The organism is Methanohalophilus sp., from assembly GCF_030156785.1.
Taxonomy (GTDB): Archaea; Halobacteriota; Methanosarcinia; order Methanosarcinales; family Methanosarcinaceae; genus Methanohalophilus.
This window is the reverse complement of sequence record NZ_JASGLW010000008.1, coordinates 1-57671: the sequence shown is the minus strand read 5'-3', so window position 1 is coordinate 57671 and position 57671 is coordinate 1. Positions and strand designations below refer to the sequence as shown.

The 57671-nt window shown below is 41.3% G+C and carries 52 protein-coding genes, 4 tRNA genes and 2 pseudogenes (1 of these 58 running past the window's edge); 26 read left to right on the top strand and 32 right to left on the bottom strand.

Going from position 1 to position 57671, the window contains the following annotated elements; translation table 11 throughout:
• The 15 genes from PWQ49_RS05780 to PWQ49_RS05710 form a co-directional block, all read left to right on the top strand.
• A protein-coding gene (locus PWQ49_RS05780) for a V-type ATP synthase subunit I (protein ID WP_300608899.1) crosses the window boundary here: on the top strand, window positions 1-596 show its 3' end. Its footprint begins 1345 nt before the window's first position; 596 of the gene's 1941 nt are visible here — the last part of the coding sequence; its start codon lies beyond the left edge, outside the window; its stop codon occupies window positions 594-596.
• Window positions 597-599: 3 nt separating this feature from the next.
• On the top strand, window positions 600-833 hold the full coding sequence (locus PWQ49_RS05775) for a V-type ATP synthase subunit K (RefSeq protein WP_300608897.1): 234 nt from the start codon (window positions 600-602) through the stop codon (window positions 831-833).
• 48 nt (window positions 834-881) lie between these two features.
• Window positions 882-1433, top strand: a complete 552-nt coding sequence (locus tag PWQ49_RS05770) for a V-type ATP synthase subunit E (RefSeq protein ID WP_300608895.1) — start codon at window positions 882-884, stop codon at window positions 1431-1433.
• Between the two features lie 40 nt (window positions 1434-1473).
• Window positions 1474-2523, top strand: a complete 1050-nt coding sequence (locus tag PWQ49_RS05765; RefSeq protein ID WP_363321819.1) for a V-type ATP synthase subunit C — start codon at window positions 1474-1476, stop codon at window positions 2521-2523.
• Window positions 2523-2825 (top strand): V-type ATP synthase subunit F, encoded by a 303-nt coding sequence (locus PWQ49_RS05760; protein WP_300608891.1) that lies wholly within the window; start codon window positions 2523-2525, stop codon window positions 2823-2825. Before PWQ49_RS05765 ends, PWQ49_RS05760 begins: the two co-directional genes overlap by 1 nt.
• Entirely contained in the window at window positions 2816-4552 is a 1737-nt protein-coding gene (locus PWQ49_RS05755) for an ATP synthase subunit A (protein ID WP_300608889.1), read from the top strand. The genes PWQ49_RS05760 and PWQ49_RS05755 overlap by 10 nt, the downstream gene beginning before the upstream one ends.
• A 1-nt stretch (window position 4553) precedes the next feature.
• Window positions 4554-5939, top strand: coding sequence for an ATP synthase subunit B (locus PWQ49_RS05750; protein ID WP_300608887.1), 1386 nt, complete (start codon window positions 4554-4556; stop codon window positions 5937-5939).
• Window positions 5940-5953: 14 nt separating this feature from the next.
• Window positions 5954-6571 carry a V-type ATP synthase subunit D gene (locus PWQ49_RS05745; protein WP_300608885.1) on the top strand — a complete coding sequence of 206 codons (618 nt, stop codon included), beginning with the start codon at window positions 5954-5956 and terminating at the stop codon, window positions 6569-6571.
• Window positions 6572-6575: 4 nt separating this feature from the next.
• Entirely contained in the window at window positions 6576-6752 is a 177-nt protein-coding gene (locus PWQ49_RS05740; RefSeq protein WP_300608883.1) for a hypothetical protein, read from the top strand.
• 471 nt (window positions 6753-7223) lie between these two features.
• Window positions 7224-7700, top strand: a complete 477-nt coding sequence (locus PWQ49_RS05735; RefSeq protein ID WP_300608881.1) for a hypothetical protein — start codon at window positions 7224-7226, stop codon at window positions 7698-7700.
• A gap of 4 nt (window positions 7701-7704) precedes the next feature.
• Entirely contained in the window at window positions 7705-8316 is a 612-nt protein-coding gene (locus tag PWQ49_RS05730) for a hypothetical protein (RefSeq protein ID WP_300608879.1), read from the top strand.
• 18 nt (window positions 8317-8334) lie between these two features.
• Window positions 8335-9177: a hypothetical protein gene (locus PWQ49_RS05725; RefSeq protein WP_300608877.1), complete on the top strand. Its 843-nt coding sequence runs from the start codon at window positions 8335-8337 to the stop codon at window positions 9175-9177.
• 10 nt (window positions 9178-9187) lie between these two features.
• Window positions 9188-9661 carry a hypothetical protein gene (locus PWQ49_RS05720; RefSeq protein ID WP_300608875.1) on the top strand — a complete coding sequence of 158 codons (474 nt, stop codon included), beginning with the start codon at window positions 9188-9190 and terminating at the stop codon, window positions 9659-9661.
• A 3-nt stretch (window positions 9662-9664) separates the two neighbouring features.
• Window positions 9665-10468: a hypothetical protein gene (locus tag PWQ49_RS05715; protein WP_300608977.1), complete on the top strand. Its 804-nt coding sequence runs from the start codon at window positions 9665-9667 to the stop codon at window positions 10466-10468.
• 11 nt (window positions 10469-10479) lie between these two features.
• Window positions 10480-11859, top strand: a complete 1380-nt coding sequence (locus tag PWQ49_RS05710; protein ID WP_300608873.1) for a hypothetical protein — start codon at window positions 10480-10482, stop codon at window positions 11857-11859.
• Between the two features lie 460 nt (window positions 11860-12319).
• Here the strand turns inward: PWQ49_RS05710 and PWQ49_RS05705 are convergent, their stop codons facing one another.
• The 3 genes from PWQ49_RS05705 to PWQ49_RS05695 are packed head-to-tail and all read right to left on the bottom strand — an operon-like array spanning window position 12320 to window position 14995.
• The gene (locus PWQ49_RS05705) at window positions 12320-12802 is read right to left on the bottom strand and encodes a hypothetical protein (protein WP_300608871.1); all 483 of its coding nucleotides are present in this window, start codon (window positions 12800-12802) and stop codon (window positions 12320-12322) included.
• An 8-nt stretch (window positions 12803-12810) separates the two neighbouring features.
• A complete protein-coding gene (locus PWQ49_RS05700) occupies window positions 12811-13287 on the bottom strand; it encodes a hypothetical protein (protein WP_300608869.1) in 477 nt (158 codons plus the stop codon).
• Window positions 13277-14995 carry a hypothetical protein gene (locus PWQ49_RS05695; RefSeq protein ID WP_300608867.1) on the bottom strand — a complete coding sequence of 573 codons (1719 nt, stop codon included), beginning with the start codon at window positions 14993-14995 and terminating at the stop codon, window positions 13277-13279. The genes PWQ49_RS05700 and PWQ49_RS05695 overlap by 11 nt, the downstream gene beginning before the upstream one ends.
• Window positions 14996-15666: 671 nt before the next feature.
• Between PWQ49_RS05695 and PWQ49_RS05685 the strand changes: the two genes are divergently transcribed.
• From PWQ49_RS05685 to PWQ49_RS05675, 3 genes and pseudogenes are all read left to right on the top strand, one after another.
• Window positions 15667-16635, top strand: coding sequence for an MASE3 domain-containing protein (locus PWQ49_RS05685; protein WP_300608865.1), 969 nt, complete (start codon window positions 15667-15669; stop codon window positions 16633-16635).
• A gap of 5 nt (window positions 16636-16640) precedes the next feature.
• Window positions 16641-17447, top strand: a complete 807-nt coding sequence (locus tag PWQ49_RS05680; protein ID WP_300608863.1) for a HAMP domain-containing sensor histidine kinase — start codon at window positions 16641-16643, stop codon at window positions 17445-17447.
• A 60-nt stretch (window positions 17448-17507) separates the two neighbouring features.
• Window positions 17508-17603, top strand: a pseudogene (locus PWQ49_RS05675) (NYN domain-containing protein); the annotation flags it as partial.
• A 97-nt stretch (window positions 17604-17700) separates the two neighbouring features.
• Here PWQ49_RS05675 and PWQ49_RS05670 read toward each other — a convergent pair.
• From PWQ49_RS05670 to PWQ49_RS05640, 7 genes are all read right to left on the bottom strand, one after another.
• Window positions 17701-17788, bottom strand: a tRNA-Leu gene (locus PWQ49_RS05670).
• A 67-nt stretch (window positions 17789-17855) separates the two neighbouring features.
• Window positions 17856-18347: a hypothetical protein gene (locus tag PWQ49_RS05665; RefSeq protein ID WP_300608861.1), complete on the bottom strand. Its 492-nt coding sequence runs from the start codon at window positions 18345-18347 to the stop codon at window positions 17856-17858.
• A 136-nt stretch (window positions 18348-18483) separates the two neighbouring features.
• Window positions 18484-18555: transfer RNA gene (locus tag PWQ49_RS05660), tRNA-Gly, on the bottom strand.
• Window positions 18556-18646: 91 nt separating this feature from the next.
• The gene (gene uvrB / locus PWQ49_RS05655; RefSeq protein WP_300608859.1) at window positions 18647-20623 is read right to left on the bottom strand and encodes an excinuclease ABC subunit UvrB; all 1977 of its coding nucleotides are present in this window, start codon (window positions 20621-20623) and stop codon (window positions 18647-18649) included.
• A 46-nt stretch (window positions 20624-20669) separates the two neighbouring features.
• Window positions 20670-20963 carry a DUF131 domain-containing protein gene (locus PWQ49_RS05650; protein ID WP_300608857.1) on the bottom strand — a complete coding sequence of 98 codons (294 nt, stop codon included), beginning with the start codon at window positions 20961-20963 and terminating at the stop codon, window positions 20670-20672.
• Complete coding sequence (locus tag PWQ49_RS05645; RefSeq protein WP_300608855.1) at window positions 20960-21202, bottom strand: DUF131 domain-containing protein; 243 nt, start codon at window positions 21200-21202, stop codon at window positions 20960-20962. Before PWQ49_RS05645 ends, PWQ49_RS05650 begins: the two co-directional genes overlap by 4 nt.
• Window positions 21203-21233: 31 nt before the next feature.
• Window positions 21234-21857 carry a hypothetical protein gene (locus PWQ49_RS05640; RefSeq protein WP_300608854.1) on the bottom strand — a complete coding sequence of 208 codons (624 nt, stop codon included), beginning with the start codon at window positions 21855-21857 and terminating at the stop codon, window positions 21234-21236.
• A 541-nt stretch (window positions 21858-22398) separates the two neighbouring features.
• Between PWQ49_RS05640 and PWQ49_RS05635 the strand changes: the two genes are divergently transcribed.
• The 4 genes from PWQ49_RS05635 to PWQ49_RS08320 all read left to right on the top strand — a co-directional run bounded on the left by PWQ49_RS05635 (window position 22399) and on the right by PWQ49_RS08320 (window position 25348).
• On the top strand, window positions 22399-23625 hold the full coding sequence (locus PWQ49_RS05635; protein WP_300608852.1) for a proteasome-activating nucleotidase: 1227 nt from the start codon (window positions 22399-22401) through the stop codon (window positions 23623-23625).
• A gap of 70 nt (window positions 23626-23695) precedes the next feature.
• Window positions 23696-23770 (top strand) — tRNA-Glu (locus tag PWQ49_RS05630).
• Between the two features lie 564 nt (window positions 23771-24334).
• On the top strand, window positions 24335-24682 hold the full coding sequence (locus PWQ49_RS08325) for a CNNM domain-containing protein (protein ID WP_363321818.1): 348 nt from the start codon (window positions 24335-24337) through the stop codon (window positions 24680-24682).
• 9 nt (window positions 24683-24691) lie between these two features.
• Window positions 24692-25348, top strand: coding sequence for a hypothetical protein (locus tag PWQ49_RS08320; RefSeq protein WP_363321817.1), 657 nt, complete (start codon window positions 24692-24694; stop codon window positions 25346-25348).
• A gap of 84 nt (window positions 25349-25432) precedes the next feature.
• Here the strand turns inward: PWQ49_RS08320 and corA are convergent, their stop codons facing one another.
• Complete coding sequence (corA, locus tag PWQ49_RS05620; RefSeq protein ID WP_363321816.1) at window positions 25433-26506, bottom strand: magnesium/cobalt transporter CorA; 1074 nt, start codon at window positions 26504-26506, stop codon at window positions 25433-25435.
• Between the two features lie 405 nt (window positions 26507-26911).
• Here corA and acnA point away from each other — a divergent pair.
• Window positions 26912-29689: pseudogene (acnA, locus tag PWQ49_RS05615) on the top strand (aconitate hydratase AcnA).
• A gap of 419 nt (window positions 29690-30108) precedes the next feature.
• On the opposite strand, the gene rtcA reads toward acnA, so the two are convergent.
• The 7 genes from rtcA to PWQ49_RS05580 all read right to left on the bottom strand — a co-directional run bounded on the left by rtcA (window position 30109) and on the right by PWQ49_RS05580 (window position 35618).
• Window positions 30109-31161: an RNA 3'-terminal phosphate cyclase gene (gene rtcA, locus PWQ49_RS05610; protein WP_300608848.1), complete on the bottom strand. Its 1053-nt coding sequence runs from the start codon at window positions 31159-31161 to the stop codon at window positions 30109-30111.
• Between the two features lie 24 nt (window positions 31162-31185).
• Window positions 31186-31449, bottom strand: coding sequence for an RNA repair domain-containing protein (locus PWQ49_RS05605; RefSeq protein ID WP_300608846.1), 264 nt, complete (start codon window positions 31447-31449; stop codon window positions 31186-31188).
• A gap of 275 nt (window positions 31450-31724) precedes the next feature.
• A tRNA-Leu gene (locus PWQ49_RS05600) sits at window positions 31725-31812 on the bottom strand.
• Between the two features lie 344 nt (window positions 31813-32156).
• On the bottom strand, window positions 32157-33062 hold the full coding sequence (argF, locus tag PWQ49_RS05595) for an ornithine carbamoyltransferase (protein ID WP_300608844.1): 906 nt from the start codon (window positions 33060-33062) through the stop codon (window positions 32157-32159).
• 23 nt (window positions 33063-33085) lie between these two features.
• Window positions 33086-34390, bottom strand: a complete 1305-nt coding sequence (gene purD / locus PWQ49_RS05590) for a phosphoribosylamine--glycine ligase (RefSeq protein ID WP_300608842.1) — start codon at window positions 34388-34390, stop codon at window positions 33086-33088.
• A gap of 114 nt (window positions 34391-34504) precedes the next feature.
• A complete protein-coding gene (gene pyrE / locus PWQ49_RS05585) occupies window positions 34505-35056 on the bottom strand; it encodes an orotate phosphoribosyltransferase (RefSeq protein ID WP_300608840.1) in 552 nt (183 codons plus the stop codon).
• 16 nt (window positions 35057-35072) lie between these two features.
• The gene (locus PWQ49_RS05580) at window positions 35073-35618 is read right to left on the bottom strand and encodes a CDP-2,3-bis-(O-geranylgeranyl)-sn-glycerol synthase (protein ID WP_300608975.1); all 546 of its coding nucleotides are present in this window, start codon (window positions 35616-35618) and stop codon (window positions 35073-35075) included.
• Window positions 35619-35795: 177 nt separating this feature from the next.
• Between PWQ49_RS05580 and PWQ49_RS05575 the strand changes: the two genes are divergently transcribed.
• Window positions 35796-36725: a cytochrome c-type biogenesis CcmF C-terminal domain-containing protein gene (locus tag PWQ49_RS05575; protein WP_300608838.1), complete on the top strand. Its 930-nt coding sequence runs from the start codon at window positions 35796-35798 to the stop codon at window positions 36723-36725.
• Window positions 36726-36728: 3 nt separating this feature from the next.
• The gene (gene ccsA / locus PWQ49_RS05570) at window positions 36729-37763 is read left to right on the top strand and encodes a cytochrome c biogenesis protein CcsA (protein ID WP_300608836.1); all 1035 of its coding nucleotides are present in this window, start codon (window positions 36729-36731) and stop codon (window positions 37761-37763) included.
• An 88-nt stretch (window positions 37764-37851) separates the two neighbouring features.
• Here ccsA and proB read toward each other — a convergent pair whose 3' ends face one another.
• The 7 genes from proB to mcrB form a co-directional block, all read right to left on the bottom strand.
• Window positions 37852-38982 (bottom strand): glutamate 5-kinase, encoded by a 1131-nt coding sequence (gene proB, locus PWQ49_RS05565; protein ID WP_300608834.1) that lies wholly within the window; start codon window positions 38980-38982, stop codon window positions 37852-37854.
• A 35-nt stretch (window positions 38983-39017) separates the two neighbouring features.
• Window positions 39018-40388 carry a glutamate-5-semialdehyde dehydrogenase gene (locus PWQ49_RS05560; protein ID WP_300608973.1) on the bottom strand — a complete coding sequence of 457 codons (1371 nt, stop codon included), beginning with the start codon at window positions 40386-40388 and terminating at the stop codon, window positions 39018-39020.
• A 113-nt stretch (window positions 40389-40501) separates the two neighbouring features.
• A complete protein-coding gene (gene mcrA, locus PWQ49_RS05555; RefSeq protein ID WP_300608832.1) occupies window positions 40502-42220 on the bottom strand; it encodes a coenzyme-B sulfoethylthiotransferase subunit alpha in 1719 nt (572 codons plus the stop codon).
• Window positions 42221-42230: 10 nt separating this feature from the next.
• On the bottom strand, window positions 42231-42977 hold the full coding sequence (gene mcrG, locus PWQ49_RS05550) for a coenzyme-B sulfoethylthiotransferase subunit gamma (RefSeq protein WP_300608830.1): 747 nt from the start codon (window positions 42975-42977) through the stop codon (window positions 42231-42233).
• Between the two features lie 3 nt (window positions 42978-42980).
• A complete protein-coding gene (gene mcrC / locus PWQ49_RS05545; RefSeq protein ID WP_300608828.1) occupies window positions 42981-43598 on the bottom strand; it encodes a methyl-coenzyme M reductase I operon protein C in 618 nt (205 codons plus the stop codon).
• A 5-nt stretch (window positions 43599-43603) separates the two neighbouring features.
• Window positions 43604-44101 carry a methyl-coenzyme M reductase operon protein D gene (gene mcrD / locus PWQ49_RS05540; RefSeq protein WP_300608826.1) on the bottom strand — a complete coding sequence of 166 codons (498 nt, stop codon included), beginning with the start codon at window positions 44099-44101 and terminating at the stop codon, window positions 43604-43606.
• Window positions 44102-44130: 29 nt separating this feature from the next.
• Window positions 44131-45435: a coenzyme-B sulfoethylthiotransferase subunit beta gene (gene mcrB / locus PWQ49_RS05535; RefSeq protein ID WP_300608824.1), complete on the bottom strand. Its 1305-nt coding sequence runs from the start codon at window positions 45433-45435 to the stop codon at window positions 44131-44133.
• A 289-nt stretch (window positions 45436-45724) separates the two neighbouring features.
• On the opposite strand from mcrB, the gene mmp10 reads away from it, so the two are divergent.
• Window positions 45725-46966 (top strand): methyl coenzyme M reductase-arginine methyltransferase Mmp10, encoded by a 1242-nt coding sequence (gene mmp10, locus PWQ49_RS05530; protein WP_300608822.1) that lies wholly within the window; start codon window positions 45725-45727, stop codon window positions 46964-46966.
• On the opposite strand, the gene PWQ49_RS05525 is transcribed toward mmp10, so the two are convergent.
• The 7 genes from PWQ49_RS05525 to argC all read right to left on the bottom strand — a co-directional run.
• A complete protein-coding gene (locus tag PWQ49_RS05525) occupies window positions 46959-50378 on the bottom strand; it encodes a DNA polymerase II large subunit (protein WP_300608820.1) in 3420 nt (1139 codons plus the stop codon). The two genes, mmp10 and PWQ49_RS05525, sit on opposite strands and share 8 nt — an antisense overlap.
• A 229-nt stretch (window positions 50379-50607) precedes the next feature.
• Window positions 50608-52032, bottom strand: a complete 1425-nt coding sequence (locus tag PWQ49_RS05520; protein WP_300608818.1) for an ATP-binding protein — start codon at window positions 52030-52032, stop codon at window positions 50608-50610.
• 467 nt (window positions 52033-52499) lie between these two features.
• Entirely contained in the window at window positions 52500-53825 is a 1326-nt protein-coding gene (locus PWQ49_RS05515; protein WP_300608816.1) for an ADP-dependent glucokinase/phosphofructokinase, read from the bottom strand.
• Between the two features lie 15 nt (window positions 53826-53840).
• Window positions 53841-55298: an ADP-specific phosphofructokinase gene (gene pfkC / locus PWQ49_RS05510; RefSeq protein ID WP_300608814.1), complete on the bottom strand. Its 1458-nt coding sequence runs from the start codon at window positions 55296-55298 to the stop codon at window positions 53841-53843.
• Between the two features lie 23 nt (window positions 55299-55321).
• Complete coding sequence (gene argJ / locus PWQ49_RS05505; RefSeq protein WP_300608812.1) at window positions 55322-56503, bottom strand: bifunctional ornithine acetyltransferase/N-acetylglutamate synthase; 1182 nt, start codon at window positions 56501-56503, stop codon at window positions 55322-55324.
• 13 nt (window positions 56504-56516) lie between these two features.
• Entirely contained in the window at window positions 56517-56981 is a 465-nt protein-coding gene (locus PWQ49_RS05500; protein ID WP_300608810.1) for a CBS domain-containing protein, read from the bottom strand.
• Window positions 56982-56996: 15 nt separating this feature from the next.
• Window positions 56997-57671: N-acetyl-gamma-glutamyl-phosphate reductase (gene argC, locus PWQ49_RS05495; RefSeq protein WP_300608808.1), on the bottom strand; the 675-nt coding region annotated here is incomplete at its 5' end.

The following is a 57671-nucleotide window of genomic DNA, read 5'->3' as shown; positions in this document are numbered from 1 at the left end:
CTATCCACAGAACTCACATGGCTACTACAATGATTTTGATAAGCATAATCATTGGCATAATTCACATAAATATGGGCTATATACTTGGATTTATTAATGAATATAAAAAACACGGATTGCCGGCAGCCGTACTTGAAAAGGCAAGCTGGTTTATTGTAGAAATCGGAGCTGGCCTTATCGCACTTGGTGCTCTTGGATATATGCCAGTGACAATTGGAGCAGCTGTATTATTGATAGGAGTAGTGATGCTGGCTAAAGGGGAAGGTATTAAAGGACCTCTTGAACTTCCAACCCTTCTCAGTAACACACTATCATACTCCCGTATCGCAGCTGTTGGATTATCGTCTGTTTATATTGCATCAACTGTCAATCTCATTGCCTTTGAGATGCTGATGCCTGAGAAGTTTGGTATTATGACATTTGTTGCAATAATCGTCTTCCTAATAGGACATGCAATAAACACCATCCTGAGTATCATTGCCCCCGGATTACATTCACTCAGGTTGCAGTATGTCGAATTCTTTACTAAATTCTATGAAGGCGGGGGCAAAAAGTACAATCCATTCGGATATAAAAGAAAATACACGGAGGAATAAACTATGGTCGGAGAAGAATTAACAACAATGGACCCATCAGGGTTAAAAGCAATTGGAGCAGGACTTGCAGTTGGACTTGCAGGAATTGCATCCGGTCTCGGTGAAAAAGACATTGGTACCGCAGCAGTAGCTGCAATGACCGAAAAGGAGGAAATGTTCGGTAAGGGTCTGATCATGACCGTTATTCCGGAGAGTATCGTTATCTTCGGTCTTGTTGTTGCATTGCTTATCAAATAAAAGTGGTTTAAGAGCATTTTCGCTCTTACCTTTTTGAAGGTGAAAAGCATGGGACTCGAAACGGTCATAAACGATATTATGGAAGTTGCACAGGCCGAAGTTGCCAAGATGGACGCAGAAGCTGAAACCGAAGTATCCCGAATACTTGAAGATGCAAAAGAGGAAGCAAAGCGGATCAAAGGTAACATACTTGCAAAAACTGAAAATGATATCGAAAAAATGCGGAACCAAGCCATCTCCAGTGCCAATCTGGAAGTTAAACGAAGAATGCTCAATGCTCGCAAAGAACTGCTTGAAAAAGTCTACTCTAAAGCTGCCGATTCGATAGCATCATTGACTCCTTCAAAAAACGAAGAGTTGCTGAAAGCTATCATTGATCAGTATCAGGAAAATGGTACTAAAATATATTCGAATAAAGACTCTGAAGAACTCGTGAAAAAATTATCAACGCTTGAATATGCAGGAAATATCAACTGCATTGGAGGAGTTGTAATTGAAAACGATGATGGTACAGTTCGTTTTGACTATACCTATGACAGTATTCTCAACGATGTTAATGAGCGTTCATTGAAACAGATTTCTGACATTTTGTTTGGGTGATTGCCAGATGCGCCTATTGGAAAAATTCCGGAGTAAAAGTATGGTTAGTCCTGTGCAAAGTCGGGGCAGTTCTAACTATGCATATTCTGTTGCGCGTGTGCGGGCAATGAAAAGTAAGCTTTTGCCAAAAGAGACATACGCAAGACTTGTGAATATGAAAATTGATGAGATCATCAGGTTTATCGAAGAATCTGAATACAAACAGGACGTCGATGAGCTGGCAAGAACCTATGACGGAATTGACCTCATTGAACATGCATTGAACAAAAACCTGGCAAGTACTTTCACAAAAATTATCAATTTTACTAACGGTGAGCTGAATTACATACTTACAGAGTATCTTAAGGACTATGATATATGGAATATTAAGGCTATTCTGAGAGGAAAGTACTACGGTGCACCGGTGGATGAAATTAAGGAAAGTCTGGTTGCAGCCGGTCAACTCAGCTATGGAAAGCTTTCTGCTCTTGCGGAAAAAGATTCAGAAGATGATGTAATTGAAGCCCTCCAGAACACTCAATATTACATAATATTGAAAGAATATGAAAAAGGACAGCTCTGGAAGATCGAAAACCTTTTAGATCATATGTATTATAGCAGCCTGTTTCAGACACTTGGTAGTACAAAAATCAGTGATCGAAGGCATTTCATGAAATTCATTCGTACAGAAATTGACATCAAAAACATCACACTGTTAATGAGACTCAAGAAATATGGAACGATTGATGCAGAAAAGAGTGCAGATCTGATGATTGCGGGAGGGCTTGAACTTGGACTCGCTGAAATTGAAAAGTTGCTCCCCCTATCTTTTGAAGAGTTATTGCAGTCTCTTGAGAAATATTCCTACTGGAATGCAATTGCAGATATTGCTGATCCCAATATAGACTCATTGACAGATCTGGAAACACAATTAACTAAATATAGTCTTCGAACTGCTGGAAGCTTCTCACATGAGTATCCTCTCTCAATTGCCCCAATCATGGATTATATCCTGAACAAGAAAAATGAGATTCGCAATCTTAGGATAATTGTCAGGGGAAAAGCCTCCAATCTCAGTGAAGAGCTAATAAAGAATCAGTTGGTGATTTGATGGAACTTGCAGTTGTAGGAAAAGACCAATTTGTCACCGGATTCAGGCTGGCAGGTATCAAGAAAGTTCACGAAATCAAGGATGACGGGGAACTAGAGGCAAAAGTCAATGATGTCATTGATGATTCGGAAGTCGGAATCCTTGTAATGAATAGCGACGATTTTAATAAACTACCGGAAATTCTAAGAGAAAAACTTAGTGAATCTGTAGAACCAACTCTAGTGACTCTTGGAGGAACAAGCCAGAGTTCAAACATAAGAGATAAGATAAAACAAGCGGTAGGTGTAGATTTGTGGAAGTGAAAGGTGAAATTTATCGTGTAGCAGGTCCAGTAGTTACCGTTACCGGAATCAAACCTAAAATGTATGATGTGGTTAAGGTTGGTCACGAAGGGCTTATGGGCGAAGTTATCAAGATTGAAGGAGACAAAGCAATCGTTCAGGTATACGAAGATACTGCCGGAATCAGGCCCGGTGAACCTGTCGAAAACACCGGAATGTCCTTGTCCGTAGAACTTGGACCTGGATTATTGGAAAGTATTTACGACGGTATTCAGCGACCTCTACAGGTATTGAAGGAAAAAATGGGAGACTTCATTGAGAGAGGTGTCACAGCAAATGGTCTTGACAGGGAAAAACAGTGGGATTTCAAACCTACTGTAAGTTCTGGAGACCATGTAAAGGGCGGTGAGATTATTGGTGTTGTTCAGGAAACACCTAATATCGAACACAAAATTATGGTTCCACCTAATGTTTCCGGCACTGTTAGTGAAATCAAGGAAGGAAAGTTTACTGTTGATGAAACTATTTGTGTACTCTCCGACGGAACAGAACTTTCAATGATGCAAAAATGGCCAGTCAGACAACCAAGACCTGTTAACAAGAAGACTACTCCGAACAAGCCACTTATTACCGGTCAAAGAATCCTCGACGGAATGTTCCCGGTAGCAAAAGGTGGTACTGCTGCCATACCTGGTCCATTTGGATCCGGGAAGACAGTTACCCAGCAGCAGCTTGCGAAATGGAGTGACACTGATATTGTAGTTTATATCGGATGTGGAGAACGTGGTAATGAGATGGCTGATGTTCTTAACGAGTTCCCCGAACTCGAAGATCCAAAAACCGGAAGGCCACTCATGGAACGTACAGTTTTAATAGCAAACACATCCAACATGCCAGTAGCAGCACGTGAAGCGTCTGTGTACACTGGAATTACTATTGCAGAATATTACCGTGACATGGGATACGATGTATCACTAATGGCAGACTCTACTTCCAGATGGGCTGAAGCAATGAGGGAAATCTCCTCAAGGCTTGAAGAAATGCCTGGTGAGGAAGGTTATCCTGCATACCTTTCTGCAAGACTTGCCGAATTCTATGAACGCGCAGGTGCTGTAAACTCCCTTGCAGGACTGGACGGTTCAATTACGGTAATAGGGGCGGTTTCACCTCCGGGTGGTGACTTCTCTGAACCTGTTACACAGAATACACTTCGCATTGTGAAAGTGTTTTGGGCACTGGATGCAAAGCTCTCCCAGAGGAGACACTTCCCCGCCATCAACTGGCTTAACAGCTACACACTGTATAATCAGACACTTGCTAACTGGTTTACAGAGAACGTAGGTATAGACTGGAACGACCTCAGGGAAAACGCAATGGATATACTTCAGCAAGAAGCTGAACTTCAGGAAATCGTGCAGTTGGTAGGTTCCGACGCACTGCCGGAAGACCAGCAGCTTACCCTTGAAATTGCAAGGATGATAAGGGAATACTTCCTTCAGCAAAACGCATTCCATCCGGTGGATACATTCTGTCCATTTGACAAACAGTACAAACTGCTCAAAGCAATTTCAAAATTTGCAGGCACTGCAACTGAAAAACTAGAGCAGGGCGTCCAGATGAAAAAGATCATGGAAATGAAATCCAAAGACGAACTTGCAAAGGTCAAGTTTGAGGAAGACTTTGATGCGGCCCTCGAGGCAGTAATGGCAAAGATGGATGAAGAATTTGCACAGCTTGGAGGCAACTGAAATGACCAAAGAATACAAAACCATTGTAAACATTGCAGGGCCTCTTGTATTTCTTGAGAAAACTGAGCCTGTAGGTTACAACGAACTGGTACAGATCAACCTCCCTGATGGCAGCACTAAACGTGGCCAGGTTCTTGACACATCTGCTGACATGGTAGTTGTGCAGGTATTCGAGGGTACCGGAGGACTTAACTCCGAATCAGGTGTTGTGTTCAGCGGGGAAACAATTAAGCTACCTGTATCAAAAGATATGCTTGGACGTATCCTTTCAGGATCCGGTGAACCACTCGATGGTGGACCCCGTATTGTTCCAGAGAAACGCCTGGACGTAAACGGTGCAGCAATGAACCCATATTCAAGGATGCCACCCGAGGATTTCATCCAGACAGGTATTTCCACAATTGATGGTACAAACACTCTTGTGAGAGGACAGAAACTTCCAATTTTCTCAGGGTCTGGCTTACCACACAACGAAATCGCTTTGCAGATTGCAAGGCAGGCAAAAGTCCCTGGATCTGAGGAAGATTTTGCTGTGGTTTTCGCAGCCATGGGAATCACCAACGAAGAAGCACAGTACTTCATGGAAGACTTTGAGAAAACTGGCGCACTGGAGAGGGCTGTTGTGTTCCTCAACCTTGCAGATGATCCTGCTGTAGAGCGTATCATTACACCAAGAATGGCTCTTACAGCTGCAGAATACCTTGCATATGAGCATGACATGCACGTGCTCGTAATTCTGACGGATATCACAAACTATTGTGAAGCACTGCGTCAGATGGGTGCAGCCCGTGAAGAAGTTCCTGGAAGGCGTGGATACCCAGGTTACATGTACACTGACCTCGCTTCCCTTTATGAAAGAGCAGGTGTTATCAAGGGACTAAAAGGTTCTGTTACCCAGTTCTCCATCCTTACAATGCCCGGTGACGATATTACTCACCCAATTCCTGACCTTTCCGGTTACATTACCGAAGGACAGATTGTGGTATCCCGTGAATTGCACATGAAGGGAATCTATCCGCCAATCAATGTTCTGCCTTCACTTTCCCGTCTGATGAACTCCGGTATAGGAGAAGGAAAGACAAGAGAAGATCACAAGGCAGTATCTGATCAGCTTTATGCAGGATATGCAGAAGGTCGTGACCTCCGTGGCCTGGTAGCTATTGTCGGTAAGGAATCATTATCCGAGAAAGATCAGAAGATTCTGGAATTCGCAGACCTGTTTGAAGACCGCTTTGTACGTCAGGGAAGGGATGAGGATAGGAGTATCGAAGATACACTCAATATAGCATGGGAAATTCTTTCCGAGATGCCTGAATCATATCTGACTAGGATCGACAACAAATATATTGAGAAATATCACCCTGCACATCAGAATAAAGCAGAGTGAACAGGTGATGTATCATGGGCGCACAAGATGTTAAACCAACTCGATCTGAACTCATTGCCCTTAAGAAGAAAATCAAGCTCTCAGAAAGTGGCCACAAGCTCCTTAAAATGAAAAGAGATGGCCTCATTCTTGAGTTCTTTGATATACTCAACCAGGCTAAAGATGTGAGGAACGAGCTGGATGCAGCCTATGCTAATGCCACCGAGAAATTTAAATTCGCTGAAGCAGTAGAGGGACGTGTAACAGTTAAATCAACTGCCTTTGCATTGAAAAACACACCGGAAATTACTCTTCGAAGCCACAACATAATGGGCGTTGTTGTGCCAAAGATTGATTCTTCCAAGGTTCACAAATCTCTCAACCAGCGCGGATACGGAATTCTCGGCACAAGTTCTTACATCGATGAAGCAGTAGAATCATACGAAATCCTTGTTGACAAGATAATTCTTGCTGCAGAAATTGAAACTACTATGAAAAAGCTGCTTGATGATATCGAAAAGACTAAAAGGCGTGTAAATGCTCTTGAGTTTAAGGTAATCCCTGAACTTTCAGAAGCAATGGCATTCATCAGCCTGAGGCTTGAAGAGATGGAAAGGGAAAACACTTTCCGTCTGAAAAGAATAAAGGCGTAAGACTATGCAAGACGAAGAAGTCGATCGTTCATACAATTTGATCGAGAGGCTCTTCCTGAAATTAATGGAACCCCAGAATAAAGCCAGGATACTCAGATGGGCTTGGCTTATATCCCTGGGAATGCTGGTACTGGGATACTTAATCATCTATGTTAAGGTATCCCAATACATCAATTTTTGAAATATTCTGCCAAAGAGGCATTAGTTTATCTTGATATACAAGATGCTCTTATATTTGGAAAATGTGCCACAAGCGAGAGGTAATCCTTATATAAATAACTCCTATAGTGATTATTATTTACTAAAATAGGGTAACAATGGATAATCAAAATAGGGAGAAACAACTCATTCTGATGATAGACCCACGTTTCCATGTGATGAAACTCCAGCAATACCAAATTTTGCAGAGAGTGTCTTGAAGTCCTTATGGAGCTTGTCGGCAGGAACTTAACTTATTATGAAGAACTTATTGGTTACTTTCACCTGACGACCATTTGAAACCGGTATGTCATATTGAAAAAATTGCATGAGTGAAAGTGGATAAAAACCAGCATTCTGTTATTGAAAGGGACATAAAGAAACTATAAGGTGGTACAGAGATATACGGACTATAATAACATCTTTATATAATGTGAGTTAAATAATTGATAATATGCTTTTCGATAGCAATAAGGGACAGATGGCAATTGATTATCTGGTGGGGATTACTATATTTTTACTTACCGTCTTTTTTGTTTTCCAGTATACTTCAGGTCTTTTCACACCTTTTGCATCTGATTCCGATGAGATTACGCTTGTCGCAGATCGCGTAGCTACAACTATTATCGAAAATGAAATGAGTGCGCAATCCATAACAACACCCAATCTCGTTGATAAAAACCGTGTAGCCGCTTTTACTAACTTGCTGAATGTTGATTACAATGACACAATACATGCACTTGGTTTAAGTGGAGGATATTACACTTATAATCTTAATATCACCATCGAAAACAGTACGTCTGTGATGTACATTGCAGGAGAAAAATTGCCCTATTACGGAAACATTGGACATACAAAAAGAGTAGTTCTTCTGGAGGATAAAAATGCAGGAACAATTGAAGCAGCAATTGTTTCAGTAAAAGTGTGGTGATCCAATGAATATTCAAAGAAAGTTTTTTTGGAAAAACACTGGTGCACAGCTAAACACACTCGAAGGAATTATTGCTGCAACGATAATGATTGGAGTTCTAGTGTTTGCTGTTCAGGCAACATCTCTTACCCCCCTTACATCATCTACTGCAAATGCCCATGTTGAAACTCAATTAAATTCGCTTGGACAGGACATAATTACTTCACTTGATCACTCGTCTTACAAACAGGATTCAGATCTCAAGAAAGCCATTTTGGCATGGAATGGGGATGAATACGTATGGGATTCCACACATTACGTGTCTACAGACAACGCAAGTGATACCCTTGAAGGGCCGATACAGGAAATACTTGAATTTGCAGTGACCGAAAATGGAATTGTGCATAACCTGGGATATACATTCATGACTCTTGATGGTGATAGTAAGACAGTCTATTACATTTACAACGGTGATCCTTCTGATAACGCTGTCATAATTTCAAGAAAGGTACTGCTCTCTAATACAGATATAGCAAATGTTGCAACATTTGAGAATGCCACTGGCATTCCGGATGTGGATATTGCAACTGATTACTACAATATTATCGATGTTAAACTGACAATGTGGCGTATGTAAAATGGGGATAAGGGTAACATGAAGAAGCTTGATGATTCCGGACAAATGCTGTTGCTTGCCGCCTTCGCCATCGCATTTATGATAGTTGTATTAACAATTATGTTAAACAATCTCATTTATGCCAGCAACGTTGCATCCGAATCAGGTGATGAACTTAATTATTATGAGATCTCAAACATTGTTCAGTTAATAGATGAAGCAACTAGTGCCGCTTATTACAATGCTACAAGTGATGGAGGATCATTCAATAATGCTGCATTTTCAAATTATATGAACACGTTCCAACAGGAAATGGCTATTCTATATGCTCATAAGGGAATTTCATTCTCTTTTGAAAACAGCACTTTTAATGATGCATATTTTACGCAAAATGGCCTGGAATCAGGACGTGACAATTGGATTGTTATTAATAACGTCAAACAAGTTAATAATTTTACAATTGAGATACCAGACACAAGCAAGCTTGCAAATGCTTCAAGCCAATTCGAAGTGAAAGCTATCAATCAATCTGGTTCAACGATCTGGTATATGAAACTGTACAATGACTCTACCAGTATCAATGTAATATCAATTGATCAAAACAATTCAATTGCTCTTGTTCCATACTTTTTTGTTGATATTATGAACAATAAAGTTGCTGATACAGCCTTTAATTTCAATTTTACATCCAGAACTTCTAATGAAACATACAGAATAGAATATTATAACGGAAGCAGTGCAGTCGGACTGTACTCAATATCTGGAAATTTAGTGACAAATGAAACATTTGAATCTGAAAGATACAAAGTCATCAACACTACAATAAATATCGCATCGGGGGAAAACAAGATTAGTGTATCGGTACCTGTAACTGTACCATAAGGAGTGAAACATGAAAAATTTGTATCAGGACGATAGAGCAGTATCCATTGCTGTTGGTTTCATACTTACTTTTACCATCACAATCCTGACTTTTACAGCAATTATGCAATCATCTTATTTCATGACGGAGCAAACCGAGGAAAATGTCATGAGAGAAGAATTTGAGATACATGGAAATAATATCGCACTCCAACTTACAGAAATGGACACTATGATATACGTCGTTAATAATACAGGCGGAGACGTTGAGGAAATGCGGTTGGAAATGCTGCTCCCACTGACAATTGCAAATGAGTACTATAGTGTGGAATTCTCAAACAGCACTTCGGTGATAATATTTGAATCAAAAGGCAGAGCGCAAACAAGAAGTGAAGTGCCTTACAACCTTGAACATGCTAGCATTGAGTCAAAAACGATAAACAGTGCAGCCGGTGACCACTATTTACTTTACAACAGTACTGCAAACCTCATAGAGATATATTGAGTGATGAAGATCATGAAACCGGGATCCAAAAAAGTGACAGAAATGTCCAAGTCTGAAAATGCAGTTTCCGAGGTAGTTGACTTTGTACTCATACTCGGTATAATGCTGCTTGCGATATCCATAATCACTCTTTTTGGTATGCCGGCACTCACCGCCCTTCAGGATAACGGACACACTGAAAATATCAAGCAAAGCCACATTGTATTGGCTGATAATATAAACAAAATTGTTTTCGGAAATACGCCATCGCAATCTGTAGAATTGAAAATGTACGGAGGTGGTGGAGTCTGGGTCATAGGCGACAGTTCAATTAATGTGACCATCCAGACATGGAATTCATCCAATAGTAGCTTTGAGAGCGAAAGCTTCACACGTCAACTCCGTGAAATACGAAGTGAATTTGAAACAACTGCCATCTCATATGAAAATACCGGAGTCTGGGCAAAATATGATAATCAGGGGGTAGTGATTGTTAAGGAACCACGTTTTACATTTTCAGATAATATTATGATTATTCCCGCTGCCACGTTACTCGGAACAAATGGAATGAGTGGGGAGGGACTAATAAGAGTTGTTGCGGACGGCGGTTCGCCATCTTTGTTCAGTTATTCAAATGTTTCATCTGTAGATATAAAAATAGTGAGCAACTATTATGAAGGCTGGGAAAAATACCTCAATGAATCACTGGGTATGCATCTGGTAAGCAAGGATGATGCAAATAAAACAATCCTGATGCGACGTGATAACTTTACGGAAAATATAGATGTCTACATTAAGTACTCACCAATAACCGCAACCATTAAATAAAGGGAAGAAACATGAACACCCTACAAAATTTAGTATTGTCCAAAAAGGCGGTATCCTCTGTAGTAGGAGTCCTGCTCATATTTTCACTCACCATTGTTTCAATGAGTATCATTCTTCTCTTTGGAGTACCCGCAATTAATGACATGCAGGACAATGCCCAAGCACAAAAAGTAGAAGAAGAATTTACAATTCTTGACTCACGAACAAGTAAGGTCGCACTTGGCGAATCTCCACTACAGACCATAGCAATTACCATGATAGGCGGAGGGGTTTATGCAAATGATGCCGATGATCCAAACAGCAGTAGCATTACCATTCGGATCAGCAATACTACAAACTCCAGCTTGACAGAGGAATTAACAGTCTCTCTTGGAACTCTTGAGTATATAAAAGACAACAGCTACATAGCCTATGAAGGCGGAGGAGTCTGGTCAAAACATGAGAGATACGGCGGCTCCGTGATGATTTCTCCACCTGAATTTCATTACAATGGAGAAACCCTGACACTTCCGATTATGAGTATAAAGGGAAATTCATCAACATCCGGTTCAGGTGATGTCCGTATTGCAATCAGATCAGACAGTAAACCGGATCTGTTGTATCCCAACACTTCAGTTTCATCTTTAAGGACAAACCCGATTACATCAAACAAAGTAGTTGTCATTATAAAAAGTGACTACTATGACGCTTGGGCAAAATATGCTGCAACTATGACCCAGACTAATGTCAAGGTTGATGATACAAATAATACGGCAACAGTGGAATTGTATACGTCACCACCAATGGGAGAAATGCCCCTTATTAATGAAATAAAAATTGCTCCCCTAAACCCAGCAAATCCAGATCCATTTCAAGATTTCGTGTTTTATTTTGAAGCTGAAGACAATAATGCTAACGGATTAAATCCGGATAATTATGTTATAACTGCAACTTCTGGAAGTCGGACACTAACATACAAATTACAGAAGAAGAGCGATTTGCATCTTGACGTAATTTATGAAGACACGGATATAAGTTCTGATGCAGAAGAATGGGAAAGTGTAGATGATTATCATATATATGGTACACAAGAAGACCAATACTCTACTGTGGATTTGACAAATGATACGTTCATGATGAGATACACAAAAAAAGCTGCTGATCCGGACTTTTCATGGCCAAATGATATTATAGAAAAATATAATGAATCCTTTTCTATCAAAGATCTTACGCAACATTACATAAAGCTGATGACAGAAGAAGGATCAATAAATTTTATTATCGATGGTGGACCGCAGGATCCTATAGATTATTCAACGTCTACTGTTACATTGAACTATGATATTGCACCGGGATTTATTACTTACCTGCATATCACACAGAATGATCTTTATGTCGACATCTTAAATTGAAAATGCTGTTATACAAAAGCATTTTTTCTGTATATAATGATTATATTTAAAAGAAAAACACTGCTTTTATCAATTAGTAATTTCTATCTGATCATATTTTCATAGAAAGTCACAAGGAAAATCGAATCTGGATCTGATTTGAGTTCAACCCATCTGATCCAATTTGACACTATATGCCACCTAAACTCTATGAAGAGCCATGCCCTGTAGTCACTCTCACATCGTAATCCAGATCACTCATTGCAAGCAGGATGTCATCAGAGTTGAGATGTGCTGCTAGTTTTATCCAGTAGACCCTGTGGAATCACTAAATGAATAAAGATCTTGCTCGGAACAAAAGCAGATCTGATTACTGAAAAACCATTGATTTCCTATATCATCCCTCATGTTTTTCAGGAAAATGTGCAAAAATTGTATCGTGAAGGATAATTCAAATATTCTACATTTGTGAAGAATATAATCAATCTCCTCCATCATCGTCCCCATCATCTGCATCATCGTCTCCCAGATAATAACCATCATGATCCGGATGCATATTTCCCCTTTTCCTTTTAGAAATTATTCTATTTCTCCAAAACTCATATCCAAAATTTTGTTCGAAATCATGTCTGGGTAGCCTGGAGACAAAATCGTTAAGAAAAGCATCCAGATAATCATAAGCTTCTCTTTCATCCAGAAACCACAGCAGGATTGCAAGTGCGGTCAATCGTGAATTTTCTGAAGTATCTCCCCAGCAAAAGTTTTTATGTTTTCCATCAGTCTCTTCAAGTACTTCAGGAGCAGGGGTAAGGGGGCTTCCAAAAAGGAATATTTCCCTGGTTTGCCAGTTTCCTTTAATTTCAAGACCCTGTTGAATTACTCTCCTGTAATTGACAGCCTTATCGTCAATGAGTTTATCAAGTCTCTCAATAACACCGTCCATAACCCTACCAAGCAATCCCATGCAATCCCTCAGGCGACAATTGATTTAACGACAACCTTTGAACGGAACTCATCCATATCTATCTCATAATTCAGCAGGGATTGTACATCGGTAGTATATGCTTCGACCTGATAGAGCGGTTCATCGTCTGAATACATCTGGATCACAATCCTTTCTGCATGAGGAGCTATTTCCACAGCAGTACCCATCATATAAAACCAGGAAAGAAGTGAATCCACCTGCGAACGTACAGGAGGCTGTTCATAAGCTATGAGCACATAGTCATCGGTGACTTTCACACTGGATTTTTCGAAACCACTGAAAGCAAGGGTCTCGTAGATCTTCATACTCTGGGCCCTGTATTCTGAAGCAGTGCCATCGGCAACAGGGTCCCATTCATCGATATCTATGTCAGGCGATAATTCACTACCATCATCTCCGCCCATAAACAAGAGCAGAATAAACAGGACAAATATGCCTGCAATTATCTTTTTATCATAAGTCATACACCTCCCCGTCATTATAAACAACGGAAGGATTGGAATACTTCACAACCTGGCAATTGTCCCATGTCCAAGGCTTCCAGGAAGTTTTATCCATTATTGCCACATCGTCTATAGGGTTGCCCTCAATATCTGTCGGTATGTAATAGGTCTGACCCTTTATTGTTGATATTACCCATAAATCCGGTGAAAGGGTTTTTTCATTTCCTTTATCGTCCTTGTATTTGAATTTGTAAACAGGCCCCTCACTGGTCTCAATCCTTTCCCCATATCTATCCAGGAATGCATTCGGAGTCTTTGTACCCCTAGCACCACTCGAAATCTGGCCCTGTCTGAAATCACTATTTGAAACAGCATCATCGATGGCAGGCATGACCATTACTGTCTTTTCAACTACTTCCGAGCCCCTTTCAATCAGCTTACCGACAACTGGGATGTTGCCTCCTAGCTTTTGACCCGCCTTGGCAAGACCATAAAGAGCTTTTGTGGTTGTACCAGCTGAACCTTTAAGCTGGCTCAGTTTCTTTGTATCATCAGATACCTGCTTTATTTCTTCAACTTTTTCTTTGACAAAGTTCAGATTATCTACATCATTTACAAGTCTGGCAAAATTTGAATTTTCATAATCTTCAGAAAAATAAGTTGCAGCCTGCTGGCCGGATTTGATACTTTTAATCAGGTCCCTGTCATCTTTTGAGAGTTTTTCTTTTTGCAGGACCTCCTGTATCTTTGCTGCAACTTTTTCTTCGCCTTCATACCTCTCCTCACGCTGGAGGGATACTTCTCCATCAATGCCAAACATGAAATCATCATCAAAGGTATCTTTAATGAGTTCATCATTAAGAACAGGGTCCTGTTCAGAAGATACATCTATTTCCTGAGCCGGTATTTCATCTATATATTCAAAGCCAATTCTTAATGCATTTATGCCTATGGAATAAGACTCCATCTCTGCCATGAAATTATCGTCCAGCAAATAAGTACCCATGATCTGCTGGTATTGCAACACATCTTCTCTGGAAATCTCCTCTACTGAGACCGTACCTTTTACGTCGACTACATTTTCTTCTTCAAGTATATCAATGAACTCTTCAATCTGCTCAACATCAATTTCAACAGATTCAACTGTTTCGGGTGTTTCATCACCTATTGTAGGCGAATTTTCAATTATTTCTTCTTCCTTTTGTTCAGTGGATTCAACAGGTGCAGTTTCACTATCATCTACAGGTGACACATCGCTTGATGCCCCTACATATTCTCCAATAGCTCCGCTTTCCACGGAGAGTCGCACAAGTTCATTAAAAACCCATTCAGATACAGGACGGATTTCTTCTGCAGGCAGATTGTAACCGTCGACTGTTATATAGATGGTTTTTCCATCCGGACCCGGAGCTTTGATCTCAGCGCTGCTTGATACCACCTGATTGGGAAATTCCCCAATCACAACCCTGTCATCAAGGGACCAGTAATCCAGGGATTGCATTTCACCTTCGATATCATGTCGGTTATCACTGGTATATATATACCCAAACCTGTCATCGGCTCCCTCATACCATATCCCACGGTCATCCATGGTGTTTTCAAGCTCTTTTGCAATCTCAATTACCAGAGCCTCATGATCTTCTGCAGCAGAATTGGAATATTCGGCTGCTACAGTGCCTGTAATACAAATTAAAAATAAGCCTATAAATATTATATTGAAGATCTTCATATAAAACTATATGCTCAATTACTATATACATTTTTATCCCTCTCAACAAACTATAATTTCAAGGATTTAGAAAAGTATTGAGGCTTGCCCAAAGGAACCGTTTTGAATTTTAGTTAGTGGGCTATTTGCAGAATTCATACATCGTTGGTTTTATAGTTTTCAGCACAAATTATTAACACATATTAATGCCGATATGATTTTATGGTGGTAAAAAACAAATTTCTAATTAGACAAATATTACACAACCTCGAATTAAACGAGGCACAAAACACTAAGTATTTCATATTCTGAATGGGAGAAGATGGGATTTTCTAAGGGTACTTTACATTACATGAAGAAGAACGCTAAGTCTGGTAAACCTTTTAGTTTGAATGCTCATGTAAGGGAGAGGTTGGAGATGTGGGGATAATGCTGTTAAAAATATGAGAATAGTCCATTTGAGTTGTATAATATGAATAAATTTAATTGAGAGAATTTCTATGAAACAACAGCTTTATCCCACTTTAATTTAGAAAAAACTACTATTACAGCCATAAATGAATAAATTCTTCACTGAAAATAATTAGTAGTTTTGAAATAGGCTAAATACAACAAATATAATAATATATAACTAAAACCGATCCATATTCTAGAATTTGCAGTTACTTCCATTCACATTAAGAAGGCCATATATGCATCAAAGTAATACCAATGTTCGAAAAAATATTGATATCATCTTTCTAATAGTGGCAATCACCGGGTTGTATATTATAAGCCTTTACAATTATCTTTTATTCCATTCCCTTGTGGAATTATTCAGCATAATTATTGCATTTGCTTTTTTCCTGATAGTCTGGAACCGCAGAGATATTATAGAAAATAATTACGTCCTGATTACGGGAATTGCATACCTGTTCATAGCCTCTATTGACCTTTTACATACCCTTGCATATAAGGGCATGAATATATTTTCCGGCTATGATGCAAATCTACCCACCCAACTGTGGATAGCAGCAAGATATCTGGAAAGTTTGACTCTCGTAGTATCGTTTTCCCTCATTGGAAAAAAAATAAAAGCATCAAATGTGACAATAACCTATTTTATCATAACAACAATCCTGATTGTTTCAATTTTTGGCGGATATTTCCCGGATTCTTACATAGAAGGAGAAGGATTGACTTCTTTTAAAATATACAGCGAATACCTGATAGTTTTAATCCTGCTAATAGCACTCAAATTACTTCATCAAAAAAGAAATAACTTCCTACCCAATGTGTACAGAGATCTGTCATTGGCTATTGTTTTTACCATAATTGCAGAACTCGCTTTTACTTTCTACATAAGTGTGTATGGATTTTCAAACCTTGTAGGACATTTTTGTAAGTTAATTTCATTTTATCTGATCTATAAAGCAGTGATAATTTCAAGTCTTGACAACCCCTATGAGATGTTGTTCGGGGAATTAAATCAGGAAAAAGAAAGATACAAAAATCTTTTCACGACAATGAAAAGCGGAGTAGTTGTTTATGAACCGGTTGACAACGGAGAAGACTTCCTGATCAAGGATATAAATCCGGCAGTGGAAAAAATAGAAGGGGTGAAAAAGGAAGATATCATCGGAAAAAAATTACTTTCGTTTTCCCCAACTCCAGAGAAATAGGCTTTTTGGATAATTTAAGAAGGGTCTGGAATACAGGCAATCATATTCATATAGACCCCTTCCACTATTATGACTCTAAAAGAGAAGGATGGAGGGACAACGATATCTACAAACTTGCAAATGGAAATGTTGTTGCAGTGTATGAGGATATCACAGAAAAAAAGGATATACAAATACAGCAGGCACGGCTCATAAAAGAACTGAAATCAGTCAACCAGATCCTTCGCCACGACATATTCAATGACCTTAATGTAATTTTAATGTCTGTAGATTTATTCAGGAATAAAAGGGATGACAAATATCTTGATATGATTAAAAGAGCAGTAGAAAAGAGTATTTCCCGGATAAACGAAATGAAAATATTTGAAAAAACACTGGATTTTGAGAAAAAACTCAAACCATTTCAATTAAATAAGGTTTTTGAAAAATTACATGATCAATATGATTTGAAAATAAACATAGAAGGCGATGCCACAGTCATGGCCGATGAGGTCATATATTCAATTTTTGAAAACCTGCTAGAAAATTCAATTAAACATGGGAAGGCAGATACTGTTGATATAAAAGTAAAAGAGACAGAAGATGAAGTAGAAGTCATAGTAAGTGATAACGGGACCGGCATACATGATTCCATAAAAAAGAAGATTTTTGATAAAGGATTTTCCACAAGTAATGGTGGAATGGGTTTATACATTGTCAAAACTGCAATGGATCGTTATGGTTCAATACAGGTAGAAAACAATAATCCACACGGAGCTCTTTTTATTCTCAAATTTAAAAAATATCTAGGCAACGAAAATGGTAAAATCTGAATGAATCCAACTGCTGGAAGAGAAGATGATTACAGGCAGAGAAGGATTTTTTGTATGGGCAAGCAGGAATTTGACGTAAATCTCGAGGAAATCCAGGATGTTTTTAAAGAACACAGGAATGTCAAAATCAGGCGTGTTTTCCTCAATCTGTATGCTTTAACGACTTTTACTGCAGTGGGTACAATCCTAACCTCTAAAAACACAATTTTTTAGAAGAGTGGTATTTTTCCTAGTTAACTATATCACAAAAGATTGGTGCGGGGGGTGGGATTCGAACCCACGAACTTCTACAAGACAGGGTCCTAAGCCCTGCGCCTTTGGCCTGGCTGGGCAACCCCCGCAAAAGATAGCTAACAGATAGCGCACTGGCATATTAATGTTACGAAAATGAGATATTTCAATCTATTTTCAACTTCTTTTCTCTGTATTTGCCATGCTTCCCATCATGCTTTCGATCTGGCTTTTGAGCCTTTCAGGGTTGGAACTCACAAGGATAACGCTTCTGAAATACCCGTTATTCTTTCTGATTCGCACACCCGTGTCATGAGAACTTGCAAAAACAAGGGTCCTTCCATGTACCCGTAAGCCCCAACCCATGTAAACACCCAGTCCGGGCTCAAGTTCCACAGATTCGATTTCAGAAAAAGGAATCCGGTATTTCAGGGGCGGGTAACTCACAAGCACACCTTCCGAGCTTACCGAATATTTCAATTTCAGGATACCCTGCATTGCAATCGAATAAACCACAAAAACAAAAGCTACAATGTAGAATTCTTCGCGATCTGCCCCGAAACCAAATAGTGAGAAATAAGAAAAGGCAGTCACTGCCAGCAATATGCAAAAAACTCCCCACAGAAAAACTTTCATCGCAGCACTTAATGGTGCTTTTTCACTATACATGCAATAAACCTCAAGCCGATTTGATCGTTAGTTTCAGCCTTTCAATGACCTTTCCAACAGAAAAGCTTCTCATAATGGAAAATAGAATCACTATGGAATAAAAAACTGTTGTAATGTAAAAACAAAAGGGGTGAAATGCGCCGACCGGGATTCGAACCCGGGTTTAAGGCTTGGAAGGCCTCAGTCATAGCCACTAGACCATCAGCGCACGGGTATCCCTTCATAGCCTTTTTTTAGATATAACCCTTTCGGCAGAGGGTTTTCCATCAGGTATTGCAAGTATTGCATAATATTTAGGGTTAATCTTCCTTCAAAACACGGATCTTGTCCCTGAGCATTGCAGCCCTCTCAAATTCAAGATTCCGGGCAGCTTCATGCATTTCAGATTCGAGGTCAATAATCATATCCTGAAGCTCAAGAGGTGACAGGTTTTCGGCAATTGCAAATTCTGGCACCGATTCAACTAGCGATTCTTCTGACTCCACGAGTTCCCGCTGAATAGCTTTAGTGATACTCTGAGGAGTAATGCCATGAATTTTGTTATACTCAAGCTGGAGATTCCGCCTACGATCCATCTCAGCCATGGCCCTTTGCATGGAACCTGTTACTTTGTCAGCGTAAAGAATAGCATAGCCGTCAACATTTCGCGAAGCACGACCAATTGTCTGTATAAGAGAGCGTTCCGATCTCAGGAAACCTTCCTTGTCCGCATCCAACACCGCAACAAGGCATACCTCCGGAATATCTAACCCTTCCCTGAGAAGATTAATTCCCACAAGTACATCAAATTCTCCTTTTCGGAGGGAGCGTACAATTTCCGCCCTTTCAAGTGTATCGATGTCCGAGTGCATATAGCGAACTTTAATTCCCATCTCAAGAAGGTAATCAGTCAGATCTTCCGCCATTTTTTTGGTGAGAGTTGTAACAAGAGTTCTGTAACCTTTTTTGGTAACGTTCCTGATCTCAGCCATCAGGTCATCAATCTGATTCTTCACAGGTCTTACATAAACTTCAGGATCAACGAGCCCTGTAGGACGAATAATCTGTTCCACCACCTGAGTGCTCAATTCCAGCTCATAATCTGCGGGGGTCGCAGAAACATAGATGGTCTGGTTCAAGCGTTGCTCGAACTCTTCATAGTTAAGCGGTCGGTTGTCAAAAGCCGAAGGAAGCCTGAATCCGTATTCAACCAGGGATTTTTTCCGTGCCCTGTCGCCATTATGCATCCCCCTTATCTGGGGGATAGTTACATGGGATTCATCGATAAAAGTTATGTAATCATCAGGGAAGAAATCCAGCAGCGAAGACGGGGGTTCGCCCGGCATCCTGCCGTCAAAATGGCGTGAGTAATTTTCAATTCCGTTGCAGTAACCCAACTCTTCAATCATCTCAATATCAAACTTAGTACGCTGGGAAAGCCTCTGGGCTTCAATAAGACGGTTTTCAGATTCAAGTTCTGCGACCCTTGCCTCCATTTCCTTTTCAATGGACCTCAGAGCCCGATCCATGTGTTCCATTGGCATAACAAAATGCTTGGCTGGATAGATCATAACATTTGATTCAGGATCAACTTCTGCAATCGTTTTGCCCGTTAGGGGTTCAAAATAGCTAAGTCTGTCAATTTCATCCCCAAACAGCTCAACCCTGACAGCCCGATTATCCTGCGCCGGGAATATCTCTACAGTGTCACCACGTGAACGGAATGTGCCTTGCGTAAATTCAATTTCATTCCTGTTGTACTGGATGTCCACCAGTCTTCCGAATAGTTCTTTCCTGCCGATTTCCTCGCCCTGTTTAAGGAAAATAGACATGTTTCGCCATTCCTGTGGTGAACCAAGATTGTAAATACAGGAAACACTCGCAACAACAATGACATCCCTGCGTTCAAGAAGAGAACGTGTTGTAGACAACCTAAGACGGTCAATTTCATCGTTTACGTGTGAATCTTTTTCTATATACGTGTCAGTTGTCGGTAGGTAGGCTTCCGGTTGGTAATAATCATAGTAGCTGACAAAATATTCCACAGCGTTGTTAGGAAAAAAGTCACGAAATTCAGAAAACAGCTGTGCTGCAAGTGTTTTATTGTGTGCTATGACGAGTGTTGGCCGTTGCACGTTTTGAATCACGTTGGCCATTGTGAACGTCTTCCCCGAACCTGTGACACCCAGCAATGTCTGGTGTTTGTGTCCTTCCAGAATACCGGTACTAAGCTTTTCTATTGCCTGTGGCTGGGAGCCTTTCGGAGCAAATTCTGACACAAGTTCAAACGATGGCATTGCATTTCACAGTGTGTTTTGAAAGTGTAAATATGTAATCCTGTAGTCAGCGGAAAAAGACAAACAGTATAATATAGAGGAGAACTAGCACAACAGCAAGTTTCATCGCAACTTCAGCTCCCTTGCTATCTGAGCCAAATACTATTGGAATTGGTCCAATCATTATCACGCCACCGCCGGAAAAATGCGATTGCTCCCTGACCGTATTTTCAAAACCAGAATCGCTGCCATTTTGTTTTTTACCATTGTTTTGTGAAGATACGCCTGATTTTACCATCAGTAGTACACCATAGATCAGCAAAATCATTCCCACAATTATTAGAAAATCACCAATCATCATACTCCCCTCCGTAGGATCATATAGAAAATAAAGAGGGCAGCTCCGACAAACAACATTGTTGTTGTGATTTCAGGAGAAGAACCAAAAGCAATGGGAAATGGCCCTATGAGAATAATTCCGCCAAACTCTGAATTGCTTCCACTGTTCTCAAATGCTTTCACTATTAATCCTATAACAAGAAAAAAAATACCTAAAAAAATCAATGAAATGCCCTTTTGGAAACTTGAACCTGAAGACATTGTCTTCAATTAGGAAATACACTAATTTAAATCATACCCTGTGAAGGTATAAATGAGCATTTTTCTGGCTGTTTTCAACTGGATTTTCGTCGCCAACAAAAAGATATTCCCTGCGGTTACGGTTGCCTCGCCTCTCAACAAGGTTTTTGTGGAACATTCTGGAGAGGTAAGTTGAAACGGTACTCAGTTTGATGGGTCCGTAGATGGTTTCGTAATGTTGTTGGATGTCCTGTGAAGTGGCCCATACCCTTGGAAACTCATATTTCAAAAACAGTTCAAGCCTCTCACTTATCGTTAGTGGAGTACCTGTGGCCTCATTCCGAACAAATCGGCTGGACTTTTCCACCGCAGCATGCTTCCCAATATGTTCCTGAGTGGTGGGTGGTGGTACGGGAAGAGTATTTTGTTGAGGCGCATACTGCGGTGGAAATTGTGTCCAGCAGGTAGGATAATATTGATAGAACATTTGTGGCACTGGTTGTGGAGGAACCTGTGGTTGTTGGATGGACCTGGATGAAGATTCGACTGATGGAGGTTGCGTGTCACCAATCATCTCGATGAATTGAATTAGTTTCTGTTCCCAGCCATCACCTTCCAGTCTGATAGTGGCGATTTCCTTGTCATCGTCATCAAACACTTCTAGCCGAACCTTCATCCTCAAGCCTCTTGATGAATCCATCCATCCCCTCAGACGTATGAATTCGCAATACCACTCATCCCCTCTGACGATGGCTTGCAAGTTTATTGTGAAGTTGTGGTTACAATTCACATTACAAATATAATGTGATTTGACAAATTAATAGTAAACACTGATTACATATAAATGTTTCTAATAGATTACTGTAGAATACTGTTTTTGCAGAATTTAATGCCATAATAAGCTATAATAATACAAAAAGCCCTGTATTTTTAATGGCTCTATCGACATATCAAGAAACTAATTAGAGCAATAATCTATAGATATATAACTAATTTCCAGTGGAAATGAAGGGGTTAGTTTTAGACTGTATTAAAGTGTTATTTAATCTTTAAATTCAGAAATAAATCTATTATTGGCTTTAAAATTGAAAAACAAAGAATGAATAAAAACTAACAATGTGATTGTGAAAACAGTGAATAAAGATTTTTTAGCGTTTGCCTGCAAAAGAAGATACTATAGTTGGGTTTATATTGGATGATATCTATAGGCTGTCCACATGACAGATGCTGATGCAGGAACACCCACAGAGATTAAAAACTCGGATAACACGGCTGCATTTAATGAAAAAACGGATTATGAGAGCCTTGTCCGAGAAATCGAGGAGCTTAAGCTTAAGAACGAGGGCTTAAGAGCAAAATTGCTTGAATCAAATTTGCTCGCAAATAGCTATCTCGAGGAAATATCCAAACTTAAAGAGCAACTGGATCGGGTAACCTCTCCACCATTTTTTATAGCTAGTGTGATGGAGATAGATGGAGACATGGCGCTGTTACGCCAGCATGGCAATAATCAGGAAGTTATGACTACCATTCCACCTGAACTTGCACACCGACTTGAAATTGGCTCAAGGGTTTCTATCAATGCGGCATTTGCAATTATAGACGTACTTAGCAAGGCCACCGATGCGCGGGCGCAGGTCATGGAAGTAATTAATTCCCCGGGGATTAGTTATGATATGATCGGAGGACTGGAAGACGTGCTCAAAGAAGTCATCGAGGCTGTCGAGCTTCCACTCACAGAACCCGAGCTTTTTGAGAAAATAGGTATTGAACCTCCAAGCGGCGTCCTTTTGTATGGTGAACCCGGCACAGGGAAAACACTCATCGCTAAGGCTGTGGCGTCCAGTGCACATGCCACGTTTATCCGCATGTCCGGCTCGGATCTTGTGCAGAAGTTTATCGGTGAAGGCGCAAGGCTTGTAAAAGACGTTTTCCAGCTCGCAAGGGACAAATCACCATCTATCTTGTTCATTGATGAAATTGATGCCGTTGGCGGAATGAGAACCCATGACGGTACAACGGGTTCTGCTGAAGTAAACAGAACAATGCTTCAGTTATTGTCCGAGATGGACGGGTTCGATCCCAGCGGCAATGTCAAAATCATAGCGGCAACAAACCGTATTGATTTGCTGGACCCGGCACTGCTTCGACCGGGAAGGTTTGATAGGATAATTGAAGTTCCGCTTCCTGATGAGAAGGCAAGGCTGGAAATCCTGAGGATTCACACCAGACAAATGAATCTGGCAAAGGACGTGAACCTTGAGAAACTTGCAAAGATGAGTAACGGCCTCAGTGGTGCAGACCTGAAGATTATTGTGAAGGAAGCAGGTATGTTTGTGCTCCGCCGCAGAGAGGAGGAAGTTACCATGAAGGATCTGCTTGATGCCTTTGAGAAGGTTACCACGGAAGACGAACAGCCACTACCCGGTGGGATGTTTGTATAACCCACCTCTCTAGTTTTTTAGAACAAAAAATTAATATAGATTAATCCGTATTTAGGTGGTTAGTACGTGTGCTCCGATAGTGTAGCACGGCCAATCATACAGGACTCTCACTCCTGTGACTGGGGTTCGAATCCCCATCGGAGCATTTCTATTTTTATTATTCAGTGTTTTCAATATAGCATCTCATGAAATCAATTCATGATTTTCCCATAGATTGCTATGCAAGATGATTGAGCCACCGCACATTTTAGACATAAAAAATCTACGATTATCATTCTACACCCAAAAACGGAATAGATAATTTTCAAAGAAACAATAAATTCAGACTCTTGTTCATTTACCCCCATAAAAATCATCGAAAACTGCTCTGCTTTTTTGAATAATTCGTTTCTTTGAGAGTAGTGAGTAAGGATCGAGTAATTCATTAACAAAAATTGAATAAAATACATCATGTTGTTCTTTTGAGATAGGATTCATACCATGTACAAACAATGAAGCCATACTTTGGGTATATTAAGTACTTGGAGGCAATGTCTTGGATTGTTTGCATTCAGGAATACCCAATGGAGTATTCGATTAAAAAAAGCGCAAACAATCCTGAATCATTTTAGTATATGGATGAATCCCTATGGGTAGCAATATAAATCATAATTAACATAATACAATTGTGTACATGAATCTGATCACGATTTGGGGTAAATGAAGTAATATGAACCTAGTCATCTGGATCCTGATTTTTCTTTGTTTGGTACAATCTGCTTTGTTTTCCGGGCTTACGATAGGGCTTTTTGGTTTAACTCGCTTATGGCTTGAAACCGAAGCAGAAGCTGGCAACAAAAGTGCAGCAAAAATACTGGAAATAAGAAAGGATTCAAATTACCTGCTAACTACATTGTTATGGGGTAATGTTAGTGTTAACGTCTTAATTGCGCTGCTAACTGATTCTGTTATGACAGGAACTGCAGCGTTCATATTTTCAGCAGTCTTTATCACATGTTTTGGAGAAATTGCCCCACAGGCCTACTTCACAAGAAAAGCTATGAGTGCTGGTGCATAGCTTGTGCCGATGGTCAGGTTATATCAAATTCTGTTCTACCCTGTGGCAAAACCTACAGCTATGATGCTTGATCACTGGCTTGGAAAAGAGCAGATGACTTATTTCAAGGAAAATTCTTTCCGCATAATGCTTGAGAAACACATAAAATCTTCAAAAACAGATATAGGAAGATTTGAAGGTATTGGAGCTCTGAATTTCCTTTCAATTGACGACATAAGTATTTCTGAGGAAGGTTCTGTCATAGATCCAGATAGCATTATTACGCTTCCAATTGAAAATGGGCTTCCGGTTTTCCCGGAAATAACACGGGAACCTTCCGATCCGTTTCTCAAAAGGATTAATATATCTGGTAAAAAGTGGGTAATAATAACGGATCACCTTTTCCAGCCTGTAATGGTAATGGATGCCGATGGTTTCCTCAGAGATGTCCTTTTCAGGGAAAAACCATTTAATCCTTTTGCATATTGCCATCGCCCAATAGTGATTACATCTCCTGATACAAAACTGGATAGTGTAATTCCGAGACTGAAGGTCTATTCAGTACACCCGGATGATGATGTTATTGACATGGATCTCCTTCTCTATTGGGGACCTGATGAAAAACGAATCATAACAGGTTCCGATATACTTGGGAGACTACTACGTGGAATTGTCGTGAGAGTATGATTTACCATTCCCTTATTATGAAAAATACCTGATTTGAAAAATCAAGAATGAGAGATTTTAATGAATAATTTCATCTCCGCTTTTTCAGAGCCATCTTTTCTTCTTGAAATAGAAAACCATTAAGAGAAGAATCATGACCATCACTACCAACACTGCAGGATACCCCCATCTCCATTGTAGCTCTGGCATGTACTCGAAATTCATTCCATAAACCCCTGCAATAAAACTAAGGGGAATAAAAATTGTTGCAATTATAGTCAGTGTTTTCATAACTTCGTTCATACGGTTGCTTACACTGGAAAGATACAGTTCAATCATTCCGGAAAGCATTTCTTTGTAAGTTTCAACGGTATCTATTATTTGTATAGTATGATCATAAAGATCTCTCAGGAAAATCACTGTTTTTTCCTGTATCAGAAGTGAATCTCTTCGCTCAAGATTACGAATGACTTCTCTTAGTGGCCAGACGGCTTTTCTCAGAAAAATCATCTCACTTCTCAGGTAATTTATCTCTTCCAGTATTTCCCGGTCGGGATCGCCGATTAACTCTTTTTCGATGTCATCAATATATTCCCCCAATCTTTCCAGCATGATGTAATAATTGTCCACAATTGCATCCATCAGGTTATAGGCAAGGTAATCAGACCCCATTGTCCTGATCCTTCCTTTTGATTTTTGGATTCTTTCACGCAGATGACCAAATACATCCTTCTCAGATTCCTGAAATGAAATCACATAATTTTTCCCCAGAATCAGGCTTATCTGCTCTGCCATAATATCGTTTTCTGTTTCTTCAAAATACAGCATTTTAAGAACAATATACAGGAAATCTCCAAAATCTTCCATCTTAGGGCGCTGGTTCGTGTGGAGAATATCCTCAAGAACAAGGGGATGCAGGCCAAAATAAGAACCTATTTTCTCAATAACATCGATGTTGTCAATTCCGGTCACATTGATCCATGTTACTTTCGCTGTATCCTTGTAAGGGAAAATATCTTCCACCCTTTCAACAGTTTGCTCTTCAAAGCTTTTTGAATCATAGTCAATAACAGAAATGGTGGTTTTCTCGCACCGCTTTTCTCCAACTTTCATCAATGTGCCTGGAGGAAGACCAGCTTTTGTTGATACCTTGGATGAGTGTCTTAACAAAGGGCACACCTTCTTTTCCCAGATCTGCTCTCTTTATCAATACCACCGTCGTAGCGATCACTGTAATAAACCGAATAATACTATCTTTTCATGTGTTCCCTCTCCCGAGAACTATCTGGACAAAATGTCCTTGGGACAATCCGGAAATTTGTATTTAAATTATTTTTGCAATCTCACTTAAACATATCCGAAAATTCATCCTAATTGAAAGCAAACCTATATATTCAAACGTTTATTTTATCAGGTGTCGTCTATAAATACCCGAAAATCCTCCCAAACTCACAATAGTGTTATTGGAATTGACAGGGTTTCCGATGGGATAGCGTACAGTCTTGAACAGTATTCGATAACAAGGTTGATAAGACCGTGTGTAAAATATGTCGGTCTAACACATGAAATTTTGCAGGTGTAATAATGATGAATGATAAATCCGACGCTTTTGGAGCAAAAGATACTTTCACATTTAATAAAAAAGAAATTACTATCTACCGTCTGAGCAAACTGGAAGAAGAAGGACTTTGTAATGTAGCCTCTCTGCCCTATTCAATAAGAGTTTTGCTTGAAAACCTTCTGAGAAATGTTGATGGGAACGTTGTAACCGCAGATAACGTAAAAAGTCTTGCAGGCTGGGCTGCAAACAATGTCCCACAAACCGACATTCCTTTTATTCCTTCAAGGGTAATCCTACAGGATTTTACCGGTGTACCTGCAGTTGTTGATATTGCCGCAATAAGGTCAGCCATGGCAAGGCTTGGAGGAAAGCCGGAGGAAATAAATCCTGTGATTCCAGCAGATCTTGTTATTGATCATTCCATCCAAATAGATTGCTACGGAAGCTGCAATGCACAGGAATGCAATGAGAAATAGGAATTCCAAAGAAACAGGGAAAGATATGAACTGCTGCACTGGGCACAGAATGCCTTTGACAATTTCCGTGTAGTTCCTCCTGGAAGCGGCATTATTCACCAGGTAAATCTAGAACATCTTGCAAAGGTAGTCCATTTTAAGGAACATAACGGCGAACTCGTTGGTATTCCGGACACCCTTGTGGGTACTGATTCCCATACTACCATGATAAATGGTCTGGGTGTTCTTGGTTGGGGAGTCGGTGGAATTGAAGCTGAAGCTGTAATGCTCGGACAGCCATACTATATGCCAATCCCCGAAGTTGTGGGCTTCAAACTTTATGGCGAATTACAGGAAGGCGTAACCGCCACTGATCTTGTACTTACCGTTACCCAGATGCTTAGGGAACACGGCGTTGTTGGCAAGTTTGTTGAATTCTATGGTCCCGGCTACAGAAAATTAACTCTCACAGACAGGGCAATTCTTTCCAATATGAGTCCGGAATACGGGGCAACCATGGGATTTTGCCCGGTGGATGATATTACTCTTGATTACATGCTGATGACAGGCAGGAGCCAGGAGCACGTGGAAATGGTCAAAGCTTACTGCATGAAACAGGGATTATTTGCATTGGCAGACGCACCCGATCCCGAATACACCTCCACGCTTGAGCTGGATATGAGTTCTGTCAGACCTTCTCTTGCTGGCCCAAAAAGACCACAGGACAGAATATTGCTTGAGAATATGCCTGCTAACTTCCACCAGACAATAAAAGACGTTTTTGCCATGAAAAGGGGTGGATGTTTTGAGGAAGATTCCGAATACAGCCGCTGGCTTGAGGAAGGAGGATATAGTGTAGTGGAAAAAACCCACGAACATCACAGTGGCATTTCAAAAATAAAATGTGAAGATGAAATTCCTTCCCTGTCACATGGTTCAGTGGTTATTGCTTCAATAACTTCCTGTACCAACACCTCAAACCCCGCAGTTCTCATAGGAGCAGGTTTAGTGGCTAAAAAAGCCGTTGAGCGTGGATTAAAAGTCAAGCCATTTGTGAAGACAAGTCTCGGACCTGGTTCACGGGTAGTGACCAAGTATCTTGAGGCTGCAGGACTTATGCCATACCTTGAAGCACTGGGGTTCCATCTTGTAGGTTATGGATGTCTTACATGTATTGGAAATAGTGGACCGCTTCGTGAATCCATCTCAAAGCAGATTGAAGATAAAGATTTGACCGTAGCTGCTGTCCTCAGCGGAAACAGGAATTTCGAAGGCAGGATTAGTCCATATGTCAAAGCCAACTATCTTGCATCTCCGATGCTTGTGGTTGCTTTTGCTCTTGCAGGTACTGTTGACGTTGATCTCACTTCTGAACCAATTGCCTGTGATCCAAACGGGCAGCCTGTATACCTTGAGGAAATATGGCCAACAAGTGCTGAAATTGAAAGCTACATCACTGAATACGTGAAACCGGAAATGTTTGAAGTGGAGTATTCTAACGTATTCAAGGGATCTGAACTCTGGAGAAAACTCGATGCACCCAAAGGATTACTTTATGATTGGAATACAGAATCTACATACATCCAGGAACCGCCATTCTTCCAGGAGTTTCCCATTGACATTGGTAACATGGGTGACATAAAGGATGCCAGGACACTTGTGTTTGTGGGTGATAGCATAACAACGGATCATATATCTCCTGCAGGACAAATTCCGCAGGATTATCCTGCAGGCAAATACCTTATTTCCAAGGGTGTCTCCAAAGAAAACTTCAATTCATACGGTTCCAGAAGAGGAAACCACGAAGTAATGATGCGTGGTACTTTCGGCAACGTGCGTCTTAAAAACAAACTTGTACCTGGTAAAGAAGGTCCATGGACAATCTATCTTCCCACAGGAGAGGAGATGTTCATTTACGACGCAGCCATGCAATACATGAAGAACAATATCCCGCTTGTAGTCATTGCGGGCAAGGAATACGGCACAGGCAGTTCACGTGATTGGGCCGCTAAAGGCACACAACTGCTTGGTGTAAAAGCTGTAATAGCCGAATCCTATGAGAGGATCCACCGGAGCAACCTTGTGGGGATGGGTGTTCTTCCATTACAATTCAAAGATGGTGAAAGTGCAGAAACCCTTGGTCTTAAAGGAGACGAAATATTTGACATCCTTGGTGTTTCAAATATACAACCCGGAGGGGAATTGCAGGTTGTGGCAAAGACTGCAGACGGCAGTGAAAAATCGTTTAATGTAGTTGTGAAACTCAATTCCAATATTGAAGTGGAATATTGTAAAAACGGCGGCATATTGCACAAGTTCCTGAGGGATAAGGTGAAAGGGGAATAATTCTCCCCCTTTCATTTTTTACTTTTCCCACTATTGGAAGGCACGATGTTCTTTGGTTGTACTTGATAACTCCAGTGGCAAAGCCGAGTTCAAAACCGTTGCTGCTATGATGGATTGAAAATACAAAATATCGAGGAACAACAGTATATAGCAAACTTCTCAAATAATTTATTCTATTGAGTGAACCCGTCATAAATCTCTTTGTAAATACCAAAGCGAGTAGTAAAATACATTTACAGTGAAATGTTTTTAGTATTTTATTTGATTTTGTAAATTATTTTAGAAAGTCTTTAATTGACCCTCATCGCTGAAATCACCAGCCACCCCATAAAGCAGCGGCCATAAGTCAAAGAAAACAATTAGATTGTGATTTTATGAACAAATGCATATAAGCTTTAAGCCACTTCACTACAAAAATATCAGCTTTGTTTTATAGGCTTGATTGATACCATTTTCAAACCGTTTTTTGTTTCAACTGAATACTCCACCTCGATGAATTTTGAAATTATGTCCATGTTTGTTCTCGCATGGCTGCTTAATGTATTTGTCGTAAATACGGATCTACCATCAGCCAATGCCATATAGGGCAGGAGCTGATCGCTTAAGAACACATCTACACTTGCACCGGAATCAATATATTCTGCAAGTTTTTTTGCTGTATTTAGACCAATAACTTCAGCTCTGACACCTCTTTTTCCGAGAGTGTCTGCACCAATTATGGCATTCTCAAAAATCGCCCGAAGGGTAACTCCTGAACCCGTGGAATAGCACTCTGAATAAGTTGCCTCAATATCTATTGGGACATCATACCGACTGGAGAGGTATTCCTGTGCACTTTTTGCTTCACGAGAAGAGACTTCTGCCTTTTCAAGATCTGATGATGAATGCGCTAGTCCATCGATTTTTAGCAGTTTTCCTCTTTCAGATAGATCAAGCGCCGCAAGTTTTCCATCTTTCAGGGTTTCGGCAGAAACATAAACTCTGGCACCTCCTTTTGGGTAATAACCATTTCTTTCAATGCGAATCGATATTTCATAACCCATTTCTGCAAGCATTGGACACAAGATGTTTTTAATATACACTAGAGGTGGACTCCATTTTCCATAAGTCCCACCGCCATTGATAGTGATATCAATTCTTCTCTGAAGTTTTGTCAGTGGAATCATGAGCCCCTGAAGCACAAGTCCGATGGACCCGGCGGTTGGAATATCTATCTGTATATCTTTTGATACAATTGACCCCGGAATAAATTCAAGTTTGGGAGAGCCGATAACTGCTCCTTTGAGATCTGCATCACAAAGTTCTGCAATCGCCTTTATAGCGGCTATGTGCTGAGCCTTTAATCCGGGTACTTTCCGTCTTGAACGTATATTTTCTATCTTCAGCGGGGTTCCTGTGACTGCAGAAAGAGCTACCGCAGTCCTTACAATCTGCCCACCCCCTTCTCCATGGGAGCCGTCTATTGTGATCATAATTTTGGAACTTCCAGTGACAAATTAGTCAGATTCTACTTTTTGATATATCGTTTTATCTTTGTATTTTATACGGAGTATTCTATGATAAGGTATCATAGTATCAGGGAAAATTGTAAAAAACATGTGCCCTATGTGCACGATAGCATCTCCAAAAACTGTTTTTGTATCTCCTGGTGCTCCTCGGTGAATATACTGTATGGTACACTTGCTTATATCAAGTCCTTCTTTCCATTTCAGCTCATTGAATATATCCCTGGGGCGTTTTGATTTTATTTCATCAATCACAAGATACCTTCCGAAAGATTTCATACGCAAAATGTACCTTAAAGTATATACCAAATACTTAAAATATCTAAGGAAATAGCCAATCTCATATTTAGCATCATTTTCCGTATTTACAAATAGTTTTTTACTATGGAATTAGATGATGATTAGATCCATGTAGAAAGTCAGGAAGGAAAGAGAGACTACATTCGATTTTACAACAGCCTATCCAATCAAACTAACAATGTGATAAAATTTGAGCAGTTGTCTTTTTAAGATTTGCCAAAAAAAACTTATGGTGCGAGGGAAGGGATTCGAACCCTCGAATTCCTACGAAACTAGGCCCTGAACCTAGCGCCTTTGACCTGGCTCGGCAACCCTCGCATTATGATGGCTATAGATAGCACTTGTGATTATTAAGGGTTTTGGTAATTTGAATGTGTAGAAGAAAAGGTGTTGGAGACGTGGAGCGTCCCCAACTAGCACTACTATCAATAAATAAGGATGACAGTTTTTGAGGAGGTTGTCGGTTGGAGGCATGGAGTACCTCCAACCATTTGGATCTAGTCTTGGAAAGACTTTATTGATCATATTCTTCTAGAATTATATAGCCTCTTTGGGAAGGATTTTGCACATAGGCACTTAAACTGACAAGGGTATTAAAAAAGTAGATAGGAATAAAAACCGTTATAATAATTGTAAAAACCTGAAAAAGAAAGAGATGGCAGTTATGCCATCAGTTTGAGAAGTAGCGCTTTCTGTGCATGCAGACGGTTTTCTGCTTCATCAAAAACTACTGAATGCGGACCGTCCATTACCTCTGCAGAAATCTCTTCACCTCTGTGTGCAGGCAAGCAATGCATAACAATTACATCGTTCTTTGCAACATCCACAAGGCTGGAATTTATCTGGTAATCTTTCAGGTCATTAAGCCTCTTCTCTCTTTCATCCTCATCACCCATGGAAACCCAGACATCAGTGTAGAGAACATCCGCATCGGTTGCAGCTTCCAGAGGGTCAGCCGTGATAAGAACTTCACCACCCATTTCCCTTGCCTGAGCAACGATGTTCTCATCTGGCTCATATCCCGACGGACAGGAAACAGCTATTTCCATACCCATCAGGGCACAACCAAGGATCATGGAATTACAAACGTTATTTCCATCACCAACCCATGCAAGTTTGAGGTCTTTAAGATGAGACTTGTATTCCATTATGGTCAAAAAATCCGCCAGAATCTGACAGGGATGTTCCTGATCCGAGAGTGCATTAATAACAGGAATTGTGGAATATTTTGCGAGTTCAGTAACGGTAGAATGGCTGTTAACCCTTGCAGTAATAGCTGCAAGGTATCGTGAAAGCACCTGTGCAGTATCTGCAATTGTTTCTCCTCTTCCAATCTGGAGATCCCTGTAGTTCAGGTATAATGCATGCCCCCCCAGATCGGCCATCCCGACTTCGAAAGAAACACGTGTTCTGGTAGATGATTTTTCAAAAATCATTCCAAGGCTTTTATTTTTGAGAAGGTCTGTAACCTTGCCCCGCGCACGTTTTTCCTTGAGGTCCAATGCCATTTCCAGAATTTCCATGATTTCACCATGGGAAAGGTCGGCCATTGAGAGCAGGTGTTTCATCTAATCAACCCCATGAGTTTATCTCAGTATCCCCTAATTTCTTTCATGTGATTTATTTTCTTTTTAATCAATGCTTCTGTCCCTATATCACTTCTATAATGTAGGTCACCAATGATGTTCTCAATTCCTTCCTGTGCTATGCGTTCTGCTTTCTTGATAGTATCTGCAATACCAACTACCGCAGCGGATCTGGATCTGGTAGTGAAGATCTTTCCATCCATCTCATAAACACTTGAATAGAACAGAATTGCATCGCCCATGTCCCCAAAAATAATTTCCTTGTCAGCATCGGGGTCATCAGGGTATCCTGCAGGCACAACGTATTTGCAAACTGTTGCTTTCTTTGCAAATTTGACATCAAGAGATCCAAGTTTGCCATTTGCAATCGCATCAATCACATCGATCATATCAGTTTCTAGAATTGGTAATACATTCATAGCTTCGGGGTCCCCGAAACGTGCATTGAATTCAATAACTTTAGGTCCATTTTTTGTAAGAATGAATTGCCCATAAAGAATTCCCTTGTAACACACTCCTGTAACATCTTTAAGTGTTTTGACAGTCTGTTTCATGATCTTCTTAGCTATTTCCAGATCATCAGCAAGCATAAACGGAAGTATTACATCGGCATCCGAGTATGATCCCATTCCACCGGTATTAGGTCCGAGATCGTTTTCAAAAGCACGTTTGTGATCCTGTACACATGGGGCAAAAGCAAGGTTTTCGCCGTCAACAAATGCCTGTAGGGTAAATTCTTCACCCTCAAGTTTTTCCTCAATTACCACCTCGCCTTTTTCAAGCATTTCTTTTGCATACTCATAAGCTTCGTTTGTATCAGCCAGCTGATCTCCCATGATCTTGACACCTTTGCCGCCGGTAAGGCCGGCAGGTTTCACAGCTACATCCTGAAGCTTCTCAATAAATTCCTTTAGCCCTTCATCATTTGAAAAAACCCTGTATTCCGGGCAGCCATCGATATTGTTATCCCTCATGAAATTTCTTGCCCAAGCCTTATCAAACTCTATACGGGCAACTTCCTTCTTCGGACCGACCACAGGGATTCCTGCCGATTCAAAGGAATTGGAAAGACCGACAGACAGAGGGGCTTCCGGTCCAATAATCGCAACATCAATTTTATTTGAAGTGGTATATTCAACCACCCACTCAATGTTTGTTTCTTTTTCAAGCAGGAAATCCTTGCATAACCTTGCAATCCCAGGGTTTTGTTTTGCCATCACCGCATAGATTTCCGGATGCTTCGGACTTCTGGCAATAGCTTCTGCAATGGCATGTTCTCTCCCTCCGCCACCGATAACAAGAACTTTCATATATAAACCTCGTTTCCAAAAAAGTTTGTCAGATAGATTTCAATAGACAGGTTCTCAGACTTTAATAGAATAGTAGATTCCTAATACACAATAAATAGTTTCCGATCTATGTTTTCACATCTTACCGGCTGCTTTTTCAAGAATACGGGATGCTCTGACAAGTGGAACAAGTTTGATGCCCCTAGCTCTCAGAGACTCCATTGCGCCTTCTTCCCGATCAACTACAGCAACCACTGTATTTACAACAACACCTTCACTTCTGAGTACATCGACTGCGTCTATAACCGATCCCCCACTGGTGGTAACATCTTCTATTAGAACTACAGTTTCTCCCTTTCTCACATCACCTACAAAGCGCCCTCCGGTTCCGTAACCTTTTTCAGATTTCCTGATCAGGAGCAATGGATATCCTGTTATCAGTGATACGGCAGTTGCAAGAGGTACACCCCCAAGAGCCACTCCTGCGATCCTATCGACCTGCATACTCCTTATTTTTGCGGAAGCCATTTCCGAAATAAGCTTCAGGACTTTGGGGATGGAAGTTGCCTTTTTGATATCAATATAATAGCGACTCTTTTTCCCGGAAGAGAGGGTAAAGTCCCCATACCGAATTGCTTCGCAGTCCCTGAGGGTATCAATCAAATGATCTTCTGTGTATTGTTTCATGTTTAAAATCTCCCTTTTACCATGGTTCTTTCTTGATTCCCATCATGTACCCGATTATGTTTGTTGTAATGTGAAGCAAAGGAGTTACTATAATTGTGGCCAGTACTACGGATAAAGTAAAATTGCTGAAGAACCAGACAGGACTTGTAATACTCGTAAGTAGCCATGCTCCCGCAACGAAATCAAGCTGGTCAACTCCGGGCAAAGGAGCACCTCTTTTCTTTCCAAGCCTTCGCTTGACAAAACTCATAGCCATGTCCCCCAGCAATGAACCAATTGCAAGGGAAGCTGTGACTACAAACGCCGAGTATGTTGAATCACCAAACGACGGAAGATCAATTCCAAAAATCTGCAGATCTCCCATCCAAAAAAGAATCATTCCCAGAATAATCCCACAGAGGGAGCCGGCTACAAACCCGCGAATGGTCTTTCCATCACCCAACATCCTGTTCCCGTCAGCCATTATCCGGCCTCCATCGATAGGTCTGCCTCCTCCAAAAAAAGCAGCACATGGGCTGGGAACGTATGCAGGTAACATTAACCAGAGTGCAATAACAACTATATCCAGCGTATTATCAGTCCTTAATCTTTGGTTCCAATATAATGGCTCTTTATTAAGTATTTTCCATACGAATTCAGTCTAACTGAAGAGTTAAAACAGCAAAGAACCACTTCATGGGATTGTTATATATACTTAATCCCCCCTAATTCCAGTTTCAGATTTGAAGAAGGGATGCATTTGAAGCTTGATTTTAATTTATTATCAAAAGACAATCTTGTATCTGCAACAGTCTTTTCATTTGCTGTGCTCGTGGTATTGCTCACAATTGGAATGCTCACACCCCTTGTTATAAAATTAACAAGTGGCATGGAGATAAGCATGAGTGCTGAGTATTTCAACCTCCGTACAGCACCTTTTGCGATCCTACTTGTTTTGCTGCTCTCTGCCTGTATCCTTGTGGAAAAATATTCACAAAAACAAGTTTTTATGTTTGTCGGAGGTGAGGTTATAGCATCCCTATTATTTTTACTTGCTTCACCTACCGGAGATTGGAAAACAGATTTGGTTCTTCCAATGTTTATAGGCACTGTTTTAGTTGTATTGTATCGATTAGTCAAAATTATAAATGAGAGATCAGGAAAGGTACTTTTAAGAGGAATTGGAGCTCATGTCATCCATATCGGTATATTGCTGATAATATTTGGAGTAATTGTAAGTTCCACAATGAAAATTGAAGAATCTGCAATACATATGGAGAATATTGAAAGCTCATTTGAAGATATAGATTATAGTATAATGGTCACCGACATGACTTCAGATTATGAGGGCAATCCTTACAGAGAGTATCCGGGATCGTCATATATCACACATGTCGAATTTGACGTTTACAAAAATGGCGCTTATTTTGATTCGGGAACTCTGGATTACGTCACTGATATCAAATGGCGGCAGACATACACAACTACTTACATCAACCGGGGATTATTTGAAGAGCTTTTCATAGCTCCTCGCGCATTGGATGAAAAAAACAATAAAATTGATCTTTATGTCAGGGTTGTGCCATTCATTACATTTGTCTGGGCCGGAAATCTAATGATGCTTTTAGGTATGATCATATTACTTGCCCAAGGATTGCTGCCAAAAGGAAAGAGTCATGGAGGAAAATGAAAAATGAATTTCGGTATGGTTTTTATATGGGCTTCATTTATCTTTGCATTTGGAGCAGCACTATTATCCACTCCTTTTAAGATTAAAAAGATTAATCTATCATATAAATTTGAGATAATGTCCTTTTTATTTATTTCACTTACCTGTATGCTTTTTCTATATTACCTCTACAATGTAGAGGCTTCTTACACCTATGTATATCAACACTCAAGCCTTGATCTTGGGTGGTATTACCGTTTGTCTGCTATGTGGGCAGGGCAACAAGGCTCGCTTTTATTGTGGTCATGGGCACTCAGTTTCATATTGCTGATCATGAGGTACACCTCGCAAAATCGGTCTGAAATGGTGGAATATACACGAACAATATCTCTTTTTATATTATCTGTATACCTGTTGATATTGGTATTGGATAATCCTTTTGCAGTATATTATGTAAAAGCCCAATCAATAGCCATATCGAATTGGAATCCCTTTGTCCATGCTTATCACCTTCAGGATGGTCAGGGCCTAAACCCATTGCTCCGTAATCCATGGATGGCTGTCCATCCTCCTGTCCTATTCATCGGATATGCAGCTTTCACAATTCCATTTGCAGCTACTATTTCTGGCATGCTTTTAAATGACGATGGTTGGAAAAACATTGCCGGTGATTGGATGAGAGTTGGATGGCTTTTCCTGACTGCAGGAATAGGTCTAGGAGGATTCTGGGCTTATGAAGTCCTCGGTTGGGGCGCATGGTATTGGTCATGGGATCCGGTTGAAACATCATCCTTGATTCCATGGCTTGCTTCGACAGCTTTCCTGCACACCCGATACAGTAAAAAAGAAAAGTTCACTTTTACAGCCCCATTACTTTCGACCTGTTCATTCATACTGGTAGTTTTTGCTACTTTTGTAACCAGAAGTGGAATGTGGGCATCTGTACACTCATGGCAGGATTTTACAGCCGAAAGCTTGCTCATAGGTTTATTTCTGTTGACAATCATAGTTTCAAGCACTTATCTTCTTACAAGAAAGTATTTTGAAGAGCAAAACTAAGTGGTTTTATATTTTGAATACTACAAAAAAAGTTATTCAGTTGTTATATTCACAGGAGCTAACCGGGAATATTGGTTCGCATAACGGTTTAACTCTGAATTAATGCGATGTTTTCCTTTTTCACAACATGGTCATAATTTTTGTACCCCAGAATATCAGCAATCATATTTGTGTGCTTACCCTTGATTTTCTGGAGTTCATCGGATGTGTAATCCGTTATGCCCTTTGCGAAAATTTTGCCATTGCAGTCAATTTCCACAATATCTCCACGATCGAAATTTCCGACAATATCAATGACTCCTGAAGGAAGCAAACTCATCCTATTTTGAAGTGCATTGCAAGCTCCTTCATCTACTATAATTTTTCCGGCGGAACGGGCAAGCAGAATCCACCTTATCCTGTTTGAATGTACTTCCTTATCTGCTACAAATAACGTTCCAATATCTTGCCCATAAATGATATTCAAAATTACGTCTTTAACCTGACTATTTGCAATGATCATATGACAGCCTGAAAGGTTACATATTTTGGCGGCTTCAATTTTTGTTCTCATGCCACCGATTCCTTTAGTACTTGTAGGACTTCCTCCATAACTCTCAATTGTAGGAGTGATTTTCTCAACCGTCTTCAATAATTTTGCATTCGGATTCCTTTTAGGATTCTTATCATAAAGGCCATCAATATCAGAAAGTATTATGAGCAGGTCAGCTTCGATTTTGCTGGCAACCATCGCGGAAAGTTTGTCATTATCTCCAAGAGTTGCTTCAATTTCATGGACGCAGGTAGGGTCATTTTCATTTATGATGGGTATAACCCCAAAATCAAGCAGTGCGGATATACTGTTACGTAAATTCAGGTAAGTAAGCCTGTTTGTAAAAGATTCATATGTAAGCAGAATCTGGGCGACGTTCAGACCATATATCCTGAAAGCTTCCATCCATTTCTGCATAAGGATGCTTTGTCCAACTGCTGCTGCTGCCTGGCGCATGGGAATTTCTCGAGGCCTTGAGTTAAGTCCCAGAATCTCTATGCCAGTTCCAATGGAACCTGAGCTGACCAGTATTACCTGTCTGCCTTCCTTATGGAGTCTGGATACCTGAGAAGCCACCTGTTCCATAAAATCAGTGTCGAGACTACCATCTTCCCTGCTAATAGAAGTAGTCCCTATTTTAACCACAATTTTTTGTACGTCTCCCAGTAATTCTTTCCTGTCTGTCAATTGTGCCGGCTCCTAGGTAATGTAAGTAATCTGATTTACAGTACATACTCAATTTTTGAGTTCAATTCATTATGTGTATAACTCTTTGCACCTGGACCACTGTAATCGGCAACTTTATCACCATTTCCTATAAGAATATACTTGTAAATAACAAGACCCTCCATTCCCACAGGACCCCTTGCATGTATCTTATTTGTACTTATTCCAACTTCAGCACCTTTTCCATATCTGAACCCATCAGCAAATCGAGTGGATGCATTAATCATCACACTTGACGAATCCACAAGTGCTGCGAAGTCCTTCATCTTCTGCTGGTTTTCTGTGACAATTGCATCGGTATGATGTGATCCATATTTGTTAATGTGATCAATGGCTTCTCTCATGTCGCCTACAATTTTAACTGAGAGTATCAAGTCATTATACTCAGTATACCAGTCTTCATCAGTAGCGTTTTTTGCGGAAATTGCTTCCTTGCGGGCAATATCCATTGACATCTCATCAAGTCTTAGTTCAACGCCCGATTCTGCGAACTTTTTAAGCATTGCAGGCAAGAACTCACCTGCAATGCCGGAATGTACCAGCATTGTTTCCATGGCATTGCAGACTGCTGGGTACTGAACTTTTGAATCAAAGCACACATCAACTGCCTTTTCAAGGTCCGCTTCATTGTCGACATATACGTGACATATGCCATCAGCATGACCCAGCACAGGTATCTTAGTATTCTCCTGTATATATTTTACAAACGCATTGGAACCACGTGGAATAAGTAAATCGATGTAGTCATCAAAAGAAAGAATGTCCATTACTTCTTCCCTTGTTTCCATTAACTGGAAAGCCTCTTCAGGAATACCTTCCGTGTTTTTGATAGCATCTTTGAGTATATTGAAAATTGTGCGGTTGGAATAGAGGGCTTCGCTTCCTCCCTTGAATATTGTTGCATTCCCACTCTTCAGGCAGAGTGACATTACCTGTGGAACAACATCAGGCCGTGATTCAAAAATAACCCCTATCAGACCTATGGGACAGCTGACCTTGTAGAGTACAAGCCCTTTATCAAGCTCAAGGCACTGCAAGGTTTCACCGGTTGGATCATTAAGTTTTATTACATCCTTTATTCCGGCAATCATGCTATCAATTTTATTGTCATCTACCTTCAGCCTATCAACAAGTGCCTGTGAAAGTTTGTTTTCCTGAAGCATCTTCCCGGCCATTTCCAGATCCTTTTTGTTTGCTTCAAGTATCATGTCCCTGTTTTTACCGAGTGCATCTGCCATATTTTCAAGTGCCTTATTTTTGATGGCAGTACTTACACTGGAAAGACTAATAGATGCGTTTTTTGCTTCAATGACTTTACTTTCAATATCAATGGTCATGATTACCGCCTGCTTATAGGGATTGTGAATAGAATGGTCATAAACAGATAAAACTATCGGGTAATGATAAGGTACCCCATGGGATTAATAAAAAACAGATATGCAGGTGCAAAAGCACCTGCAATTGGTATATATTTTCAGATTTACTTTGCCGGAATGATGAGCGACCTTTCTCCAGCGGGCTCGAACTCGCGGAGAGCACCTCTTCCGAACTCCTTCCTTGGAGCTGTGAAGTCGAAAGGCAGCAAGTCATCTGCGAAACAGATCTTGATCAGTGGGTTGAGTGCAAATGCATCTCCACGACCTGCGTGTGCAGCAGCTGCGATTGCAGCATAACCACCCTGATGACCTACATTCATGGCGTAGTTGGGATAGTTTGGACCACGGAGTTCATGAGGCAGACCTTCGTCTCCCTGATAGGAGAAAGTGTTGGTTGCACCACATTGATCCTGCAGATCGTATCCGAAGAAACCAAGGCGACCGTGTCCTTCCTTGTGCAGATACATACAGAGGTACCATGCTGAGAGACCTGCATTGGCGTTTCCGGTTGCAAGGGATGTTGCACTTCCTGCTGCTGCGGACAATACGGTTGCTCTCTGGGAACCACCGAAATGGTCTTCCAGTGCAACTGGATATTTCTCGTAGTTCTCGAGACCATATAGTGTGGATTCTGTTGCGATGTCCTTGACTACTTCAAGGCTTGGTTTGACCTTGTTGTCAGTACCCTTGTTGGCTGCACCGTCATACTTGTCGTTGATGTAGTCAACGTCATAGTAGAGGTTGTCATCCAGAATGTTGTTGGTATATGCAGCGGTTGCATACTGTGTGAATCCTACACCACCAGACATGTAGGAACCTAGCCAGATCTGGTCATAAAGCATACAGCCTGCACCAACTACTTCAAGGGTTACGTGTGCAGGGTCATCCGGATCTACACGGCTTGTCTGGACAATATCAGCCATGTTACCGAAGGTAATTCCTCCGGGCTCATTTGGTGCACGAGCACGTCTTGCTGGGAGCATGTCACCCATGTTAACAACAGCAGCATGCTTTGCAGCAAATGAAAGGTCTGCTACAGCCGCTTCTCCAGCACACATTCCATATGCTGAAATGTAAGACATACCAACCTGCATTGCAATCCATCTGCTGGTCTGACCACCATCAGTTGTCCTGGTTACGATAGTAGGGATGTGAGCTGCCTGCCATGTTGTCTTACCGATTGCGGCTTTGAGCTGTTCTGCCTGATCTTCTGGGAATTCCTTGTTGATGTCAATGAGGAACTGGTCATCAATTTCATCAGCAAGTTCATCGTCACCTGTAAAGATCTTTACATAACAGTCATCCACGAGTGCTGGATGGGTCTCCACCATGTGCTCCTGAACGACCGCACCGCCTGGAAGGGCGTGGTTGAGGGTCTCAAGATAGTGGTTAATGGTCTCAGGGGTAACTTCAATACCGAGCCTCTTCTCAAGAGTCTCGTGAGCCATGTCCATACCTACAATACAGGTTCTGCGGATATCATCCCACATCTGCTGCATTGCAGCGTTGTTGACATAATGCAGGTCATCAATTTCGACCATCATGTCAGTACCCGAAATGAATGACGGGGTAAGTGCCCTCTGACCCAGTGGAATACCACCACAGTGCATCATTGGGTTGTATCCGACAAGACCTCTCTTCTTTGCAATTTCCTGACCGGCTTTCTTCATTTCAAGTTTTCTTGGGTTCTGGTCAACACCAAGACGGTGGTACTTGATCCTCATATCGGTGATTTTTCCGCCTTCCATCTTGTTGGTGCCATGTTCCTTTGTGAATTTAATTTCCAAGTGTTTCTGGAACAGTTTCTTTCTATCATCTGCCATTTATATCACCTCATAGGGGCTGGAATCCATATTTGGTTCTCTGCTCAAATACCCTGTGAACCCATTCGATAACTTCGGAGTCACTTCTGTAGGGGACATTGTCCACACGATAGATGGTAGTCCTCTTTGCAGCTTCTTCCTCGGACATTGGTTTGCCCATGTTTACCTTCTTGTCAATTGGCCTTCCAACCTGGTCTTTCACGGCTACAATATATCCGTTTTCAAGGACAGTTCTTTCAAGCATGTCAAACATAACACCATCTTCCTGAAGACGGAGTGAGTGACCGTGCACGGTTGCGCCACGAAGGCTTGAAAGTGCTGGGCAGGTCATTTCTGTCTCAATCTGGAATTTTGCAAGTTCTTCCATGTCCCTTTCACGGGCTTCAACTACCTGACGACCGGAAAGTGTACCTGGATCTACGCCTCTGAAGTTGATTGAAGCGTTGTATGACCTGAAGTATGGGGTAGCAGGTGCGTTGTACATTGAGTCGACAAACTGCACGTACCTAATTCTGTCACCAGCTTTTGCGCCTGGTGTGGGTTCTACAATTTCACGGATTGAGCACTCTGGTTCACCCATTTCTGCAAGTGGTGGGTGAGTGCTTGGATAGTCAGTACCTGGTGCACGGTGTCCAAGAACGGTTGTTAAGTCGTCGTCAGAGATCTCCCTGAGTTTCTCAACATCCCCGGACATGTGCTTCCTTCTGTTTTCTGCAACAGATGTTGCGCCTGGGTAGAATTGTGGTTCATATGCCATAATTTACACTCCTCTATGATTGATTGATTTCATGGTGGAATTTACTGCTTTGACTAATTCGTTCAACTTGTCCCTAGGACAGGTTTCACCTCTTGTCACGCCAGTTACAATTTCCATCACTTTTCCCTTTGTCTGGATGTTATTTTCTACTGGTTTCACCAGTCTTGTTTTAATACCGATTTTTGCAAAATCCTCATAATCGACCATCGTCTGTGTTACGATTATTGCGGGGATATCTGCATATTTCAGTATTTCCCTCACTTTCTTTACAACATGATCCTTGATATTTCCCGTGTGAATAACGGCTAATTTGTGCCTGTTAATCTGCTCTACTTCATCCGGATTGATTCCAAAAGATCCTGATCTCATTTTTGCATCCGGTTCCCCGGAGCCACTATTGAGAACAAGTACACTCACCTGAATGCCTTCTTTACGCATTCCATAAGTGAGTTCACATACTGGCTTGGTAATGTGTCTTCTGCCGGGACTCATAGCGACTGCAACAACATCAGCATGACCAGCCTCTGAAAGAGTACCGCGCTGTGCAAGCCCCCCTCCATGGCCAAGCCCCATACCGTGTCGGCAATCAACTACTTGTGTTTCCCGATCAAAAGTTACCATTATACTTACGCCTCGTTTTCTTCGGAATTCAGTATAGTAATTTGTTTATCCGGTTTGCTTTTAGGATCATAAAGACCAAGAAACTTCGGATCAGCTCCAGGCCCTCTTTTTGCATAGTCTGAAATAGTTTGTTTCTTTGGGATGAAAAGCCCCTCCCGGATTTCAAATCCAAAGGGAAGTACTCGCTCACATACTTCCCGGAGTTTTATTTTCACATCTTCATGTTCTATTTCCAGACGTATTCTGCCCACCATTATTGACAATTCAATATCCACATCCCCTACTTTCACATGTTCTCTTGAACCGTGATTAACCACACTTCCTTTAGCAGGTCCGTAGGGAACTTCGGTTGGCAAGCGAGGGCCCTGTATAAAAGCCCTTATGATCCCGTCAATTTTGCTGATTTCATTCAGCAATTCTTTAGCAGTGGCAGGCCTAACTAACCTACTGGGGAATATTTCTATCTGAAAAGGATTTCCGTTGTCTGAAGAACTGTTTGTCATTGTGAAACCTTTAACATCCTGTGACAATCTTAGAGAGTTTCTGCGATCGAGTCAATGGGCTCCCTGAACTCCTTGATGGATCCAAATACATCACCGATAAGCGCTGATGTTTTTTCGATGCTGAACATCTGGGTACCTGCGTCAAGAGCAACTGCAGCGGATACACATGGAATTGCAAATCCTCTGGAGTGTCTGGTTACGACGTGGTTACCGTTGAATATACCGGGTCCACCGCCACCATAAATTGAGTGGCTGAAGAAGGAGAAACCGACTGCTGTACCCTGAGCTCTACCCATGTCACAGCCTGGTAATCCAGTTTCCTTCTCAATGATATCGTTGAAGTACAGAATTGTAGATGAAACGTTCTGAGCTGCCCTTCCAGCACCACAGTTTACCATGGTTGCTGCGAGGAGACCAGCAGCTGCATATGCATTCCAGGCGGACACGTCGTTTGCTTTGTAGAACTTGTATCCTGAAGGGGCAGTTGTGTCGACACTGATTATGCCATCTTCAATTGCCCTGCCAACGGTTGACTGGACCACAGTACCAATAGTACCGTCTTTACCGTTTTCTTTCACTAGATCGTATACAATATTATTTGCGTTAAGACCCTGATATGCAAATCCGAGAAGCTGATGTCTCTCGAATGGACCTACTGCGTTACCCATCTCAAACATTCCTGTCTGTTCATAGACTGAAGAGAGAGCTGCAGCGTTCATTGCTTTGCGGTGTGTGATTGCTGCAATGTGGTTGGTCATAATGTTCCTCAGGGAGTATCCCAGACCTTCGTTGTTCTGTGGGATGTTGAGAATAGATGCAACATTACCGCCTTTCATATCCATAGTCTGTGGGTAATTACCCCATACGGCACCCTTTACGATTGGTGCATCGAACATGTCAACGTTGTACATGTCAATAATGGTCTGGACAACAGCAGCTGCACTGACTGTAAGAGAGGCAGCATAATCTGCACCTGCGCTTATTCTTGCGGTTGGGAGCTGTACAAGCAACTGTTTTCCGCCACTAAGGGTCTCTACAACGGTGTCATCTCCATCTTCGACCATAACGAGTTCATTAACTTTGTCGGCAATTGCACCTGCATCATCGACAATACTGAAGTTCATTCCGCGACCTCTAATCTGAGCCGCTTTGGGACCCATTTTACCGGTTGCAAGTGCCTTTTCAATTCCAGCGAGGTTGACAGCCACCGTTCTCTTGGTGTCGGTAATAATACGTTTGATGGCTGCGTTCCTTGTTGGCGCAAGGTCTGCAATATCAACGCCGCTTTCTAACAGTTTTCCTTTGTCACTGTAGATGTCTACTTTATCAGACACGTATTTTCCTCCTTTAGTTGTTAGCAAGAAAATCCCCATTTGGAAGTCAACTACGCTTGAGCGAGGACGATCTGACGACACAATCCAAGAGTAGATTGATTTCCAGTCGGTTTTCTTGAAGATGATTCATTTCAGCAATGTCTTCTTTTAGGTTTAAAGCTTTTGGATTAGCTAGGAGTAAAGAGTCAAAATCCCTGGTTATTCGTCATTCTTTTTGTTTATTTGACATGATATCTGGAGGAACTGACCACAATAGTTTAGTAGTACCTTTTTCTACATTTTCCCCATCATGGAGATTATCGCAGATGTTGGCGGCAGCCCGGGAATAGATTGTAACGGCTTTTGTTCATATTGCTACTTTCGCAAAGTTAAGGATGTGCCTCCCTTTGGATGTAAACATTGTTTCCCCTTTTCAAAGGGATGCGATTACTGTACAAGAAGCATTAAAGAATCCTACCCGGGGTTTAAACCCGCTCAGGTTGTCATGAGGGAAGTATCGCAGTCTCTCCATTTCTCCAACGCTAATATAGAAAATGTAGAAAAATTCACAATCAGTGGTGGTGGAGATATTAGTTGCTACGAAGAACTGCCTGACCTTGTATATTTCCTGTCCCAGTTTGGGCGCCCCATACATCTAGGATACACCAGTGGTAAAGGTTTCACTTCTGTAGAAGAAGCGGATTTTTATATAGAAGCAGGTGTCACTGAAGTTTCTTTTAGTGTTTTTGCCACAGATCCGGAGCTCAGGCGCAAATATATGAATGACCCACAGCCACAGGTATCCCTTGAATCCTTGAAGCGATTCTGTGAATCATGTGACGTATATGCTGCAATTGTTGTGATTCCTGGGGTAAATGATGCGGATATACTTGACCAAACTCTACAGGATCTTGAAGAGATGGGCGCAAAAGGCGCCATTCTTATGCGATTTGCGAATTCCTTCAAAGAAGGTCTAATACTTGCCAATGCTCCGATTCTTGAAGGCATAAAAACACACAGCATTGAAGAATTTACTTCTGTTGTACGAAAGAAGGCTGCGAAGTATGATATAAGGATAACAGGCACTCCTCTTGAAGATCCTCTGATCAGTTGTCCCTTTGCTATCAGAAACGAGCCTGATTACCTTGCAAAGCTCCCGAAAATCACAAAAAAGGCTACCGTAATTACCAGTCTGGCTGCATATTCCCGCCTTCAGGAGATTTTTGACAAACTTGGTAGTCATGTAAGAGTTGTGCCGGTGGAAAAGGATATAGGGTGCCTGATTACAATTGAGGATTTCAGAAATCTCAATCTTTCAAATCTGGAAGAAACTATTATTATACCAGGGCGCACCCTGGCCCATGACAATGAGATCAAGGAAACCCTGTGCATGGATGGTGTTGATCGCCTTATTCGTCGTGGCCCAGACCAGCTTACATATGACGGTGAAATGTCAATAGGTTTAACAAAAGAAGTTGTGTTAGATTTTGAGGTTGAGCAATTTACCGAACTTATACAGCAAATCAATGCCGTAGGAATGTCATTTACATAAAGTCTGCAAGCCCCATCTGTTTAGAATGATCGTTGCTGAAAAGTGACTCGATATCCTTTCCGACCAATTCTATTCTCTGCCGGGTATAAGGCGAGACATTATATTTCTTGGCAACCCTCTTTGAAACTTCAAGGTATTTCTTCACCGCCCCTTCATGAACCGTGAGAATCACCCTGCCTCCGCAGAAGGGGCAGGTTCCGGTAAGAGGAGGTCTGCGGAATTTGCCTCCACATTTGACACAGCGTGTCCCCTGCTTTGAAAATGCTCTAAGGTTGCCGAACATGTCCGGCAGGAAGTGGGATACAAGTACCCTTTCCGCCACATCAGCCACATCAACTGCACGAATACGACTTCCAAGGGACAATTGTGCATCCATTTTTTCAACCATGCTTCCAAGTGTCTTGTAAGCACTTTTTGTTGGCCCTGCAGCAATATCTGTTGCATCGTGAGTAAACATGAAGTTGTCATACTGTTCCGGCGTTCCCAGTCGGTTTCCGACAAGATCCATAATCCCTTCAAGCTCTTTGGGGTTTGTGAATTCCAGAGTAGCCTCATAGAATTCTAGGGGATAAGATGCACAGACATCAATATTGTGCGCTTCCTTGTCCACTTCTTTGGGATCGATTCTGCTGGTAAGGACAAGAGGAGCATCCATCTGCCCTCCGCGTTTGTCAGGCAGGTATTCACGTGAAAAGTTCAGCAACCCGTCCATAAGCAGCATGACACAATCTTCATCACCATCACAGTTGCGCCTCTTTGCAGCATGGAAAAACGGATGTGCATATCCTACAGAAGCCTTTGTAAACCCTACAAGTCTTCCCAGAACACCTGCTGAAGTATGTGGTGCAAGCCCAATCAGTAAAACCCCTACAATGTCATCGAGGGTTTTCGCATTGTAGTAAGGTTTCTGATGGTAATATTTGACAAGCAGATCATCAATGTACTGGGTAGTCCTTAGTATATATTCACCTGCATCGTAGGATATAACAAGATCCTGCACCCTGAGGCAGACAACCTGATCATCTTTTTCAAGAGGCTTTCCATGAATATCTTCTGTGTACCCCAGTTCCTGTAATTTCCTCACCGAAATGCCCAATTCTGATGCCCGTATATGTGTGAGGGGAATATCCGACATATCATACCTTACGGTTCCGTCTTTGAATGTAAACAAATCATGTTTGGCACGCAATATTCCTTTTTCAAGAGGCTCAGGACTCATGTGCTTTGACATCATTCTTTTGACGCCTTTGAAAACATCAAGATTGTCCCTTTCACCAAGCCTTTCAAAGGCTCTTTTATATATCTGGCGGAAATCAATATACCTCATTGTAGTGCAGGTTGTCGTAGCTTTGCATTTTGGGCAAACATCCTTGTTTATTGAAAGGCCACATCTGGGACAGAATAGCTTCGGAACGGTGTGTGTTCCGCATTCACATCTGAATTCATGGGTTTCCATACCGCATGATGGGCATATTCGGTTTCCAATTTCTACCTTGATATTACCGATTTTACCGGTTGCCACTTCTTTATAATCAACAGCATTCGTTAGTTTTCTTGTGTTTCCACCTGCCTCTCCAATGGGGAAAAGCACATGTGGTGCAGGTGACATTTTACGGCGGTTTGCTTTTTCGGGTCTTCCCATTCTTGCACCAATTCGAGTTGGAGCTCTTGCACGTACCGTCCATCCGGATAATTTATTAACTGCATCAAGAACGTTCTTATCTTCAATACATTCCCATTTTTTCTTCAGATTCTCCGCAAGCCCAAGACAGTGAATAAGAGGAAGTGGTTCGTTGATACAGATTCTGCCATCTTCAATTGTGTGTTGCACCAGTAATTTTTCCAGTATTGTTTTTACCGCTCCGTTACAACAGCTGCTGAGGGGTATGTACAGTGACTCCTTATTATCACTTATTTCGCCATATCCGGCAATACAATCTGCAAGCTGAATATATTCTTCCATTTCAATATCATGCCAAAGGTACGTGAAAGAAGGATGCAGGGGAATGCCATGATCCTGACACAATTCAATTGCTTTTCTCTGTGAAATAGTTGTAAGATCTTCTGCCGGCTTTTCACCCATGATTTTCTCGTATTCCTGTATCCACCATTCGTAACAGTAGGATGCAGGAACCAGAGGATGATTATTCTCAAGGAAATCCCCGTAATTGATCAGGATTTCACCGATGTCTATTATAGACTCGATTTGCGAGTGGAGTTCAATAGCCATTTCTTCGTCATCAATTCGAAGCACATCACCTGAAAACAGCCTTACTGTCGGACCTTCGATAGAATCAACAGGTGCCATTCCCGCAGCTTTCCCGGGTCTCTCGACTTTTAGCTGGGTTCCTGCAACAATAAAACTGTCTAATATTACCATTCCTGCCGGACTGATTCCGGCGGCTGCAAATGAAGTATTTCTTGAACGGCCGTATCGGAGCCTGAAACCACCCGGTCTGGAGGGATGGGAAAAAACAGGTCTGCCTGCAATCAGATCTCTCATGTACTTGTCTTTTGGCTTGATGCCCTTCGTTTCTTCTTTCCCCTCGTCATCTGAGGATGTGGTACTTGCCATGAATTTCTCAAGCCAGTTCCAGCCATCAATTCCAAGATTATTGACATGTTTCATTATTTTCGGGGCTTTAAGGGCAAGTCCTTCCGCAAGGACGAGTGCCATTCCACCTCTGAGCCGATTTGTGCCTACCCTATCAATATTCCTGTATCCTTCAACTTCTTCCTGCTCGGTGGGTTCCCCGTCAATACATATGGGGCAGTTTTCAACAATAAGCCTGATTTCTTCCTCGGAAGGCATGTACTGGAGTGTGGCAACCCTGCGGTACATGAGGATTTCTTCCACGTATCTCTCAACTTCTTCCTTGCGGGGCTTGTACCTGTCAATCCCCACACTTCTCCGGACATAATCCCCTACCAGCACGGAAAGGGCCTGAGCAGTTCCCCCTGCACTACGAATCGGGCCAGCATAATAGATTCTTATGAACTGGGTTCCATCATCATTATCGGATATCTCTACCCTGTCAATGCCTTCTATCGGAGCCGCAACGACTCCTTCAGTCAGCATTGCAACTGATGTACGGATAGCGCTTTCAATTGCCTGCTCCTTGGTATCGAAATTGCCGACTTCACCTTCAGCAATCGACCTTCCAAGCTCAAGTGCAGCTTCCTCTCTTGAAAGATTTACCTCAAGCTCACGAATCTTGTCGGCAACACCTTCAACGCCCATGAGGTTTTCCACCCTGTCAGCCAGATCCTTCGCAATGGGGATTTCTACAAATGGCTTTGGATCTCTCCCTACTGCACGGGCATTATTTGCAATTTCGATTTCTTTTTGCAGGGTCGATTCCAGTGTCTTAAAATAGTCTGTCATCGTTTTGCTGGCTACTATTTCACCCATCGTGGATTAATCTTATATCTTCCGGTATAATATGATTTTCCCGAAAAGAATCCCAAAATCAAATTGTTTACAATTCCAGATACTCAACTGAGCAACAGATGACAATGTTTATCACCAATTATTTTCCACGTAACTCTTTTGTTTTTCCATTGGAAAAGGGGAATAATCTACCTGGTCTTCATAACCTATTTTAATTTCTGAATTTTAAAAAGGGATTTAGTTACACACTTTAGACATACATTCCACTTTCTCCAGGCGGATATACAAGAGTACTTAAATCCTTCTTATATTTCTCAATGTTTTTGACCATATCCTCTGTGGTTATTTGGTCGATTATAATCTTGTTCACTGAATCCTTTGTTATTATATCAGGCATCTTGTTTCGAATCTTGACAATTTTATTGAAAACACACGAATTTACAACACCTTTTACATCCGCCCCACTTAGACCATTACTTAATTTTGCCAGTCTCCTGTAATCGATATCCTCTACTGCATTGCGTCCTTTGAGATGAATTTGATAAATCTCTTCAAGGGCATTTTCATCCGGCAACGGGATTTCAAGTTTAATATCGAATCTCCCGGGTCTCAAGAAAGCAGGATCAATATGGTTAAGCCGGTTTGTCGCCCCCATAATAATCAGACCCTTTGAACTGCGTATACCATCCATTTCCTGAAGCAGAAGGGATATAATTCTTACAGTTACTTCATGGGATGCATCCCTTTGTGGCATCAAGGCATCAATCTCATCAATGAAAATCACCGATGGAGTTCTGCTTTTTGCTTTTTCAAAAAGCTCCCTGAGATTCTTTTCAGATTCGCCATACCACTTTGAGAGAATGTCCGAACCGTTTATGGAATAAAAAATGGCATCAAGTTCTTTTGCAGAAGCCTTTGCAAGCATCGTCTTTCCAGTACCGGGAGGTCCATAAAGCAATATTCCATGAGGCAACTCTGCCCCATAGAGATCATATATTTCAGGATGCCGGATTCCAAGATCAATGAGGGAAAGCTGTTCTTTTGCTTCGTCGCAACCTCCAATGTCGCTGAAATCCACATCAAGGAACTCGCGTTCAATAATTTCAAAACGATTGTGTTCTCCTGTTGCCCCGGCTTTAGTTTCGGCTGCAAGTGATTGTGGCTTCAAATCCGGCTCCCGCATGGGCACCGGTCGAACAGCCAGATCCTGCTCTCCACCTCCAGCCTCGTAGCCGCAATTAATCAGTATTTCAAATATTTCAAGAAATCTCGGGATATGGGTCTTCATTTCCTCAGGATCAAGAACTGCTGTCGAAGATAATTTGAATTCACTTCCCTGGATGCTTATTATATACAGATCGTTGTCTTCAGGGTGATTCAAGCGCAAACTTCTTTGTGTGCTTTTAAGATTGTACCCATATTGTTTTACTTTACTTCTGAAAATATTAAGAACTTCTTTGATATCTGTTTCTTCATCATATATTATGGTGGCAGCAGTGTCGTAGAGATACTCATTGAATGAGTGCGGAGATATCAGGACTGAGGAAATTTCGTATATTTCATCTCGGGTATAGAGTGCTGAAAGCAGGGATACAACATTACCGTCGCTAACTGCCAGATGCATGGTGCTGTAATCCCGCTGGTTCAGGGATCCCCTATCTATCCTGAATGCCATATATGATCAATAAGCTGGTTATCTCAAATAGATTGCTATACAGGATGAATTATAACGATAAAATTGAGGCTTTGAGATTCTTCTCCATATTTTCTTTTTCTATTAAATCTCTGATTCAAGGGAGGTTCCGATTTCGAATCTGGAACAAAACACAATCATCCCCTTGTGTTTTTGGTTGCAAACAATCACATGGAACTTATTCTTATAAAAAACCTAATGGCTCAGTAGGATTTACAAATAGGATTTCTACAGAGCCAAAAAACAATAAAAAAGGCTGTTGCAGTCGATCCCGCATACGCTGTATTTCATGATCTTACTTTTTCCGAGCAATATTTGAGAGTCATGAGCATATATCAAAAATTAACCCACACATGTCACAATCATAAATTTGTTACCAGTTCCCTCGAAGAATTGAATGAAAATATCCACATATAATCGAAAAGCCCTGCATGGGTAAAAGATAACGTTTAACTATTCAATTCCAAAAACCGGAGGAAAGAAGCCGCCGAAAAAGTATCCCCGAGTCCCACTATTACCACTGGATTTTCAGCTATCAATGTGGGAATGGCACATACTGCATACGCATAATAAGTACCACGAATACCGGTAGATTCCTTTAGAGCATCGACAAGAGTACTTACTTCATGCAATTGCCCAATCCCATACTCGCTTCTTTTCATGGAATTGGAAACCAGTTCCACAAACTTACGAGATTCCAGTCTTCCGGTTGAAGCGAATGCTCCAGCTGCTCTTATCCCGAAATCGAGTGAATCAATGCAAGAGAGTATGTGCTTTTCATCCCTTAAAACAGACAAAACAATATCCCGGCTATGAACAATCAGGGACGAAAGATCTGCAGAAGCATCCATACACCTGCGTGCAGCTTCCAGAAGGGCTGCCATATTCATCTCCCTGATACCCGGTATAGGAGAATCGATTTTTGCCACTAGAGCCGCAAGTTCATCCTCGTTCATGCCAATACTGTCAACAACACCTGCCAGACGGGTAAACACATCAGCTTCTATCTCTACCGATACGAAATGCCCAAGTTCCGCATGAACAGGCATGGATTTGTTTGCCTTTTTCCAGCTTTCTATCTGTGATAGAACGGGTTTTAATTTGTCAATAAAAGATGAACCATCCTCATATGATGGCTGCAACATGTGAAAACCTGAAACTATCGCACCATCTATTTCCATGATGTGTTTATTTGAATAATCACAGAAAAATGGAGATATTTTTAACTCTGAATTCACATTGTCAAAAGTTGCAATGAACCTGTTTTCCCTCGGAATCTCTATATACCTTCCATTAAAGGATAAGCTATCGTCTTTCCTGAAATCAAATACGAAATGAATCGGTTCATTTTCGGGCTCATCTAAGGATTTACTACTTTCCGGGAAAAGAATAGATTTCTTCACAAAAAGATCCTTTTGTGTTTCCGACAGATAAACAATATTCGGAACAATAAGATCTGCTCCAAGAGCAGCAATCACGTTTGACATTATTCCCATGTTCCCGCCCATACGGATGCGAGATCTTGGAAGAAAACGTTTCTTCAGGAAATCCAGTACTTCCGGAGAGTGAATAAACCATTCTCCCCCCTGACCGCTCTCCATGAAAAAAATAAGCCCAGCAAGCAGATCTTCAAGTTCATAAATTACTCCGGGAGGATCCCGAATTTTCTGCTCTACCAGTTGGACGTCAGCCAATTCCAGTAATGCCTCCACCTCAGAACCGGAAATAGCATAAACCACATCAATATTGGCATTGTAACCGCAAAGGATTTTCATGATTTAACCTGAAGTTCACATTTTCGATAGCATGGCAACAAATGCACTTGCTGAAATAGCGTCGCCGATACCAACTGTTCCAATCGGATTCTCAACCACCTTTGTTGGATTTACTAGCACATTGTGATGAGGAGTAGAAATAAAACCATCCCGGAATTCATCCAGACTGCATACACCCTGTCTTACCAGATAGATACCAAGTTTTTCGATCTCATCCAGTCCTTTTTGTGAAACCGGAACATCAAGCCCATGTGCAATATCATTGAAATGCCTGATGAAACCCCTTTTGGCCTTTGAAGCAGCAACACATGCTGAGAAAAGGAGGCATTCAAGGTGATCTTCAGGCACTACAGGACAGTCGGTTGAGGCCACACAAATGTAGTAACCAAGGGAATGTATATGTATCCTCTCAAGTTCAAGCTCATGTAAAAGACGGACTGCTCCTTCATAAAGCGAAACAATGGCATTTTCACCTTTGCTTATAACCGAGTATGCAAGTTCCTCATGACCCAGAACATTCAGGGCATTCGCCACTTCCACAGTATCAAGCCCCAGTGAATGAACATGACTTTTTACTATATCGTTCAGGATTGCAGACCGAATTATCTTGTTTTGTATGGATGTGAACTCCACGTGTATCCTGACAGCAGGGTTACAATTTTTCAGGCTCTCAATCACATCAACCGAGTTACTGACATGATCTTTGTAAGTGGTTCCGTCCTCGTATTCTTCTTTTATCATCTGGTACCCTGAAAGAATTGCACCGTCTATCTGCCCGCAGAGATCCGTAAGATGGCTTTGAATTTCATCATTCATGTCAATGCGGATCCATGGAGGTCTGGATGAAATGATCAATCGATTCGCTCTTGGGACCACGAATTTATCCTCTCCGAATTTAACCTCAAGGCCTTTGGGAAACTCAATAATCCAGTTTACTTTGGATTTGTAATTGGGATTGTATGCTTTGGTCGGATGCACTAATTCAAAATTCCCATCATGGATAACCGGATGCACAAGGTTTTCAGATTCAACAAAATATTCTGCTTGTTCCCTTGAGAGCCATGGAATATAGACAATTACCTGTTTCAGATCCATGCTCGCAAGCAGGTTAGAAATAATACCTGCCTGGCCACCCATTCTTGCCTTGTCAAAAACAAGATTGTCGGTCAGCCACTCATGAATATCAGTGGAATATGTTGGGACCTCAGCAGCTTTGCCATCACGCATGGCAATCAAAAGACGCGCCAGAAAATCATAGGGTGTGTCTATCTGGCGAGGGTAGGAGTAAATTTTTTCCTGTACTTTCTCAAGATCCAGGTACTTTAACAGTCGTTCAATGTCTCCGGCACGAATATGTTTGATAGCATCTATATTACTGTTGTACGCAACAAAAACACCCTTGACATTGGAAATACTTGAATTGATGGAATCATATGCCTTTATGTATCGCTCTTCCCACTCATCTGCTTCCATTAAATCCAAAACCCCTTGAAATCTCAGGTAGTATATTCGGCATTAATCTTTATATAATCATATGTAAAGTCGCATCCCCATCCAGTTGCAGAATGAAATCCTACACCCAAGTCGACTGAAATAATGATGTCTTCAGATTCCATTATTTTTTCCAGTGAACTTAGCATTTCTTCGTCATCTATAACCTGACCCTGAATTACAAGGGGAACTTCGGTATTCCCATCAGAAAGTCTCAACGACATGTATTTTTCTTCCAGAACTGCACCTGAATATCCGGCTGCCGCTACAATACGCCCCCAATTGGGATCTCTCCCAAAGATAGCGGTTTTTACCAGAGGTGAACGAAGGATGCTCTTTGCTGCAAGGCGAGCATCTTCGTAGGTTGTCGCCCCTGTTACATTTACTTCAATAAAGTGGGTAGCACCTTCACCGTCACGGGCAATCATTTTTGCCAGTTCTTTCATTACATATTCAAGACCGATAAGGAACTCATCAAAAACAGGCTCTACAGATGAATCCCCGGTTGCAGTAAGAAGAACCATATCATTGGTACTGGTATCACCATCCACAACAACCATGTTAAAACTAACAGAATTCGTGCGTTTTAAGGCATCCTGGAGTTCATCTGCACCAAGAACCGCATCCGTATAAATAAAAGCAAGCATTGTACCCATGTTGGGTTCAATCATTCCTGCTCCTTTGGCAATTCCTCCAATGCGTATCCCGGAATCAAGCTCAATGGCAATTTCTTTCGGAAATGTATCTGTGGTCATTATGGAGCGGGCTGTCGCTGCAGAACCTTCGTAATCATCAGTAAGGTTATTTACTACTTCTCTGACATGATCTTTTATCCATTCCATGTCCATTTTCCTGCCGATTACTCCAGTAGATGCTACTGCCACATGTGCTTCGTCCACGCCAAGAGCTTCTGCAGCGAGAGATGCCATTGCCCTTGCATCCTCCTGTCCTTTCCTGCCGGTGAAAGCATTTGCATTCCCACTATTGACAATAGTGGCTGAAAGCCTGCTTTCTTTGTGCAATATATCGCGAGTAAAACGAACCGGTGCCGCAATGATACGGTTCTTGGTAAATACGCCAGCTGTAGGCCCTTCTGCTGCGATGACTGCAAGACCCATCTTACCGTCTTTTATACCTGTTGCACGAACGCCTCTTACGGCACAGATTCCACCATCTATTAATTTCATAATCCACCTTTAATCAGAGACTTCCCAACCCACGAATAATATCTCCACGAGTAACAATGCCCACCAATTTCCCATTTTCAAGTACAGGCAAGCGTGTAATTTTATGTCTGATCATCAAAGTAGAAGCGTCTTCAATTGAATTTTCCGGGGAAACGTAGTAGACGTCTTTTTTCATTATTTTTCGGACAGGCATTGCACCAACATCTGACAACATACGCTTGGTTTCCTCCCAGCTTATAAGTTCGCGTATAGGAACTTCAATTACTTCAAAGGGACTCGGTAGCCAGAGATCGCCGTGTTCCGGAATTTCCAGCAACTTCAAGAGATCAAGCTCTGAAATCATGCCAACTACTTTATCACCGTCTACAACCGGCATTCCACTGATATCATTATCCTTGAGCATCCGGGCAACCTTGCTCACTTCATCATCTGGCGAACAATAAATTACATCAGTATTCATCACATCTTTAATTTTCATCTATCTCACCTCAAATTATGGAGCAAGTCCTGCATTCCATATTCCAGCAGTTTCTTCAAAGCCACACATCAGATTCATGTTTTGAATCGCCTGACCTGAAGCACCTTTCACAAGATTGTCAATTACTGAAATAACTACTATGCGGTTGTTGTGCTCGTCAACTTCAAAACCTATATGACAGAAGTTTGAACCGCGCACACTTCCCAGAGATGGAATTCCGTCAACTACTCTCACAAAGGGACATTTCTCATAGAATTTCTCAAATATGTGTTTTACATCTTCAGCTGATAAAGACTGGTGGGTAAAGAGGTGGGCGGTTGTCAGGATACCCCTGATTGCAGGAACCACATGAGGGGTGAAGCTTATGTTTATTTCACCACCAAGGGCGGTTAATTCCTGATATACCTCTGCCCTGTGCCTGTGATTTGTTAGCTTGTATGGCTGCACGTTTTCAGCCATGTTAGGGTAATGCGAAACCTGAGTGGGTTTAATTCCCGCACCGGTTATACCTGATTTGGAATCAAATATTGCCATATCCAGCAAGCTTTCGGAAGCAAGAGGGGCAGCAGAGAGTATTGCTCCTGTGGGATAGCAACCGGGATTTGCTACCAAGTTCTCATTTTTCACTTCCGGGTGAAGCTCAGGAAGCCCGAACACCATTTCCCTCGGATCCCTGTGAGGAATACCGTA

Coding starts and splice junctions, on each gene's coding strand:
- pfkC (WP_300608814.1), bottom strand. CDS start 55,298: ATGGAAGCAGATGAGTGGGAAGAGCGATACATAAAGGCATATGATTCC.
- PWQ49_RS05730 (WP_300608879.1), top strand. CDS start 7,705: ATGAATATTCAAAGAAAGTTTTTTTGGAAAAACACTGGTGCACAGCTA.
- PWQ49_RS05745 (WP_300608885.1), top strand. CDS start 5,954: ATGGGCGCACAAGATGTTAAACCAACTCGATCTGAACTCATTGCCCTT.
- PWQ49_RS05525 (WP_300608820.1), bottom strand. CDS start 50,378: ATGGGTGAAATAGTAGCCAGCAAAACGATGACAGACTATTTTAAGACA.
- PWQ49_RS05515 (WP_300608816.1), bottom strand. CDS start 53,825: ATGAAAATCCTTTGCGGTTACAATGCCAATATTGATGTGGTTTATGCT.
- PWQ49_RS05750 (WP_300608887.1), top strand. CDS start 4,554: ATGACCAAAGAATACAAAACCATTGTAAACATTGCAGGGCCTCTTGTA.
- PWQ49_RS08325 (WP_363321818.1), top strand. CDS start 24,335: ATGAACCTAGTCATCTGGATCCTGATTTTTCTTTGTTTGGTACAATCT.
- PWQ49_RS05720 (WP_300608875.1), top strand. CDS start 9,188: ATGAAAAATTTGTATCAGGACGATAGAGCAGTATCCATTGCTGTTGGT.
- uvrB (WP_300608859.1), bottom strand. CDS start 20,623: ATGCCATCGTTTGAACTTGTGTCAGAATTTGCTCCGAAAGGCTCCCAG.
- ccsA (WP_300608836.1), top strand. CDS start 36,729: ATGAATTTCGGTATGGTTTTTATATGGGCTTCATTTATCTTTGCATTT.
- PWQ49_RS05700 (WP_300608869.1), bottom strand. CDS start 13,287: ATGACTTATGATAAAAAGATAATTGCAGGCATATTTGTCCTGTTTATT.
- PWQ49_RS05705 (WP_300608871.1), bottom strand. CDS start 12,802: ATGGGATTGCTTGGTAGGGTTATGGACGGTGTTATTGAGAGACTTGAT.
- PWQ49_RS05650 (WP_300608857.1), bottom strand. CDS start 20,963: ATGATGATTGGTGATTTTCTAATAATTGTGGGAATGATTTTGCTGATC.
- PWQ49_RS05735 (WP_300608881.1), top strand. CDS start 7,224: ATGCTTTTCGATAGCAATAAGGGACAGATGGCAATTGATTATCTGGTG.
- PWQ49_RS05710 (WP_300608873.1), top strand. CDS start 10,480: ATGAACACCCTACAAAATTTAGTATTGTCCAAAAAGGCGGTATCCTCT.
- PWQ49_RS05685 (WP_300608865.1), top strand. CDS start 15,667: ATGCATCAAAGTAATACCAATGTTCGAAAAAATATTGATATCATCTTT.
- mcrA (WP_300608832.1), bottom strand. CDS start 42,220: ATGGCAGATGATAGAAAGAAACTGTTCCAGAAACACTTGGAAATTAAA.
- PWQ49_RS05770 (WP_300608895.1), top strand. CDS start 882: ATGGGACTCGAAACGGTCATAAACGATATTATGGAAGTTGCACAGGCC.
- argF (WP_300608844.1), bottom strand. CDS start 33,062: ATGAAACACCTGCTCTCAATGGCCGACCTTTCCCATGGTGAAATCATG.
- argJ (WP_300608812.1), bottom strand. CDS start 56,503: ATGAAATTAATAGATGGTGGAATCTGTGCCGTAAGAGGCGTTCGTGCA.
- PWQ49_RS05520 (WP_300608818.1), bottom strand. CDS start 52,032: ATGGCATTCAGGATAGATAGGGGATCCCTGAACCAGCGGGATTACAGC.
- PWQ49_RS05740 (WP_300608883.1), top strand. CDS start 6,576: ATGCAAGACGAAGAAGTCGATCGTTCATACAATTTGATCGAGAGGCTC.
- PWQ49_RS05500 (WP_300608810.1), bottom strand. CDS start 56,981: ATGAAAATTAAAGATGTGATGAATACTGATGTAATTTATTGTTCGCCA.
- PWQ49_RS05695 (WP_300608867.1), bottom strand. CDS start 14,995: ATGAAGATCTTCAATATAATATTTATAGGCTTATTTTTAATTTGTATT.
- PWQ49_RS05725 (WP_300608877.1), top strand. CDS start 8,335: ATGAAGAAGCTTGATGATTCCGGACAAATGCTGTTGCTTGCCGCCTTC.
- PWQ49_RS08320 (WP_363321817.1), top strand. CDS start 24,692: ATGGTCAGGTTATATCAAATTCTGTTCTACCCTGTGGCAAAACCTACA.
- pyrE (WP_300608840.1), bottom strand. CDS start 35,056: ATGAAACAATACACAGAAGATCATTTGATTGATACCCTCAGGGACTGC.
- mmp10 (WP_300608822.1), top strand. CDS start 45,725: ATGGAGATTATCGCAGATGTTGGCGGCAGCCCGGGAATAGATTGTAAC.
- PWQ49_RS05775 (WP_300608897.1), top strand. CDS start 600: ATGGTCGGAGAAGAATTAACAACAATGGACCCATCAGGGTTAAAAGCA.
- PWQ49_RS05640 (WP_300608854.1), bottom strand. CDS start 21,857: ATGAAGGTTCGGCTAGAAGTGTTTGATGACGATGACAAGGAAATCGCC.
- PWQ49_RS05645 (WP_300608855.1), bottom strand. CDS start 21,202: ATGTCTTCAGGTTCAAGTTTCCAAAAGGGCATTTCATTGATTTTTTTA.
- mcrC (WP_300608828.1), bottom strand. CDS start 43,598: ATGGTAACTTTTGATCGGGAAACACAAGTAGTTGATTGCCGACACGGT.
- PWQ49_RS05760 (WP_300608891.1), top strand. CDS start 2,523: ATGGAACTTGCAGTTGTAGGAAAAGACCAATTTGTCACCGGATTCAGG.
- mcrG (WP_300608830.1), bottom strand. CDS start 42,977: ATGGCATATGAACCACAATTCTACCCAGGCGCAACATCTGTTGCAGAA.
- rtcA (WP_300608848.1), bottom strand. CDS start 31,161: ATGATCACAATAGACGGCTCCCATGGAGAAGGGGGTGGGCAGATTGTA.
- PWQ49_RS05715 (WP_300608977.1), top strand. CDS start 9,665: ATGAAGATCATGAAACCGGGATCCAAAAAAGTGACAGAAATGTCCAAG.
- mcrD (WP_300608826.1), bottom strand. CDS start 44,101: ATGACAAACAGTTCTTCAGACAACGGAAATCCTTTTCAGATAGAAATA.
- PWQ49_RS05765 (WP_363321819.1), top strand. CDS start 1,474: ATGGTTAGTCCTGTGCAAAGTCGGGGCAGTTCTAACTATGCATATTCT.
- PWQ49_RS05635 (WP_300608852.1), top strand. CDS start 22,399: ATGACAGATGCTGATGCAGGAACACCCACAGAGATTAAAAACTCGGAT.
- purD (WP_300608842.1), bottom strand. CDS start 34,390: ATGAAAGTTCTTGTTATCGGTGGCGGAGGGAGAGAACATGCCATTGCA.
- PWQ49_RS05665 (WP_300608861.1), bottom strand. CDS start 18,347: ATGTATAGTGAAAAAGCACCATTAAGTGCTGCGATGAAAGTTTTTCTG.